This window comes from Rhodococcus sp. NPDC019647 (assembly GCF_044389235.1).
GTDB classification, from domain to species: domain Bacteria; phylum Actinomycetota; class Actinomycetes; order Mycobacteriales; family Mycobacteriaceae; genus Rhodococcus_F; species Rhodococcus_F oxybenzonivorans.
This window is the reverse complement of sequence record NZ_JBIRXS010000008.1, coordinates 54,327-111,997: the sequence shown is the minus strand read 5'-3', so window position 1 is coordinate 111,997 and position 57,671 is coordinate 54,327. Positions and strand designations below refer to the sequence as shown.

General features: G+C 65.4%; 54 protein-coding genes and 4 tRNA genes (2 of these 58 cut by a window edge). 15 read left to right on the top strand and 43 right to left on the bottom strand.

Annotation, left to right across the window (positions count from 1 at the left end):
• From eno to ACH49N_RS17555, 7 genes are all read left to right on the top strand, one after another.
• Positions 1–57, top strand: partial view of a phosphopyruvate hydratase gene (gene eno / locus ACH49N_RS17585; RefSeq protein WP_358273436.1) — the 3' portion only. The gene continues 1,257 nt to the left of window position 1, outside the view; 57 of the gene's 1,314 nt are visible here — the last part of the coding sequence; its start codon lies off the left edge, out of view; its stop codon occupies positions 55–57.
• On the top strand, positions 54–1,037 hold the full coding sequence (locus tag ACH49N_RS17580) for a fumarylacetoacetate hydrolase family protein (protein ID WP_358273438.1): 984 nt from the start codon (positions 54–56) through the stop codon (positions 1,035–1,037). Before eno ends, ACH49N_RS17580 begins: the two co-directional genes overlap by 4 nt.
• A complete protein-coding gene (locus tag ACH49N_RS17575; protein WP_358273440.1) occupies positions 1,034–2,047 on the top strand; it encodes a cyclase family protein in 1,014 nt (337 codons plus the stop codon). Before ACH49N_RS17580 ends, ACH49N_RS17575 begins: the two co-directional genes overlap by 4 nt.
• 30 nt (positions 2,048–2,077) lie before the next feature.
• Positions 2,078–3,205 (top strand): FAD-dependent monooxygenase, encoded by a 1,128-nt coding sequence (locus tag ACH49N_RS17570; protein ID WP_358273441.1) that lies wholly within the window; start codon positions 2,078–2,080, stop codon positions 3,203–3,205.
• A complete protein-coding gene (locus tag ACH49N_RS17565) occupies positions 3,202–4,257 on the top strand; it encodes an amidohydrolase family protein (protein WP_358273443.1) in 1,056 nt (351 codons plus the stop codon). Before ACH49N_RS17570 ends, ACH49N_RS17565 begins: the two co-directional genes overlap by 4 nt.
• Positions 4,258–4,306: 49 nt before the next feature.
• Positions 4,307–5,251, top strand: coding sequence for a LysR family transcriptional regulator (locus ACH49N_RS17560; RefSeq protein WP_358273444.1), 945 nt, complete (start codon positions 4,307–4,309; stop codon positions 5,249–5,251).
• A gap of 101 nt (positions 5,252–5,352) precedes the next feature.
• On the top strand, positions 5,353–6,297 hold the full coding sequence (locus ACH49N_RS17555; RefSeq protein ID WP_358273446.1) for a serine/threonine dehydratase: 945 nt from the start codon (positions 5,353–5,355) through the stop codon (positions 6,295–6,297).
• A gap of 11 nt (positions 6,298–6,308) precedes the next feature.
• Here the strand turns inward: ACH49N_RS17555 and ACH49N_RS17550 are convergent, their stop codons facing one another.
• From ACH49N_RS17550 to ACH49N_RS17525, 6 genes are all read right to left on the bottom strand, one after another.
• A complete protein-coding gene (locus tag ACH49N_RS17550; RefSeq protein ID WP_358273448.1) occupies positions 6,309–7,286 on the bottom strand; it encodes a pirin family protein in 978 nt (325 codons plus the stop codon).
• Between the two features lie 87 nt (positions 7,287–7,373).
• Positions 7,374–8,471 carry an LLM class flavin-dependent oxidoreductase gene (locus tag ACH49N_RS17545; RefSeq protein ID WP_358273450.1) on the bottom strand — a complete coding sequence of 366 codons (1,098 nt, stop codon included), beginning with the start codon at positions 8,469–8,471 and terminating at the stop codon, positions 7,374–7,376.
• 158 nt (positions 8,472–8,629) lie between these two features.
• The gene (locus ACH49N_RS17540) at positions 8,630–10,159 is read right to left on the bottom strand and encodes a DHA2 family efflux MFS transporter permease subunit (RefSeq protein WP_358273451.1); all 1,530 of its coding nucleotides are present in this window, start codon (positions 10,157–10,159) and stop codon (positions 8,630–8,632) included.
• Positions 10,156–10,626, bottom strand: coding sequence for a MarR family transcriptional regulator (locus ACH49N_RS17535; protein ID WP_358273452.1), 471 nt, complete (start codon positions 10,624–10,626; stop codon positions 10,156–10,158). Before ACH49N_RS17535 ends, ACH49N_RS17540 begins: the two co-directional genes overlap by 4 nt.
• A gap of 81 nt (positions 10,627–10,707) precedes the next feature.
• On the bottom strand, positions 10,708–11,682 hold the full coding sequence (locus ACH49N_RS17530) for an NADPH:quinone oxidoreductase family protein (RefSeq protein ID WP_358273453.1): 975 nt from the start codon (positions 11,680–11,682) through the stop codon (positions 10,708–10,710).
• Positions 11,683–11,718: 36 nt separating this feature from the next.
• The gene (locus ACH49N_RS17525) at positions 11,719–13,380 is read right to left on the bottom strand and encodes an FAD-dependent oxidoreductase (protein WP_358273455.1); all 1,662 of its coding nucleotides are present in this window, start codon (positions 13,378–13,380) and stop codon (positions 11,719–11,721) included.
• Between the two features lie 152 nt (positions 13,381–13,532).
• On the opposite strand from ACH49N_RS17525, the gene ACH49N_RS17520 reads away from it, so the two are divergent.
• Positions 13,533–14,312 carry an acyl-ACP thioesterase domain-containing protein gene (locus ACH49N_RS17520; protein WP_358273456.1) on the top strand — a complete coding sequence of 260 codons (780 nt, stop codon included), beginning with the start codon at positions 13,533–13,535 and terminating at the stop codon, positions 14,310–14,312.
• On the opposite strand, the gene ACH49N_RS17515 is transcribed toward ACH49N_RS17520, so the two are convergent.
• Both ACH49N_RS17515 and ACH49N_RS17510 read right to left on the bottom strand, forming a co-directional pair.
• Positions 14,313–14,660 carry a hypothetical protein gene (locus tag ACH49N_RS17515; protein ID WP_397504736.1) on the bottom strand — a complete coding sequence of 116 codons (348 nt, stop codon included), beginning with the start codon at positions 14,658–14,660 and terminating at the stop codon, positions 14,313–14,315.
• Positions 14,644–15,159 carry a helix-turn-helix domain-containing protein gene (locus ACH49N_RS17510; RefSeq protein ID WP_397504735.1) on the bottom strand — a complete coding sequence of 172 codons (516 nt, stop codon included), beginning with the start codon at positions 15,157–15,159 and terminating at the stop codon, positions 14,644–14,646. Before ACH49N_RS17510 ends, ACH49N_RS17515 begins: the two co-directional genes overlap by 17 nt.
• A 134-nt stretch (positions 15,160–15,293) precedes the next feature.
• On the opposite strand from ACH49N_RS17510, the gene ACH49N_RS17505 reads away from it, so the two are divergent.
• Positions 15,294–16,310, top strand: coding sequence for an aldo/keto reductase (locus ACH49N_RS17505; protein WP_358273457.1), 1,017 nt, complete (start codon positions 15,294–15,296; stop codon positions 16,308–16,310).
• Here ACH49N_RS17505 and ACH49N_RS17500 read toward each other — a convergent pair.
• Positions 16,307–17,176 (bottom strand): alpha/beta hydrolase, encoded by an 870-nt coding sequence (locus tag ACH49N_RS17500; RefSeq protein WP_358273458.1) that lies wholly within the window; start codon positions 17,174–17,176, stop codon positions 16,307–16,309. The two genes, ACH49N_RS17505 and ACH49N_RS17500, sit on opposite strands and share 4 nt — an antisense overlap.
• A gap of 68 nt (positions 17,177–17,244) precedes the next feature.
• Between ACH49N_RS17500 and ACH49N_RS17495 the strand changes: the two genes are divergently transcribed.
• Entirely contained in the window at positions 17,245–17,757 is a 513-nt protein-coding gene (locus tag ACH49N_RS17495; protein WP_358273459.1) for a histidine phosphatase family protein, read from the top strand.
• A 112-nt stretch (positions 17,758–17,869) separates the two neighbouring features.
• On the opposite strand, the gene ACH49N_RS17490 is transcribed toward ACH49N_RS17495, so the two are convergent.
• Together ACH49N_RS17490 and ACH49N_RS17485 are read right to left on the bottom strand one after the other, a co-directional pair.
• Entirely contained in the window at positions 17,870–21,826 is a 3,957-nt protein-coding gene (locus tag ACH49N_RS17490; protein WP_358273461.1) for a DNA-directed RNA polymerase subunit beta', read from the bottom strand.
• Positions 21,827–21,945: 119 nt separating this feature from the next.
• On the bottom strand, positions 21,946–25,452 hold the full coding sequence (locus tag ACH49N_RS17485; RefSeq protein WP_109327991.1) for a DNA-directed RNA polymerase subunit beta: 3,507 nt from the start codon (positions 25,450–25,452) through the stop codon (positions 21,946–21,948).
• A gap of 420 nt (positions 25,453–25,872) precedes the next feature.
• On the opposite strand from ACH49N_RS17485, the gene ACH49N_RS17480 reads away from it, so the two are divergent.
• Complete coding sequence (locus tag ACH49N_RS17480) at positions 25,873–28,044, top strand: MMPL family transporter (protein WP_358273462.1); 2,172 nt, start codon at positions 25,873–25,875, stop codon at positions 28,042–28,044.
• Positions 28,045–28,157: 113 nt separating this feature from the next.
• Here the strand turns inward: ACH49N_RS17480 and ACH49N_RS17475 are convergent, their stop codons facing one another.
• The 24 genes from ACH49N_RS17475 to ACH49N_RS17360 form a co-directional block, all read right to left on the bottom strand.
• Complete coding sequence (locus tag ACH49N_RS17475; RefSeq protein ID WP_358273463.1) at positions 28,158–29,099, bottom strand: hypothetical protein; 942 nt, start codon at positions 29,097–29,099, stop codon at positions 28,158–28,160.
• 80 nt (positions 29,100–29,179) lie between these two features.
• The gene (locus ACH49N_RS17470) at positions 29,180–29,830 is read right to left on the bottom strand and encodes a hypothetical protein (protein WP_358273591.1); all 651 of its coding nucleotides are present in this window, start codon (positions 29,828–29,830) and stop codon (positions 29,180–29,182) included.
• A 134-nt stretch (positions 29,831–29,964) separates the two neighbouring features.
• Positions 29,965–31,212, bottom strand: coding sequence for an MCE family protein (locus tag ACH49N_RS17465; RefSeq protein ID WP_159920385.1), 1,248 nt, complete (start codon positions 31,210–31,212; stop codon positions 29,965–29,967).
• Entirely contained in the window at positions 31,209–32,492 is a 1,284-nt protein-coding gene (locus ACH49N_RS17460; protein ID WP_159920383.1) for an MCE family protein, read from the bottom strand. Before ACH49N_RS17460 ends, ACH49N_RS17465 begins: the two co-directional genes overlap by 4 nt.
• On the bottom strand, positions 32,489–33,748 hold the full coding sequence (locus tag ACH49N_RS17455; RefSeq protein WP_250772648.1) for an MCE family protein: 1,260 nt from the start codon (positions 33,746–33,748) through the stop codon (positions 32,489–32,491). The genes ACH49N_RS17460 and ACH49N_RS17455 overlap by 4 nt, the downstream gene beginning before the upstream one ends.
• Complete coding sequence (locus ACH49N_RS17450; RefSeq protein ID WP_358273464.1) at positions 33,748–34,743, bottom strand: MCE family protein; 996 nt, start codon at positions 34,741–34,743, stop codon at positions 33,748–33,750. Before ACH49N_RS17450 ends, ACH49N_RS17455 begins: the two co-directional genes overlap by 1 nt.
• A complete protein-coding gene (locus tag ACH49N_RS17445) occupies positions 34,740–35,819 on the bottom strand; it encodes an MCE family protein (protein ID WP_109327975.1) in 1,080 nt (359 codons plus the stop codon). The genes ACH49N_RS17450 and ACH49N_RS17445 overlap by 4 nt, the downstream gene beginning before the upstream one ends.
• Positions 35,816–37,174: an MCE family protein gene (locus ACH49N_RS17440; RefSeq protein WP_159920379.1), complete on the bottom strand. Its 1,359-nt coding sequence runs from the start codon at positions 37,172–37,174 to the stop codon at positions 35,816–35,818. The genes ACH49N_RS17445 and ACH49N_RS17440 overlap by 4 nt, the downstream gene beginning before the upstream one ends.
• Positions 37,171–38,031, bottom strand: coding sequence for an ABC transporter permease (locus ACH49N_RS17435; protein WP_159920377.1), 861 nt, complete (start codon positions 38,029–38,031; stop codon positions 37,171–37,173). Before ACH49N_RS17435 ends, ACH49N_RS17440 begins: the two co-directional genes overlap by 4 nt.
• Positions 38,032–38,035: 4 nt before the next feature.
• Positions 38,036–38,830: an ABC transporter permease gene (locus ACH49N_RS17430; RefSeq protein WP_109327969.1), complete on the bottom strand. Its 795-nt coding sequence runs from the start codon at positions 38,828–38,830 to the stop codon at positions 38,036–38,038.
• Between the two features lie 9 nt (positions 38,831–38,839).
• Positions 38,840–39,928, bottom strand: coding sequence for an ABC transporter ATP-binding protein (locus ACH49N_RS17425; RefSeq protein WP_109327967.1), 1,089 nt, complete (start codon positions 39,926–39,928; stop codon positions 38,840–38,842).
• A gap of 301 nt (positions 39,929–40,229) precedes the next feature.
• Complete coding sequence (gene rplL / locus ACH49N_RS17420; RefSeq protein WP_012688867.1) at positions 40,230–40,619, bottom strand: 50S ribosomal protein L7/L12; 390 nt, start codon at positions 40,617–40,619, stop codon at positions 40,230–40,232.
• A gap of 78 nt (positions 40,620–40,697) precedes the next feature.
• Complete coding sequence (rplJ, locus tag ACH49N_RS17415) at positions 40,698–41,255, bottom strand: 50S ribosomal protein L10 (protein WP_109327965.1); 558 nt, start codon at positions 41,253–41,255, stop codon at positions 40,698–40,700.
• Between the two features lie 429 nt (positions 41,256–41,684).
• The gene (rplA, locus tag ACH49N_RS17410; RefSeq protein WP_005252097.1) at positions 41,685–42,401 is read right to left on the bottom strand and encodes a 50S ribosomal protein L1; all 717 of its coding nucleotides are present in this window, start codon (positions 42,399–42,401) and stop codon (positions 41,685–41,687) included.
• A gap of 128 nt (positions 42,402–42,529) precedes the next feature.
• Positions 42,530–42,964 (bottom strand): 50S ribosomal protein L11, encoded by a 435-nt coding sequence (gene rplK / locus ACH49N_RS17405; protein ID WP_109327963.1) that lies wholly within the window; start codon positions 42,962–42,964, stop codon positions 42,530–42,532.
• Positions 42,965–43,025: 61 nt separating this feature from the next.
• Positions 43,026–43,856: a transcription termination/antitermination protein NusG gene (nusG, locus tag ACH49N_RS17400; RefSeq protein ID WP_159920375.1), complete on the bottom strand. Its 831-nt coding sequence runs from the start codon at positions 43,854–43,856 to the stop codon at positions 43,026–43,028.
• Positions 43,857–43,915: 59 nt separating this feature from the next.
• On the bottom strand, positions 43,916–44,365 hold the full coding sequence (gene secE, locus ACH49N_RS17395; RefSeq protein ID WP_159920374.1) for a preprotein translocase subunit SecE: 450 nt from the start codon (positions 44,363–44,365) through the stop codon (positions 43,916–43,918).
• Between the two features lie 32 nt (positions 44,366–44,397).
• A tRNA-Trp gene (locus ACH49N_RS17390) sits at positions 44,398–44,470 on the bottom strand.
• 185 nt (positions 44,471–44,655) lie between these two features.
• Positions 44,656–45,081, bottom strand: a complete 426-nt coding sequence (gene hadB, locus ACH49N_RS17385; protein WP_109327957.1) for a (3R)-hydroxyacyl-ACP dehydratase subunit HadB — start codon at positions 45,079–45,081, stop codon at positions 44,656–44,658.
• A complete protein-coding gene (hadA, locus tag ACH49N_RS17380) occupies positions 45,068–45,631 on the bottom strand; it encodes a (3R)-hydroxyacyl-ACP dehydratase subunit HadA (protein WP_109327955.1) in 564 nt (187 codons plus the stop codon). The genes hadB and hadA overlap by 14 nt, the downstream gene beginning before the upstream one ends.
• Before the next feature lie 88 nt (positions 45,632–45,719).
• Positions 45,720–45,887: a 50S ribosomal protein L33 gene (rpmG, locus tag ACH49N_RS17375; protein WP_005252089.1), complete on the bottom strand. Its 168-nt coding sequence runs from the start codon at positions 45,885–45,887 to the stop codon at positions 45,720–45,722.
• A 61-nt stretch (positions 45,888–45,948) separates the two neighbouring features.
• A tRNA-Met gene (locus ACH49N_RS17370) sits at positions 45,949–46,021 on the bottom strand.
• Between the two features lie 45 nt (positions 46,022–46,066).
• A tRNA-Thr gene (locus ACH49N_RS17365) sits at positions 46,067–46,139 on the bottom strand.
• Between the two features lie 205 nt (positions 46,140–46,344).
• Positions 46,345–46,427 (bottom strand) — tRNA-Tyr (locus ACH49N_RS17360).
• A 199-nt stretch (positions 46,428–46,626) separates the two neighbouring features.
• On the opposite strand from ACH49N_RS17360, the gene ACH49N_RS17355 reads away from it, so the two are divergent.
• A complete protein-coding gene (locus tag ACH49N_RS17355; protein ID WP_109327953.1) occupies positions 46,627–47,118 on the top strand; it encodes a YajQ family cyclic di-GMP-binding protein in 492 nt (163 codons plus the stop codon).
• 68 nt (positions 47,119–47,186) lie between these two features.
• Here the strand turns inward: ACH49N_RS17355 and htpX are convergent, their stop codons facing one another.
• Both htpX and ACH49N_RS17345 read right to left on the bottom strand, forming a co-directional pair.
• Positions 47,187–48,050, bottom strand: coding sequence for a zinc metalloprotease HtpX (htpX, locus tag ACH49N_RS17350; RefSeq protein WP_159920373.1), 864 nt, complete (start codon positions 48,048–48,050; stop codon positions 47,187–47,189).
• Between the two features lie 141 nt (positions 48,051–48,191).
• Positions 48,192–49,247, bottom strand: a complete 1,056-nt coding sequence (locus tag ACH49N_RS17345; protein WP_358273468.1) for a polyprenyl synthetase family protein — start codon at positions 49,245–49,247, stop codon at positions 48,192–48,194.
• 129 nt (positions 49,248–49,376) lie between these two features.
• Here ACH49N_RS17345 and ACH49N_RS17340 point away from each other — a divergent pair, with 129 nt between their 5' ends.
• On the top strand, positions 49,377–50,639 hold the full coding sequence (locus ACH49N_RS17340) for a geranylgeranyl reductase family protein (RefSeq protein ID WP_358273469.1): 1,263 nt from the start codon (positions 49,377–49,379) through the stop codon (positions 50,637–50,639).
• 6 nt (positions 50,640–50,645) lie between these two features.
• On the opposite strand, the gene ACH49N_RS17335 is transcribed toward ACH49N_RS17340, so the two are convergent.
• From ACH49N_RS17335 to menD, 4 genes are all read right to left on the bottom strand, one after another.
• Positions 50,646–51,344, bottom strand: coding sequence for a demethylmenaquinone methyltransferase (locus ACH49N_RS17335; RefSeq protein WP_159920367.1), 699 nt, complete (start codon positions 51,342–51,344; stop codon positions 50,646–50,648).
• A gap of 111 nt (positions 51,345–51,455) precedes the next feature.
• Positions 51,456–52,601 (bottom strand): glycosyltransferase family 1 protein, encoded by a 1,146-nt coding sequence (locus ACH49N_RS17330; protein WP_358273593.1) that lies wholly within the window; start codon positions 52,599–52,601, stop codon positions 51,456–51,458.
• Between the two features lie 73 nt (positions 52,602–52,674).
• Entirely contained in the window at positions 52,675–53,112 is a 438-nt protein-coding gene (locus ACH49N_RS17325) for a DUF3592 domain-containing protein (RefSeq protein ID WP_358273470.1), read from the bottom strand.
• Complete coding sequence (gene menD, locus ACH49N_RS17320) at positions 53,109–54,734, bottom strand: 2-succinyl-5-enolpyruvyl-6-hydroxy-3-cyclohexene-1-carboxylic-acid synthase (RefSeq protein WP_358273471.1); 1,626 nt, start codon at positions 54,732–54,734, stop codon at positions 53,109–53,111. The genes ACH49N_RS17325 and menD overlap by 4 nt, the downstream gene beginning before the upstream one ends.
• Positions 54,735–54,827: 93 nt before the next feature.
• Here menD and ACH49N_RS17315 point away from each other — a divergent pair, with 93 nt between their 5' ends.
• Both ACH49N_RS17315 and ACH49N_RS17310 read left to right on the top strand, forming a co-directional pair.
• A complete protein-coding gene (locus ACH49N_RS17315; RefSeq protein WP_358273473.1) occupies positions 54,828–55,424 on the top strand; it encodes a flavin reductase family protein in 597 nt (198 codons plus the stop codon).
• Between the two features lie 59 nt (positions 55,425–55,483).
• The gene (locus ACH49N_RS17310) at positions 55,484–56,311 is read left to right on the top strand and encodes a siderophore-interacting protein (RefSeq protein WP_358273474.1); all 828 of its coding nucleotides are present in this window, start codon (positions 55,484–55,486) and stop codon (positions 56,309–56,311) included.
• A gap of 56 nt (positions 56,312–56,367) precedes the next feature.
• Here the strand turns inward: ACH49N_RS17310 and ACH49N_RS17305 are convergent, their stop codons facing one another.
• On the bottom strand, positions 56,368–56,814 hold the full coding sequence (locus ACH49N_RS17305; RefSeq protein ID WP_109327928.1) for a DUF6918 family protein: 447 nt from the start codon (positions 56,812–56,814) through the stop codon (positions 56,368–56,370).
• A 45-nt stretch (positions 56,815–56,859) separates the two neighbouring features.
• Positions 56,860–57,671, bottom strand: partial view of an o-succinylbenzoate synthase gene (locus tag ACH49N_RS17300; RefSeq protein ID WP_358273476.1) — the 3' portion only. The gene runs 190 nt beyond the window's last position; the window shows 812 of its 1,002 coding nt (coding positions 191–1,002); its start codon lies beyond the right edge, outside the window; it ends in the stop codon at positions 56,860–56,862.

Below are 57,671 nucleotides of genomic sequence, written 5' to 3'. Positions count from 1 at the left end.
GAGTACGCCGGCGCAGCTGCCATCTCGGCGGCATCAAGCGATCGGGCCCTCGCATGAACAGGGTGGTCGACGGATACGGGCTGGGTACCTTCGCCGACGACACGAAGATCTTCACCGGTGTCGTCGCCGGCGACCGGGTGGTCGAGATCAGACCGGAGCAACTCGGTCCGGGCATCGCCACCACCCTCGACATCTTCGACAACTGGGACACCGTCCGCGTGGCGCTACCTGACATCGCCGCCACCGCGTCAACCGCCGGTGTGCCGCTCTCGGACGTGCGCATTCTGCCGCCGGTGCAGCCGCGGCGCATCTTCCAGGCGGGAGCGAACTATCGCAGTCATGTCGCCGAGATCATCGTCTCGGGGAAAGCCGCCGACGACACCCGCACCGACGAGGAACTCGAGGCCGCGGCCACCGCGATGATGGACGAGCGGGCAAGAACGGGTAGCCCGTTCTTCTTCACCGGGCTCGCATCCGCGATGTGCGGGGCCGATGACGATGTCCTACTCATTCCCGAATCGAGCCAAACGGACTGGGAAACCGAGCTCGTCGTCGTCGTCGGCTCCGTCGCCGACCACGTATCGCGCGAGGACGCCCTCGACGTTGTGGCCGGCTACACCATCGCCAACGATGTCAGTGCCCGCGATCTACAGTTTCCGGCCGAGCACCGACCGCTCGGTGGTGACTGGCTGCGCTCGAAGAACCGCCCGACCTTCCTGCCGGTGGGCCCGTTCGTGGTCCCCGCCGACGTACTCGGTGACTACCGGAATCTCGAGATCGAATTCCATCTCAACGGCGATCGGATGCAACATGACCGGGCCGCCAACATGCTCTTCGATGTCCCCACCCTCATCGCCCAGGCGTCCGCCATCACACCCCTGCTGCCGGGCGATCTGATCCTCACCGGCAGCCCGGCAGGAAACGGGGGCAAGTGGCAGCGCTGGCTCGCCCCGGGCGACGTGATGGAGGCATCGATCAGCGGCATCGGAACGCTTCGCAACACCTGCCGCGCACCTCACGAAAAGGCTACGTCATGACTCACCCTGCTACTGACAACTCTGCATTTGTCGTCGACCCGGACAACCCGGTCGCCAGCATCGAATCGATGGCCCACCGATGCAGCAACTGGGGACGGTGGGGGGACGACGATGTCCACGGCACGTTGAACTTCATCGACGACGATGCCCGGGTCCGCGCAGCCCGGCTGGTCACCACCGGTCAAACCTTCTCCCTGGCACAGTCGTTCGACTCCGAGGGCCCGCAGAAAGGGTGGCGACGACGGACCAACCCGGTCCACACCATGACCGACACCGGCCTCGACGCCGAGCACGGTAACCAGGGTTTCCCCTTCGGCTTCGGTGGGGCCGACGACGTGATCGCCATGCCGCTGCAGTGCTCGACGCAGTGGGACGGGCTGGGCCACATCTTCGATCACGGTCGGGCCTGGAACGGGCGGCCCGCCGGCAGTGTCGTCACCTCGGAAGGTGACCAGCTCACCGGCATCGAAACCGCTGCCGACCGGATCGCGGGGCGGGCCGTGCTCCTCGACGCCGGCCGGGCCCTCGCCGACGAGCTCGCGCTCGAACACCCGGAACTTCCCGACGGGTTCGCGCTCACCCCCGACCTGCTCGACCGCATCATCGACCGGCAGGGCGTATCGGCTCAGGTCGGCCGCGGTGACATCCTCCTGGTGCGCACCGGTCAATACAGCCGGGTGTGTCGAGAAGGATGGGGAGACTACGCCGGTGGCGCCGCGCCCGGGCTGTCGTTCCACTCGGCGCCCTGGTTGCACGATCGGCAAATCGCGGCGATCGCCACCGATACGTGGGGGTTCGAGGTGCGACCCACCGAGCTGAACGGCGCCTTCCAACCGCTTCACCAGATCGTCATTCCCCACATGGGCCTCTACATCGGTGAGATGTGGAATCTTGACGGCCTCGCCGAACACTGCTCCCGGACCGGCCGATACGAGGCGTTCCTCGTCGCCGCACCGCTGCCGGTCACCGGCGCCGTCGGCTCACCCGTCAACCCCCTCGCCGTCGTGTGAGAACGACTACACGCTAGAAAGGCAATCCCCATGCCCACACTGAAGAAGGTCGGGATCATCGGCGCCGGCATCGCCGGCCTGGCCGCCGGCGTCCTGCTCGCCGACGCCGGCATCGACGTCGAGATCCTCGAACGCGCCGATCGCCCCCGAAAGGACGGCTCCGGAATCACCCTGCAAGGCAACGCACTACGAATCCTTCGGCAACTCGGAATCTGGGACCAGATCGAATCCACGGGATACGCGTTCGACACGGTCGGAATCCGTGCCCCCGACCCCGACGCCACCGTTCTCGTCGTCATGACCGACGTCCGAACGGGCGGAGACGATCTTCCGGCGACCGTAGGAATGCACCGACCGGAACTTGCCGCGATGCTGCGCGACCGCCTCCACATGGCCGGCGGACGGATCCGCTACGCCGCCGACGTGGTCGGTATCGACTTGACCGAAAAAGACACTGCCACCGCGGTCCTGGCGTCCGGTGACAGACGCTCCTACGACCTGCTGATCGCCGCCGACGGGATCAACTCCGCCACCCGGTGCCTGCTCGGGATCGACGTCACCCCTCGCCCCACCGGGGTCGGAGCCTGGCGGGTGGTCGTTCCCCGTCCCGCCGACGTCGTACGCACCGACCTCATTTACGGGGGCCCGCAGTACCTCGCCGGATACTGCCCCACCAGCGACGACTCGATCTACGCCTATATCGTCGAGGACGCCCAGGCCCGTGACAAGGCGGACGGGCCGCTGATCTTCAAGAAACTCGCGGCCGGCTACGGCGGGCCATGGGCACAGATCGCCGACTCCGTCGACGAGAACACCCCCACCAACTACACGTGGTTCACCACCCATCTCGTCGAGGGACCCTGGCATCGCGACCGGGTAGTACTGATTGGTGACGCGATCCACAACTGCCCACCGACGATCGCCCAAGGAGCGGCAATGGCACTCGAGGACGCCGCAGTCCTCGTAGAGGAACTCCTCGCAGACGACGACACACCGCTCGACGAGGTGTTCACCCGCTTCCGCCACCGCCGATTCGACCGGGCGAAGACAGTGGTCGACTCCTCCACCCAGTTGGTGCAATGGATGATCGACGGCCACCGCGGTGACGTCGCCGAAGTCATCCAACGCGTCGCCCACATGGTGAAGGTTCCGGCATGAACGGTCCGGTCGTCGACGTCCACGCCCACGTTTTGCTGCCCGGCATCGAGGCATACGTGGCCGAGATCGACCCCGACGGGCTCGCGGCAGCGAAAGACCTCGATGCCCGGCGAAACGGTCGCGAGTCCTCCATCGAATCGGGCCGCATGATCCAGGACCGCTGGTCGCTGCTCACCGACCTGCCTACCCGTGTGGCCGTGATGGACGCCACCCAGGTAGACCTGCAGATGGTTTCTCCGTCACCCTCGCACTACTACCCGTTTCTCGGCCCGGACGCAGCCCTGGACGTCGCCCGGCAAGTGAACGCCGCGATCGAGAACCTGGTGGGCCGGGCCCCCGACCGACTCGTCGGGCTTGGTGTGGCGCCGCTCCAGCACCCGGACCAGATGGTCCCCGCCCTCGACGACGCCCTCCGACGCGGACTGCGCGGCGTCGAGATCGGCTCCTTCGGCGCCTCCCCGTCCGGCGGCCAGGCCGGCACGGTCGAGCTGTCCGACCCGGCACTCGACCCGTTCTGGGCTGCCGCCGAGAAGTCTAGGGCCGTACTCTTTCTACATCCTTTCGGTTGTTCGCTCGACGAGCGCCTCGACCGGTTCTATTTGGCCAACACGGTCTCCCAGCCCGCCGAGAACGCGGTTGCACTGTCCCACCTGATCTTCAGCGGAGTCCTCGATCGCTACCCCGACCTCGTCGTCGTCGCCGCACACGGCGGCGGTTACCTCCCCACGACGATCGGCCGTTCCGACCACGCCTGGCGAGTGCGTCCCGAGTCCCGCGGGTGCACACATCCACCGTCGACATATCTTCGGCGACTCTGGTTCGACTCCCTCACCCACGACGGGGCGCAGCTCGCTGAGTTGATCCGGGTGGCCGGTGCGGACCGTGTCCTTCTCGGTTCGGACTATCCATTCGACATGGGGACGGACGACCCCGTCGCGGCAGTCCGTCACGCAGGCCTTGCCGAGGATGTCGTCCAGGCCATACTCGTCGACAACGCCGCCGCGGTGTTGTCGTCACCCTTGATCCACGGCAAGGAGGACATGCTCACGTAGGGTTTCGGATGAACGGGGGCGCAGCGTTGTTCAGGGTGAAGGAGTGTCGGTGAAGGAAGTCGACCTGAACCTGCTTCCGCATCTGCACGCGCTACTCGAGCTGCGGAATGTCTCCCGGGCCGCCGAACGGGCACATCTGAGCCAGTCAGCGATGAGCGCCGCGTTGGCGCGACTCCGCCGCCATTTCGACGACGAACTGTTGGTGCGCGCCGGCAGGGAATACGCCTTGACAGCGTTCGCGCAGAACCTCGCCCCGGCGGTGCAGGACGCGATGGCGAAAGTGCACGACGCCATGCAGATGCGGTCGGAGTTCGATCCCACGGACACCGACCGCACCTTCGTCCTCGCCGCATCCGACTATGCGACCACCGTGGTGGTCCGGCCCCTGCGCGGTCTGATCACCCGTCAGGCGCCCCGGGTGTCGGTCGACATCGTCCCGATCATCGGACTCGACGCGGGGTTGGAGGCGTTCGGCCACGTGGACGTGATCGTCGGTCCGATGGGCTTCGACTTCGGTGGGAGCTACCGCCAACTGTTCCGGGACGAATTCGTCGCCGTCATGGACAGCGCGAATCCACTGCTCGACCGAGACCAGCTGACCCTCGGGGACATTGCCGCCGCGCCGCACGCTGTCGGTGAGTTCGGACCCGGCGTGACGACACCACCGATGCAATTCCTGGCCGACGCCGGGGTCACGCCTGTCATCGCCGCCCGAGTATCCGGATGGCAAATACTGCCCTTCCTCGTCGAAGGCACCGACCTAGTCGCGTTGGTACCGCGCCTCCTCGCGCAGCGACTGGCAACCGGACTGTCGGTGACGGTCGTCGAATTCGTTCCAGAACTCGAAATGCCCGTAGTAGAGGCCATGTACTGGCATCCCCTGCAAACCACCGACCCCGCCAGCATCTGGCTACGCGAATCCATCCAACACGTCTGCCGCGAGATCCGGGCCGAAAACGCTTCCCTCACGCATCCGGTCCGGATCGATCGTTGAACCCACAGGCCGCTGCCGGCCAGCCCTCTCCGGCAAGTCACCAGATCAGGAGTCACGCAGACGCGGTAGTACCGCCCTCTCGAAATGACACGATGGGTGTCATGGCAGACACAGTGGACCAGGCTTCCGTCATCCGCGCGCGCGATCGCATCGACGGGCTGATCCGGCGCACTCCCACCTTCCGGGCCACCGTTCCGACGGCCCACGGTGATATTCCGGTGATCTTCAAGCTCGAATTCCTCCAGTACGGCGGATCATTCAAGGTCCGCGGCAGTCTCAACGCCTTGCTTCACGCAGAGGAGGAGGGACGGCTCGCCGACGCGGGAGTCGTCATCGCCTCCGGTGGAAACGCCGCGATCGGCGCAGCCTGGGCATCACGCCTGCGCGGTGTGCGGTGCACCGTGGTGGTGCCGAACACCGCGCCCGACATCAAGATCGAGAAGCTGCGGGCGCTGGGGGCGGATGTCCGCACGGTGGGCGACCGCTATGCGGAGGCCGCCGCGTACGCCGCAGAGCTCGCCGAGTCGTCGAACGCACTGGCGCTGCACGCCTACGACCTTCCGGACATCGTCGCGGGAGCGGGCACCATCGCCCTCGAGATCCAGGACGACGTCCCCGAACCTGTCACCTACGTGGTCGCCGTAGGCGGCGGCGGACTGCTGTCGGGCATCGTCGCGGGTAGCCGCGACAACGACGCCATCATCGGTGTGGAACCGCGCGGCGCGGCCACCCTGCACACGGCCGTCGCGGCACGCCGTCCCGTGGACATCGACATCGACAGCATTGCCGGCGACTCTCTCGGGGCCACCCAGATCGGCTCGATCGCGTGGGCCACCGTGTCTGGGCGGCCCGTCGACAGCCTCGTCGTGGACGACAGCGCACTGCTCGACGCGCGAACGCTCCTGTGGGAGGAGTTCCGGATCGTCGTCGAACACGGCACGGCGGCGGCGCTCGCCGCGATCCTCACCGGCGAACTCGTACCGCCGTCGGATCGACCGCTGTGTGTCGTCCTTTGCGGGGCCAACACCGCACTGACCAGCTACTGAAGGGCGAGGGATCAGCCGCGGGGTTTCAGCCGGCTGTTCGGCAGCTCAGGCGCAGGCAAAGCCGAACCGTCGTATCCCTCGACGGTTCCGAACCGGTAGTCGGTGGACCCTGCGCCACGGATTTCCGACTGCCAGTCCCGGCGGTAGCCGACGATGTCGTCGTGGCTGCGACCGAGGAAGTTCCACCACATGATCACCTGCTCGCCGAGTGGCTCGCCGCCGAGCAGCAGCAGCCGGGCGCGGGTCTCACCGGTATTTCGCAACGCCACTACCGAGGACCCCGGCGGCTGATAGCCGAGTTCCGCCCACTTCAACGGGGTTCCGCGTAGACGGACGTCACCTTCGTCGACCAGAACCCCGACTTCGAAACCGGGTTCGATGTCGAAGGTGACGTCTGCACCCGGATCGAGCAGGACCTCCGCTCCCAGCAGCGGCGAGAATGTGTGGACCGGCGAGGTCGACCCCGCCGTGGTACCGAGAAAAACCCGGACCGTTGCGCCGTCCAACTCCACCGGTTCCGGCGCATAGGTGTCGAAGGCGGGCGGCGCGTCCTGAGCCGAGGCGGGCAACGCCACCCACAGCTGGGCGCCGTGCAGAATGCGCGTCTCCGGCGTCGACACCTCCGAATGTGCGATGCCCCGCCCGGCCGTCATCAGGTTCAGTTCGCCGGGCCGGACCATGGCGTGTGAGCCGATACTGTCGCGGTGCTCGATTTCGCCGGTGAACAACCAGCTCACTGTCTGCAGCCCGGTGTGTGGATGCGGCGGGACGTTCATCCCCCCGGTGAGTCCGACATCGTCCGGGCCGTAGTGATCGGCGAAACACCACGCCCCGATCAGTGAAAGCTCGCGCTGCGGCAGAGTGCGCCGGACCGGCATGGCGCGAGGGCCGCCCAGCGGAACCTCGCGCGGGCTCAGCACCTCGATACCCTCGCCACCGGGACGGGACTCACACCGCTTCTCCACCGAATTCGCTTCCACATTGCTCACGATTCCATCGTGCCTTTCGTCGGCTCTGCGCGGTACCACGTGTACGACGTTCGGGGTCTCGTCTCGTCGACAGACGCCACATCAGTTCTACAGAGGGGTGGCCTCGGTCAACGTCCGATCGGCCTTCATCGACGCGTGCGTCGGTGGATTCTCCGGCACGTGCGCCGGACGACGCGCGGCAAACTCTTTGCGTAGCACAGGAACCACCTCGCCACCGAGCAGGTCCAGCTGTTCGAGCACCGTCTTCAGGGGAAGGCCTGCATGATCGACGAGGAACAGCTGACGCTGATAGTCGCCGAAGAAGTCGGCGAACGTGAGGGTCTTCTCGATCACCTGCTCAGGCGTCCCGACCGTCAACGGCGTCTGCTCGGTGAAGTCTTCGAGGCTGGGGCCGTGCCCGTACACCGGGGCGTTGTCGAAGTAGGGTCGGAACTCGTCGACGGCGTCCCGAGCGTTCTGTCGCATGAACACCTGCCCACCCAATCCGACGATCGCCTGATCAGCACGCCCGTGACCGTAATGCTCGTAACGCTCCCGGTAGAGATTGATCAGCGCGATGTAGTGCTCCTTGGGCCAGAAGATGTTGTTCGCGAAGAACCCGTCGCCATGGAAGGCGGCGATCTCCGCGATTTCCGGGCTGCGGATGGAGCCGTGCCACACGAACGGCGCAATACCGTCGAGCGGCCGCGGGGTGGAGGTGAACCCCTGCAAGGGGGTACGGAACTGACCCTGCCAGTCCACCACCTCTTCGTCCCAGAGCCGACGCAACAACCGGTAATGCTCGAGCGCCAGCGGAATGCCCTGGCGAATGTCCTGACCGAACCACGGATAAACCGGAGCCGTATTGCCGCGGCCCATCATCAGATCGACGCGTCCGTCGGCGAGATGCGACAGCATGGCGTAGTCCTCGGCGATCTTCACCGGGTCGTTGGTCGTGATCAGCGTTGTCGACGTCGACAGAATGATCTTCTTCGTCTTGGCGGCGAGATACCCCAGCATGGTCGTCGGGGAAGACGGGACGAAAGGCGGATTGTGATGCTCACCGGTCGCAAAGACGTCGAGCCCCACCTCTTCGGCGTGTGTGGCAATGGTGGTCATCGCCTTGATGCGCTCGTGCTCGGACGGAGTGCGGCCGGTGGTCGGGTCGGTCGTCACGTCGCCGACGGTGAATATTCCGAACTGCATGAGATGTTCCTCCCGAACCGCACAGTCACGCGTGCATCAATCTGATACAACATTCAACCACATGGGAGTATTCCGGATAGCCGGGAACGCGAGGGGCGGCAAGCACAGAAGTGCTTGCCGCCCCTCGACGCGATACGCCGGATCCTCCGCGCAGCCGGTCAGTGCATCATGATCTGCGGAACATCCTCTGCTTCGAGCGCCGGATTCACCGTCTTCTTCCGCGGCAACAGGAACGCCGGAATCAGAGTCAGTGCGATGAGCACGGTCGCCACCATGAAGGTGTTACCGAAGGCGTCGGCCGCGGCGTTCAGAATGCTGTCGACGGCGCCGGGAGGCTGCTGCGCGGCCACCTCGGGAACGTGCTGCATCGCCACGGTCTGGTTGTCGAGACCCCGATCGAGTAGCTGGTTCGTCAGAACGACCGACATGACGGCGGTACCGATCGAACCCGCGGTCTGCTGGACGATGTTCATCAGCGAAGAACCGCGCGCGACCTGCTCGTTGGACAGGGTGACGATGGCTGCGGTCATCAGCGGCATCATGGTGCAACCCATTCCCAGGCCCATCACGAACAGCGCACCCATCAGCAGCCACGCCGGTGAATCCCCTGCGACCTGGGTGAACACTCCCAGGCCGACTAGAATCAGCGGCAGACCCGTGAGCACGATCTTGCCCGGACCGATCTTGTCGACGAGCCGACCGGCGACCGGCATGGTCAGCATCGCGCCGATTCCCTGCGGAGCCATCAGCAGACCGGCAGCCAGAGTGGTGTGTCCCCCGACCTGGATGAAGTAACTCGGGAAGAGCAGACCTGCACCCATGAACGCGACAATGAACAGCGAGGTCGTGATGACCGCGACCGACAACTGCCGGTTCTTGAACAGGCGGAGGTCGATCAGCGGGTGATCCTTGCGAAGCGCATGGAAGACGAACGCGATGATGAGCACCAATCCGATGGCTCCGGACACCAGCACTCGGGCCGAGGCCACGGTGCCGACTTCGGGAATGGACGACACACCGAACAGGAACAACGCCAGGCCGGGCGAGAGCAGCAGCATTCCGAGGAAATCGAAGGACTCCGACGGCGAAGGCTTGTCCGACGGCAGGATGATGAACGCCGCCGCGAGCGCGCCGATACCGATGGGCAGGTTGATCAGGAAGATCCAGTGCCAGCTGGCCGCCTCGATCAGCCAGCCACCGAGGATCGGACCGCCGATGGGTCCGAGCAGCATCGGGATACCGAGCACCGCCATGACCCGGCCGACTCGATCCGGGCCGGCCGCCCTTGTCATGATGGTCATGCCGAGCGGCATCAACATGCCGCCGCCGAGACCCTGAAGCACTCGGAATCCGATCAGCGTCGTGATGTCCCAGGCGAAACTACACAGCACCGAGCCGAGCACGAACAGGATCAGTGCGGTCATGTACAGGCGCTTGGTGCCGAACCTGTCGGCCGCCCACCCGGTGAGAGGGATGACGGTAGCGAGCGCGAGCGTGTACCCGGTCATCGTCCACGCAACGGTGGCGTAGGTGCTGTCGAACTCGGTGGCGAATGTCGGCAGCGCGACGCTGACCACGGTCACATCGAGGATCGACATGATGGCGCCGAGCACCACCACCGACGCGATCTTGAGGACCGTGCCGTCGAGCTTGTCGGGCACCGCGGGCGCGGCGTTCGGCGATGTCATCCGAATGTCTCCTGGTTGTCTTCCCGCAGGAAGTTACCTGCGAGGATCGGTTGTAGGGCCTCGATCAGTCGAGCCCGCTCGGCCTCCGGAATCCGCCATGCGAACTGTCGCAACTGATCACGTTTGCAGTCGATGTGGTGGTTGGCCAGTTCGTGCCCCGCCTTCGACAAGGACACTCGCTTGACCCGCCGGTCACGGTCGTCCTCCCGGCGAACGACGAGACCGAGCTTTACGAGCTGGTCGACGTTCCGACCGGCTGCCGCCACCGAGAGCCGCAACCGTTCCGCAACCTCGTGGATCGGCAGTGGCTCACCGTGCTGCGCAAGCGCGAAAAGCATGCGTACCTGAGAGAACGTGAGGTCCAGCTCGATCAGGGCGTCCATCGACTCCGACTCCCCCACACACAACACTTGCGAGAAGAAATCGTTGAGTGCATCGAAGAGAAGAGCAGGAGAGTTGTCGGCCACCCCGAAATGCTAGCGCACATGCAACTATTGCCGAAGAGCAACTATGGCGCAACCGAATTATCGGTGTCGGGTATCACAGCGTCACTGCTCGCGATCCTGCACGAGTACGGCTTTGCCCATTACGCGCCCCGCCTCGAGGTCGCGCAGCGCCTCGGCGGCGTCGGCCAGCGGGTATCGGCTCTTCACCAACGGCGTCAGACCTCGCTCGATGTGCCCGAGGAGTGCAGCGTGCACCTCGGCCAGCGCGTCCGGTTCGGTACGGAGGAATTCACCCCACGCCGCCCCGACGATGCTGATGTTGCGAAAGAGCACACGATTCAATTTGACCTCGGGAATCGCTCCGCCGGCGAACCCGATGACCAGCAGCCGCCCTTCAGGGGCCAGCACGCGCACCGCTTCGTCGAACGCGTCACCACCGACCGGATCGACGACCACCTGTGCGCCGACACCACCGGTCAGGGCGCGAACTTGCTCGCCCCAGCCTTCCCTGAGCTGCACGACCTCGTCGGCGCCCAATTCCCGCAGGAAGTCCCCGGCACCGTCCCGCCGCACGACGGCGATCACCCGCGCGCCGTGCGCCTTCGCCAGCTGGATCGTGGACGTGCCGACACCACCCGCCGCGCCCAGCACGACGACCGTCTCTCCAGAACGTAATTGCGCCCGCCGTTGCAGCGCGAACTCCATCGTCTGATAGTTGACGATCAGGGACGCAGCGGCCTCGAAGCTCAGCGAATCGGGGATCGGCAGCACCTGTGCGGGCGGCACGGCGACCCGCTCGGCGTATCCGCCGACGTGCGAGACGGCCAGCACCCGCCGCCCGGGTTCGAGCCCGCAGTCCGGCGGCGCCGACACGACAACCCCGGCCACTTCCGCCCCGGGAACGAACGGCGGCTCGGGCCGAATCTGATACTTGCCGTAGCTGATCAGCAGGTCGGGGAAACACACCCCACTCGCCCGGACATCGATCAGCACCGCACCATCAGCCTGCGGTTCGGGCACCTCCTGCACCGTCATGCCATCCGGCCCGGACAGTTCCGTCACCACCACTGCGCGCATTCCCGAATGCTAGACGCGTACCGGGACCGGAAGTGATCAACGAGCGAAGAGACGTCTCCGCTTGCGGGCGACAGCCACCATTTCGACCTTGTCCGTCATCTTCACCCGGGGTCGGCCGGACCCTTCCGCGCGCGCAGTCTCGGCCTTGTCGATCGCCCGCCAGCCGGTGAAACCGATCTGCTCCGGCTGCCGGCGCTCGACGAGCTTCTTGACGTCCTTGCGGGTTCCGACGTCGCCGCGAAGTTTGCCCGCCTCGAAGTCCTCGAGCAGGGCGGCGACCGTCTCCTTGGCGCACGCCTTGTTGGTTCCGATGACACCGCTGGGACCGCGCTTGATCCACCCGGTGACGTACACGCGGTCGGATACGCGGCCGCGTTCGTTGGGGATGACGCCACGTTTCTCGTCGAACGCGACGCCACCCACGGGATTGCCGCGGTAGCCGATGGAGCGGAGCACGAGAGAGGTGTCGAGCGAGCCGTTGTCGTCGACGGGCCGGGCGACGACGGCGCCGGACTCGTCGACGACGAGTTCGTTGCGTCCGTAGCGCAGCGCCTCGGCCCTACCGGATCCCGTGATGTCGAGCGGGGACGTCAGGTACCGGAACACGATCCGCTTGTGTCCGGGCCGCGGCGTGCGTGCGGCGAACTCCTGCGCCAGCCGGACCTTCATCGCAGTGGCCGGGTCATCGAGCAGTGCGCGGCTGCCGTCATCGAGGTCGAGATCGGCCTCGTCGATGACGACGTCCACGTTCTCGAGATCGCCGAGCGCAAGGAACTCGGGGTTGCTGTATGCCGCTTGAGCGGGACCTCGGCGACCCAGGAGAACAACCTCCTCGATGTTGCTGTTGCGCAGTGCAGCTAGTGCGTGGTCGGCGATGTCCGTCCGTTCCAGCTCCGCCACGTTCATCGTGAGGATGCGGGCGACGTCCAGCGCGACGTTGCCGTTTCCGACGATCACGGCCCGCTTCCCGGAGAGGTCGAACGTGCGATCGGCATAGTCCGGGTGGCCGTTGTACCAGGCAACGAACTCCGTGGCAGCGTGCACTCCGGGCAGGTCTTCACCGGGGATGTTCAACCGTCGGTCGCTCGACGCGCCCACGGCGTAGACGACCGCGTGATGGTTCCGGAGGAGCTCGTCGTGGGTGATGTGCTTGCCGACCTCGACGTTGAGGTGGAATTCGAAGTTCGGGCGGTCGAGGCTCCACTCGAACATCCACGTCACCTCCTTGGTACCGGGATGGTCCGGCGCGACCCCGGCGCGGACGAGGCCCCACGGCGTCGGCAGCTTCTCGAACATGTCGACCTCGACGTCGGAGCGCTCGAGCAGCTCACCGGCGGCGTAGCAGGCAGCAGGCCCGGCACCGACGACGGCGACCCGCAGCTTCCCCAGATCCCGTCGCGGCGGGGTGGCGGGAGTGAGCGGAAGCCACCCCGTCGGCATGGGGTTGGTCGTGTAGTAGTCGGCGTTGATGTCCTTGTAGCGGGTGAGCGATCCCAGGAGCTTGTCTTCCGGGAAGATCGCGTCCACGGGACAGGCGTCGACGCACGCCCCGCAGTCGATGCAGGTCTCGGGGTCGATGTGGAGCATCTCGGTCTGAGCGAACTCCCGCTCCTCCGGCGTCGGATGGATGCAGTTCACGGGGCAAGCGGAGACACAGCTCGCGTCGTTGCAGCACGCCTGCGTGATGACATATGCCATTTGCGGATTCCTCACACCTGTTCGGACCATGTGTTCGTGTGTGTTACACGAAGTAACAGTTATGGAAACTGTACTGAGAAACGCGTCTCCGAACAACCCTCGCCGCCGAATGCGAGAATCAGGAGACTGTCCACGAGCGAAGGAAACGCACCTTGTCACTCGATCAGCCACTGGCCGTGCTCCCCGATCGCGGCCGAGTTTTCGAGACTTCCTGGCCCGTACGCACCGGGGACATCGACGCGGCCAAGCGACTGCGCCTCGACGGGATCGCCCGCTACCTGCAGGACGCCGGGCTGGACAACCTCGAGGCCGTCGACGCCGCCGAGAGCCACCCCCTGTGGATAGTCCGCCGGACGGTCATCGACATCATCCGTCCGGCGGTGTGGCCTGAACGCGTGCACCTTCGCCGCTGGTGTTCGGGGTTGTCCACCCGATGGACGAACATGCGGGTGCAGATCGAAGGCGAAAAGGGCGCGCTGATCGAGACCGAAGGATTCTGGATTCACATCAGCGCCGAAACCGGGATGCCAACGCGTATCGAGGACGGGTTCATCGATGCACTCGGTGAGTCCGCCAACGAAACGCGCTTGAAGTGGAAGCGCTGGTTGGTCGAGGACGCTCCGTCGACCGACGAGGAAGGCGTCGAGGAGACACCATTCGGGCTGCGCCGCACCGACATCGACCCGTTCGACCACGTCAACAACGCCGTCTACTGGCAAGCGGTGGAAGAGTTGTTGGCCGATCACGAGCACCCGGGTGGCGGCCGCCTCGTCGACAACCCGCATCGCGCCGTGCTCGAGTACCTGTCGCCGATCGTGTCGACGGACAAGATCGCTCTTCGCTCGCGCCGCGACGACACGTCGTTGACGGTGTGGTTCCTGGTCGACGACACCGTGCGGGCAGTCGCCAAGGTTGGTCCCCTCTCCGTGTGATCAGACCATCTGCTGGATACCGATCACCCGCAGCACATCGAGCTTCGCCCGGGCGTCCGAACCCGGTTGCGGCAGGTACACCAGCAGGTGCTGGTAGGCGCTCGGCGTCAGAAGGCTCTCGCACACGAGGTCGATCCGTCCGACCTCCGCGTGAAGCACGCTCTTGGTGTCGGAGCGGCGGACCGCCACGTCATGACGGTCCCACAGTGCGGCGAACTCGGGGCTGCGCTCGCGGAGTCGAGTCACCAATTCCGTCACGTCGGCGTCGCCCGCCCGACGCGCCGCGGTAGCCCGCAGATCCGAGATCTGGTTTGCGGCGAGCCGCTCGTGTTCATCGTCGGGGAACATGGAGCGTTCCTCCGGGTGCACGAAATACCGCCACGGAAGGCCACGGAAGGTAGCGGTCGAGACCGGAGAACGCGGACGCGTCCCCGAACAGGGCGACGTGCATGCGGTTCTGCATCAGCACCTCACCGAGGTCGGAGATGACGCAGGCCGGGGTGTCGTCGAGCTTGTCCAGCAGGTGCAGAAGTCCCGGTCCGACGTGCTTGTCCCCTGCCGCTCGCAGCGGTGGCACCTGTCCCGACAACAAGTAGAGATGGTCACGCTGGTCATCGTTCAGCCTCAGTGCCCGCGCAAGGGAGGCCAGTACCGAGGTCGACGGGTGCGGCCCGCGAGCCTGCTCGAGCCGGGTGTAGTAGTCGGTGGACATACCTGCGAGCAGCGCGACCTCATCGCGTCGCAGTCCGGGTGTCCGGCGCCGGACACCCGGCGGTAAGCCCACATCCGCCGGGACCAACTGCTCTCTGCGACGGCGGAGGAAGTCGGCCAGCTCGGTGCGGTCCATGGACCAACTGTGCCCCACACCCGAATGCTCTGCCAGGGATCGCCGATCCCCCGATGAAGGGTCTCTGGTTGTCGTGTCCCGAGCGGATCACGCTGGTGTCGGTCCCACACCACGACGACCGTCAGGAGCACATCATGGTCCCCACAACCTCACTCGGAACCACAGGTCCCACCGTCAGCCGGATCGGACTCGGTGCCATGGGCATGTCCGGGATGTACGGCCGGTCGGAAGACGCGGAGTCGACCGCAACGATCCACGCCGCCCTCGATGAGGGAATCGACCTCATCGACACCGGGGACTTCTACGGGTCCGGTCACAACGAGACCCTGATCGGGGCAGCGCTGTCCGGACGCAGGCGCGAGGACGTCACGTTGAGCGTGAAGTTCGGCGCAATGCGCGGACCGGGAGGCACGTGGGGCGGAGTCGACAACCGGCCCGACTCGATCCGCAACTTCCTCGCCTACTCGCTGCAGCGACTCGGCGTCGACTACATCGACATCTACCGTCCCGCCCGCCTCGACCCCAGCGTGCCGATCGAGGACACTGTCGGCGCGATCGGCGAACTGGTCGAGGCCGGCTACGTGCGGCACATCGGCCTGTCCGAGGTGGGCCCCGAGACGATCCGCCGAGCAGCCGCCGTGCATCCCATCGCCGACCTCCAGATCGAGTACTCGCTGATCTCGCGCGGCATCGAGAACGAGATCCTCCCCCTGTGCCGCGAACTCGGCATCGGCGTCACCGCGTACGGGGTGCTGTCCCGCGGTCTGCTCAGCGACTCACTGCGATCGAATTCCGCGCTGGCGCCCGACGATTTCCGCGCCTACAGCCCGCGCTTCCAGGGTGAGAACCTCCGACAGAATCTGCGGCTCGTCGACACGATGGCCGAACTCGCCGCGCAACACGGGGTGACCGTCGCACAACTCGCGATCGCCTGGGCGCTCGCGCAGGGCGGCGACATCGTCCCGGTCGTCGGCGCCCGCAAGGTCACCCGCCTCACCGAAACGCTCGGCGCGCTCGACGTGCACCTGAGCGCCGCGGACCTGGCCGGCATCGCCGCAGCGGTTCCCGATTCCGCGGTCGCCGGCGACCGCTACGCACCCGCGCAGATGGCCCAGCTCGACAGTGAACGGACCACGGTCGGGCAAAGCTAGTTCACAGCGTCGCGGCGGCCGGCGACCAACGGCTGCAGGAACTCGGCCCAGCGGGCGAACACCTGGTAGTGGCCGCCGCCCACCCAGACATGGGTGTCGGCGGCGCCGAGTCGCTGGGCGAGGCGCCGATACATCTCCGGGGCGAGGATGTCGTCGGCGTCGCCGTAGAACACGTCGACCGGCTGGGTGATGTCCTCGGGCACGAACCCCCACTCCAGGAACGCCCACATGTCGTCGAGAACTCCGACGCCACCCTGCACCAGCGCCTCTCCCATCTCCTCCTCGAACATCGGCTCCAGCACCGGGTCGAGCAGCACGTCCCGGTCCGCGGGGGCCTCCTCGGCAAGATGGGTGACGAACTTCTGCAGATCACGGCGGGACGCCTTCGACTCGTGTCGCGCTGCAGCGGTGGCGACGAAACGAGCATGGTTGAGTCGCCAGATCATGCGCAGGTCGCGATTGAGCACGAGGTCCCGGGAGCCTCCCTCGTCGAACGGGCCGAGCGGGGAGGCCAGCACTAACCGGGTGACCCTGTCACCGAGCAGGTGCGCTGCGGCCAACGCGTGCGGTCCACCGCCGGACCAGCCGGCGATGGCGAATCGCTCGATCTCCAGCTCGTCCGCGAGAGCGGCGAGATCCTGCGGCCAGTCCAGCAGACTCCGGCCCCGCAGCTGGGTGGAGCCCCCGACGCCGGGGCGGTCAGCGGTGATCAGCCGCAAGCCGAGGGACCGGGTGAGGGTGTCGTCGGGGTACCGGGCGAGACGGGAGTCCCCGGTGCCGTGGGCGAAGAACACGGGCATGCCGTCGACGTCGCCCCACTCTTCGTACGCGAGTGTCCGACCGTCGGCTAGCTGGAGGGAGGCCACGGCTGCGACGCTACCGGCCCCTGCGGGGCCCGTCTCGACAATCCGAAACCATGCCTTAGCGTCTAGCCATGGCCACGCACAACACCCCGCACAGCCGCACGCTGATCCTCATGCGGCACGGGAAGTCGGCATACCCGGCAGGGGTCGCCGACCACGACCGCCCGCTCGCCCCTCGGGGCCGACGCCAGGCCGCGATGGCCGGAGACTGGCTCAGGGCGATGCAGCCACCCGTCGATGCGGTGTTGTGCTCGACCTCGGTGCGCACCCGCGACACCCTCGCCGCCGCAGGGGTCACTGCACCAACTACCTTCAGCGAGGTGCTCTATGGTGCGTACCCCGCGCAGGTGCTCGCCGAGATCGCAGAGACCGACGCATCGGTGCGCACTCTGCTGGTGGTCGGACACGACCCCGGAATGCCCACAACCGCACTCGATCTGGCGGGCAACCCCGACACCGGGGATGCGGTGGCGATACGCGAGAAGTTCCCGACGTCCGCACTCGCCGTGCTCACCGTCCCGTGCAGCTGGGCCGAACTCACCTCGAGCTCGGCGTCGCTGACCACGTTCCACGTTCCGCGGTAGAACAGGCCGGACACAGAAAGGCCCCACCCCCGAAGAGAAAGGGGTGGGGCCTGGTCTGGGTGAACGGCCGACGAGTCCTGAGACTCGTCAACCACTCACAGGGGCTGCGCCCCTACCGGTAATCGTTGCTGAACCCGTAATCGTCCAGCGGCACTGCAGCACCGGTGTTCTGGCCGAAGCCGTCCGGGCTGTAGTACTGGTCGTCGTAGGACGGAACCGCGTACGCCGCCGCACGTGCCTCTTCGGTGGGCTGAACCTGGATGTTGCGGTAACGGTTGATACCGGTACCGGCGGGGATCAGCTTTCCGATGATCACGTTTTCCTTCAGACCGATCAGCTTGTCCGAGCGGCAGTTGATTGCCGCATCGGTCAGCACGCGAGTGGTCTCCTGGAACGACGCCGCAGACAGCCACGAGTCGGTGGCCAGCGATGCCTTGGTGATACCCATGAGCACCGGACGACCGGCCGCAGGCTCGCCACCTTCGGACACGACCCGACGGTTGGCCGCCTCGAAGTCGGCCCGCTCGGTCAACGAACCGGGCAGGAACTCCGTGGCACCCGAGTCGATGATCGTCACGCGACGCAGCATCTGGCGCACGATGACCTCGATGTGCTTGTCGTGGATCGACACACCCTGGCTCCGGTACACCTCCTGGACCTCGTTGACGAGGTGGATCTGCACTTGGCGGGGGCCCATGACACGCAGCACCTCGTGGGGATCGGCAGCACCTTCCATGAGCTGCTGACCGACCTCGACGTGGTCACCGTCGGCCAGAAGGCGTTCGGTGCCGTCCTCGTGCTTGAAGACACGCAGACGCTGACGCTTCGAGAGCTTGTCGTAGACAACCTCTTCGCCACCGTCGTCCGGGACGATGGTGATCTTGTAGAAGCGGTCGCCGTCCTCGAGCTGGACACGGCCGGTGACGTCGGCGATCGGGGCCTTGCCCTTGGGGACGCGGGCCTCGAACAGTTCCTGAACACGCGGCAGACCACCGGTGATGTCGTCTCCGGCGACACCACCCTGGTGGAACGTACGCATGGTCAGCTGGGTGCCGGGCTCACCGATGGACTGTGCGGCGACGATACCGACGGCCTCACCGATGTCGACCAGCTTGCCGGTGGCCATGCTGCGGCCGTAGCAGGTGGCGCAGACGCCGGTGCCGGTGGTGCAGGTGAGCACCGAACGGACCTTGACCTGCGTGATGCCCGCTTCGAGCAGCGCATCGATAGCCGGGTCGCCCAGGTCGTGACCACGCTCGACGATGACGTTGCCGTTCGCGTCGACCGCGTGGGCGGCCAGCGTACGGGCGTACGTGCTGGTCTCGACGTGAGCATCGCGGATCATCGTGCCATCGGGCTGCTTCTCCGCGATGGTGGTGACGATGCCACGCTCGGTTCCACAGTCGACCTCACGAACGATGACGTCCTGCGACACGTCCACCAGACGACGGGTCAGGTAACCCGAGTCGGCGGTACGCAGCGCGGTGTCGGCCAGACCCTTACGGGCACCGTGCGTGTTGATGAAGTACTCGAGAACGGTCAGGCCTTCCTTGAAGGAAGACTTGATCGGACGCGGGATGAACTCACCCTTCGGGTTGGTCACCAGACCCTTCATACCGGCGAGCGAACGAACCTGAGTCATGTTGCCGGCGGCGCCGGACTTCACGATCATCGGGATCGGGTTGTCGTCGGGGAAGTGGGCCTCCATGGCCTTACCGACCTCGTCGGTGGCCTCGGACCAGATCTTGACCAGGGCGCTGTTGCGCTCGGTCTTGTTCAGGGCACCACGCTGGTACTTCTTCTCGATCTGATCGGCCTGAGCCTCGAAGGACTCCATGATCTGAGCCTTCTCCGGCGGCACGAGGACGTCGGAGATGGAGACCGTGACACCGGAACGCGTGGCCCAGTAGAAGCCGGCGTCCTTCAGCTTGTCGACGGTCTGCGCGACCACGATCATGGGGTAACGCTCGGCGAGGTCGTTGATGATCGTCGCCTGACGCTTCTTCGGCATCTGCTCGTTGACGAACGGGTAGTCCGCCGGGAGCAGCTCGTTGAAGAGCACCCGACCCAGGGTCGTCTCCGCGGTCCAGCCGTCACCGTAGTTCCAGCCCTCGGGGAACTGCTCCGACTCGAGGTCACGAGGCGGGCGCTGCTGCGTGAGCCGCACCTTGATCTTCGCCTGTACAACCAGCGCACCACGATCGACTGCCATCTGAGCCTCGGCAGGCGAGGAGTACACGCCCTGTTCGGCGCCCTCTCCGTCGGAAGCCTTCAGCTCGCCGGTGGCGCCCTCGTCCAACCGGGTCAGGTGGTACAGACCGGTGACCATGTCCAGACGCGGCATGGCGAGCGGTCGACCCGACGCGGGCGAGAGGATGTTGTTCGACGACAGCATCAGGATGCGCGCCTCGGCCTGCGCCTCCGCGGACAGCGGAAGGTGCACGGCCATCTGGTCACCGTCGAAGTCGGCGTTGAACGCCTCACACACCAGCGGGTGGAGCTGGATGGCCTTGCCCTCGACCAGCTGCGGCTCGAAGGCCTGGATGCCCAGGCGGTGCAGCGTCGGTGCACGGTTCAGCAGCACGGGGTGCTCGGCGATGACCTCTTCGAGGACGTCCCACACCTGTGCGCGCTGACGTTCCACCATGCGCTTGGCGGACTTGATGTTCTGCGCGTGGTTCAGGTCGACCAGACGCTTCATCACGAACGGCTTGAACAGCTCGAGAGCCATCAGCTTGGGCAGACCACACTGGTGCAGCTTCAGCTGGGGACCGACGACGATGACGGAACGACCCGAGTAGTCGACGCGCTTACCGAGCAGGTTCTGACGGAATCGACCCTGCTTGCCCTTGAGCAGGTCGCTCAGGGACTTCAGCGGGCGGTTACCGGGACCGGTGACCGGACGGCCGCGACGGCCGTTGTCGAAGAGTGCGTCCACCGACTCCTGCAGCATCCGCTTCTCGTTGTTGACGATGATCTCGGGGGCACCGAGGTCGATCAGTCGCTTGAGGCGGTTGTTGCGGTTGATGACGCGGCGGTACAGGTCGTTCAGGTCGGACGTGGCGAAACGTCCACCGTCGAGCTGCACCATCGGCCGCAGCTCCGGCGGGATCACCGGAACGGCGTTGAGAACCATGCCCATCGGCGAGTTCTGGTTCGTCTGGAAAGCTGCGACGACCTTGAGACGCTTCAGTGCGCGGAGCTTCTTCTGCCCCTTGCCGCTGCGGATGGTCTCACGCAGGTTCTCCGCTTCGGCGTCGATGTCGAAGTTCTCCATCAACTTCTGGATCGACTCGGCGCCCATGGCACCGGTGAAGTACTCGCCGTAGCGGTCGACCAGCTCGCGGTAGAGCAGCTCGTCGACGATGAGCTGCTTGACGCTCAGCTTCGTGAACGTGGTCCAGATCTCGTCGAGACGATCCAGCTCCCGCTGGGCGCGATCGCGGAGCTGACGCATCTCGCGCTCGCCGCCGTCCTTGACCTTGCGGCGGACGTCGGACTTTGCGCCCTCGGCCTCGAGTTCGGCGATGTCGGCCTCGAGCTTCTGCGCGCGAGCCTCGAGGTCGGCGTCACGCTGATCCGCGACAGCCTTCTTCTCGACCTGCATCTCGGCTTCGAGCGTGGAGAGCTCGTTGTGACGCAGCTCCTCGTCGACACCGACGATGACGTATGCGGCGAAGTAGATGATCTTTTCGAGATCCTTCGGCGCAAGGTCGAGCAGGTAGCCGAGCCGGCTGGGCACGCCTTTGAAGTACCAGATGTGGGTGACCGGGGCAGCCAGTTCGATGTGGCCCATGCGCTCACGGCGAACCTTGGCGCGAGTGACCTCGACGCCGCAACGCTCACAGATGATGCCCTTGAAACGGACACGCTTGTACTTACCGCAGTAGCACTCCCAGTCCCGGGTGGGGCCGAAGATCTTCTCGCAGAAGAGGCCGTCCTTCTCGGGCTTGAGCGTGCGGTAGTTGATGGTCTCCGGCTTCTTGACCTCGCCGTAGGACCAATTGCGGATGTCCTCTGCACTGGCGAGGCCAATGCGGAGTTCATCGAAGAAGTTGACGTCGAGCACGTAACTTCCTTTCCCCAGAGGGATTGTGGATCAGCGGTGGCCGCCGATACCTGACTGCCAATTCAAATGTGAACTACGCCCCCGGGCCCCTGATTTCTCACGGGCCCGGAGACCGAAACCTAGTTCGCGAGGTCGTCGACCGTGGCCGCTTCGTTCCGGGACAAGTTGATGCCCAGGTTCGCCGCGGCGCGCTCGAGGTCCTCGTCGTCGCCGTCCGCCATCGCGATGGCCGCACCGTCCGAGGACAGCACCTCCACGTTCAGGCAGAGCGACTGAAGCTCCTTGAGGAGCACCTTGAACGACTCCGGGATACCCGGCTCGGGGATGTTCTCGCCCTTGACGATGGCCTCGTACACCTTGACTCGACCCACCACGTCGTCCGACTTGATGGTGAGCAGTTCCTGCAGCGTGTAAGCCGCGCCGTAGGCCTGCATCGCCCAGCACTCCATCTCACCGAAGCGCTGGCCACCGAACTGGGCCTTACCGCCGAGCGGCTGCTGGGTGATCATCGAGTACGGACCGGTCGAACGAGCGTGGATCTTGTCGTCGACCAGGTGGTGCAGCTTGATGATGTACATGTAGCCGACCGACACCGGGTACGGGAACGGCTCGCCGGAACGGCCGTCGAACAAGGTGGCCTTTCCGTCGGACGCAACCATCACTTCGCCGTCACGGTTCGGCAGTGTCGAACCGAGAAGACCGGTGAGCTCGTCTTCCTTGGCACCGTCGAACACGGGGGTGGCGATGTTGGAGTCGGCGGGAGCGGACAGCATCTCCTCCGGCAGCTGCTCGGCCCAATCGGGACGCGAGCCGTCGCCGGCAACCTGCACGTTCCAGCCCGTCTTGCCGATCCACCCGAGGTGGGTCTCCAAGATCTGACCGATGTTCATACGACGCGGAACACCGTGGGTGTTCAGAATGATGTCCACCGGGGTGCCGTCGGGCAGGAACGGCATGTCCTCCTGGGGGAGGATCTTGCCGATGACGCCCTTGTTGCCGTGGCGGCCGGCGAGCTTGTCGCCGTCCTGGATCTTGCGCTTCTGTGCCACGTAGACGCGGACCAGCTCGTTGACACCGGGGGGCAGATCGTCGTCGTCGTCGCGCGAGAACACGCGAATGCCGATGACCTTGCCGGTCTCACCGTGCGGAACCTTGAGCGACGTGTCGCGGACCTCACGAGCCTTCTCACCGAAGATGGCGCGCAGCAGGCGCTCCTCGGGGGTCAACTCGGTCTCGCCCTTGGGCGTGACCTTTCCGACCAGCACGTCACCGTCACGAACCTCGGCACCGATACGGATGATGCCGCGCTCGTCGAGGTCGGCGAGGACCTCGTCGGAGACGTTCGGGATGTCCCGAGTGATCTCCTCGGCACCGAGCTTGGTGTCGCGGGCATCGATCTCGTGCTCCTCGATGTGGATCGAGGTGAGAACGTCCTCCTCCACGAGGCGCTGCGACAGGATGATCGCGTCCTCGTAGTTGTGGCCTTCCCACGGCATGATCGCGACGAGCAGGTTCTTCCCGAGGGCCATCTCACCGTTTTCGGTGCAGGGGCCGTCGGCGAGGACCTGTCCGGTCTCGACACGCTGTCCCTCGTCCACGATCGGACGCTGGTTGGCGCAGGTGCCCTGGTTCGAACGCGCGAACTTGCGCATCCGGTAGGTCTTGCGGGTTCCGTCGTCGGCCATGACCGTGACGTAGTCCGCGGAGACCTCTTCCACGACACCGGTCTTCTCGGTGATGATGACGTCGCCGGCGTCGACTGCAGCCCGCAGCTCCATGCCGGTGCCGACCAGCGGAGCCTCACTGCGAACGAGCGGCACCGCCTGACGCTGCATGTTCGCGCCCATGAGGGCACGGTTGGCGTCGTCGTGCTCGAGGAACGGGATCATCGCGGTTGCGACGGACACCATCTGTCGCGGCGAGACGTCCATGTAGTCGATGTCGGCGGACGACACGAACTCGACCTCGCCGCCCTTACGACGAACCAGAATGCGGTCGTCGGTGAAGTGACCGTTGGCGTCGATGGCCGAGTTGGCCTGGGCGACGACGTGGCGGTCCTCTTCGTCCGCGGTCAGGTAGTCGACCTGGTCCGTGACCTGGCCGTCGACGACCTTGCGGTACGGCGTCTCGATGAAGCCGAACGGGTTGACCCGTGCGTACACCGACAACGAACCGATCAGACCGATGTTCGGACCCTCAGGGGTCTCGATCGGGCACATGCGGCCGTAGTGCGACGGGTGAACGTCTCGCACCTCCAGACCAGCCCTTTCGCGCGACAGACCACCCGGGCCGAGGGCGGACAGACGACGCTTGTGCGTCAGCCCCGACAGCGGGTTGTTCTGGTCCATGAACTGCGACAGCTGGGAGGTTCCGAAGAACTCCTTGATCGCAGCGACGACGGGCCGGATGTTGATCAGTGTCTGCGGCGTGATCGCCTCGACGTCCTGGGTGGTCATGCGCTCACGAACCACACGCTCCATGCGGGACAGGCCCACGCGGATCTGGTTCTGGATGAGCTCACCGACCGTGCGCAGGCGACGGTTACCGAAGTGGTCGATGTCGTCGACCTCGACGGGGACCGTGACGCCGCCGGGGGCGGTCATCTCGGTGTCACCGGCGTGCAGGCGCACCAGGTACTCGATGGTGGCGACGATGTCTTCCTCGGTGAGGGTCGACGCCACGATCGGCTGCCCGGTGTTCAGGCCCAGCTTCTTGTTGATCTTGTAGCGACCCACGCGTGCCAGGTCGTACCGCTTGTCCTTGAAGAACAGGTTCTCCAGGAGCGTCTGCGCGCTCTCCTTGGTGGGCGGCTCGCCCGGGCGCAGCTTGCGGTAGATGTCGAGCAGCGCCTCGTCGGTGCCCGCGGTGTTGTCCTTCTCCAGCGTGGCCATGAGGATCTCCGAGAAGCCGAAACGCTCGGTGATCTGCTCGGTGGTCCAGCCGAGGGCCTTCAGCAGCACGGTGACGGGCTGACGACGCTTGCGGTCGATGCGGACACCAACGGTGTCGCGCTTGTCGACGTCGAACTCGAGCCATGCACCGCGGCCGGGGATGACCTTGACGCTGTGCAGGTCCTTCTCGGTGCCCTTGTCGACCGAATGGTCGAAGTACACGCCAGGGGAACGCACCAGCTGCGAGACGACGACGCGCTCGGTGCCGTTGATGATGAACGTGCCCTTGTCGGTCATCATCGGGAAGTCACCCATGAAGACCGTCTGGCTCTTGATCTCACCGGTGTTGTTGTTGATGAACTCCGCGGTGACGAACAACGGCGCCGCGTAGGTCATGTCTTTGTCTTTGCACTCGTCCGTCGAGGCCTTGACCTCGTCGAAGCGTGGGTCCGAGAAGGACAGAGACATCGAGCCCGAGAAGTCCTCGATCGGAGAAAGCTCCGCGAGAATGTCCTCGAGACCGCCGGAGATTGCGCTGTCGCCACGAGCGGCGGCGCGCTCGCGCCAGCTCTGCGCACCGATCAACCACTCGAACGAATCGGTTTGTACATCAAGAAGCCCGGGAACTTCGAGGGGTTCGCGAATTTTCGCGAACGAAACCCTCTTCGGGGCTCCGGGGATTCCGGAAACTGCCTTGGTCTGGCTAGAGACTGCCAAGATGCGTCCTTCCAGCACCTCACGCGGGCCGCTCTGTGCTGTTGCGACCGCCGCTGTATCTGCTTTGAATTTCGCTGGTTACAACCCGAACGAAACCCGTCACAGAGGCGAGAAGTGGAAACACTTCACAGCAGTTGAGACGAGAGGTGGACAGGAGGCAGCCAGCGCAACGTCCAAAAGTACACCCAAACTCAGCAGATGTCGAGTCGGGCAGCCGAAGGAGCACCCAGCCGGGCGCTCGGCCACGCGCCGGAAGCGCATGTTCACGCATCAGAGTGACGCGTGATCACCCCGGCGTCAAGAGTCAGCGTGCGTGTCGCGTCGTCTCCGCGTCGTCGAGAACCGCCCGCCGAGCCTGTTCACCACCCCTTCCCCGCAGCCCGGGGGCGGTGAACAATATGCCCACGCGATCGCCGAGACCTCGGGGGAAGGAGGGCCGTGACGCGCTGGAGTGCTCTCGTCGTTGCCCGCCCGAAGCTGGTCCTGACGGCGGTGATCTTTCTCGTGCTGGCGAGCGGCGCCTGGGGTTCGGGGGTGTTCGACCGGCTGAGCCTGGGTGGGTACACCGACCCAGGCAGCGAATCGGCGGGCGTCGAGAGCCTGATCGAGGAGGAGTTCGGCCGCCAGACGCCCGACCTCGCGGTGACCTACACGGCACGTCCCGGAGAGTCGATCGACGCCCTGGGTCCCGAGATGTCCGCGCGGCTGGCGCAGATCGATCCGGCTGCGCTCGCCAACACTCCCCTCTCGTACTGGACGGCGCCGGCGCAGGCCCGGGAGTTTCTGCGCTCCACCGACGGCACCGAGGGACTCGTCGTCCTGTCTCTACGCGGCAGCGAGAACACCAGGATCGCCGCGTACCACGATCTCGCACCCCTTCTCCTCATCGACGGTGTGAATACCGAGTTCAGCGGATTCAGCGTGATCGCCAATGCGTACAACGAGGAGTCGGAGAGCGACCTGATCACGGCCGAAGCCATTTCCTTCCCGATCCTCCTGGTCTTGCTCCTTGTCATTTTCGGCGGACTCGTGGGCGCCGCCGTCCCGCTGTGCATCGGCGGCCTCGCAATCCTGGGCGCACTCGGTGCACTGCGAGGAATCTCGTACTTCACCGAGGTCAGCGCGTTCTCGATCAATATCGCCAGCCTCGTCGGGCTGGGGATGTCCGTCGACTACGGGTTGTTCGTCGTAACCCGCTTCCGCGAGGAACTGCGGTCCGGGGCCGAGACCTCGAACGCAGTTCAGCGCACGATGGCCACCGCTGGACGGACCGTCGGGTTCTGCGCACTTCTCCTCGTCTGCGGGTTCGTGGGCATGCTCGTCTTCCCGCAGGCGCTGGTCCGGTCGTTCGCCTACGGGGGCATGGCAGCCATCGGTATCGCCGCAATTCTGTCCTTGTCGGCGCTACCCGCCGCACTCACCATCCTCGGCCCCCGAATCAACTCGCTCACCTGGCGCCCGGGAGTGGTCGAACGTAGCGAGGACCGGGCACACCGATTCTGGGGCGGTGTCGCCGCCCGGGTGATGCGGCGGCCCGTCGCTGTTGCCGTCGGTATCGTCGCCGGACTGCTGGTCCTCTCCGCCCCGCTCGTCGGCGCCTCACTCGGCGACCTGGATCACACCGGGCTGCCGGCGGGTCATCCGGCCCGTCTCGCCGTCGACGATCTGGCCACCGACTTCCCGCTCGCCAACAACGGTGCGACTCTCGTCCTGTTCGGCACCGACGGCAAGGCTCCGCCGGCTTCGGCGACCGCGGAGTTCTTTCAGGCGACGGCGGAGGTGGCGGGCGTTCGCCGCGTGGTTCCGGTCGGCACCACGGAAAGCTTCACCGCAATCCGGGCCATCTTCGACGACGCCGACAGAACGGAAGGGGCGATGACGACGGCAGCCACTCTCCGCGAGCTCCCGGCGCCGGCAGGCACCGAGAAACACATCGGCGGACTCAACGCCCTCACCGCCGACGGGCTGGACTCGATGGGCGCCACACTGCCGTGGATGATCGGGATCATGGTGGCCGTCACCTTCGCCCTGATGGTCCCGGCTTTCGGCTCCGTCGTCCTGCCGCTGAAGGCGATCGCGATGGCCACCCTCAGCCTCGCCGCCTCGTTCGGCATTCTCACGTGGATTTTCGAGGACGGTCACGGAGCCGAACTACTCGGTGTGACGCCGGGCCCACTACCCGCGACGATGGTCGTCCTCATCATCGCCGTCGTGTTCGGACTCTCCACCGACTACGAGATCTTCCTGATGTCGCGGATGGTCGAGGCCCACGAACAGGGCGCGTCAACGGAAGATGCCGTGCGGATCGGCACCGCGCACACCGGCCGCATCGTCACGGCCGCGGCCGCACTTCTCATCGTTGTCACGGGAGCCTTCACCCTCTCGGACCTGACAATGATGCGGTTCATCGGCCTGGGCATGATCGTGGCCTTGATCATCGACGCCACCGTGATCCGGATGATGCTCGTCCCCGCCCTCGTCGCACTGATGGGTGAGGCGAACTGGTGGGCGCCCGGATTCCTCACGCCGCGACGGGTACCGCCCGACGCGAACGGGAACCCGAAAACCGTTGCGGCACAGACTTTTCCGGTCAACACGTCACCCCGATAGGCACACCGAACCGCACTACCCCAGTCGCACTGCCGAATTCGTTGTTCAGCTGACTACACGGTTCAGCTGACTACACAGTTCCCGAGGCCGCTCGTCCGGGAGCGTTAATCAGCTCAGCCTTCGCTGTCCGAGATATCGGACAGCACCCACTTGCCGTCGACCTTCTCCAGCTTGACCGACAACGGAGTTGCCGCACTGCCCTGCGCCACAGCGTCTCCCGTGGCACTTACGTTCATGTGCGCCAAGAGTTCCGCCCTGTCTGCTTCGAGGAAGGTGACACCGATGTCGGTGACCGACGCCTCGGTGGCAGTCTTGGTCTGGATGGCCGCGTCTTTCGTCGTCGCCGCAGTCTGATCGAACTCGGCACGCTTGGCCTCGTTCAAGTAGCCACGGGCCTTGTCGAAGTCCTGGTCGATCGTCTCGTAGTTGTAGGTGTACAGCGACTCGATCGCCTCGGTTCCGGCCTTGGTCACCTCCGCGGTGCCACTCTCGTCCACCCACGCGGTGTTGGTGATGTGCCCGCCCGGCTGAAATGCCGCCACGACCGCGAAGATGCCCAGCACCGCTGCGACGGCACCCAGTATCCCCACGAGCTTCCACGTGATACGGCTACTGCCGCTCTCGGGGGTCACCTTCGGAGCCGATTGGGTACTGATACGCGGCTGCAGGTTGGGAACCTTCGCCTTCCCTGCCGCACTTGCCTTGGTCGTGGACACGGTCTTGGCGCCCGGCGCTGCCTTCTTCACCGGCGCTGACTTCGCCATCGATACCGGCTCGCCCGTTTCCGCGGGCTTCGTGTCAGCGGGCTTCGTGTCCCGCGTCGCGGCGGTGTCGACGGCAGCCGCTGCCGCCACATCCTCCTGCCCGACGGGGCTTTTCGCGGTCGGGTCCTGCTCGGGATCAGTCGACGACTTCTTCGGAAGTTTCGTCGTGGGCGAAGGCGGCGGAGTTACTCGCGATGCCGGGTCGTTGACACGGTTGCGGGTTCCCGCTACCCGGGGACGCCTGCCCTTTGCAGCGCTGTCCTGCACGTTGTTACGGCGCTTGGGGGGCATAGTTCACCACTTTCTCATTGCACGACGAACTCTCGTCGACGTGGGCACCGCGGCGACGAATCCGGCGCGGCTCATCACAACTACTGACCGCCGGTGTCACCGGGCGCCGGAACCAACTCCGGCGCGGGGGCGGCCGGACCATCGGTCGGTGCCGGGGCCTGCTCCCCCGGTGTCGGTACCGGTGCCTGCTGTGCCGGTGCCTGCTCTGCCGGTGCCGGTGCGGCGCCGTCGGCGGGCAGCGGGCCGTTTTCGAGGGGGATACGCGCACCCACCGGCTCGACGGAAGACGCCTTCCAGACACCGTCGACGTCCTGCACGTCCAACCTCATGGTGACCTTGGACTTGTCGAAACGGTCAGGCCACGTCGTGGTGACTGCTACGACGACCAGTGCCTTCGCGAGGCCGTCATCCGTGTTCAGCTCCGTCAGAGTGCCCTGCATCAGTTCGGCCTTGCTCGTCGCACCCGACTGGCGCATCTGGTCGGTGAACCCGTCCATGGTCGCCTGAAGATCCTGGTTCATTTTGTCGCCCGTGATGGACGACTTCATGTTCTCGAAGGATCCTTCGAGATTCGCGGAGTCGACCGAATTGAGGTTGATCGCCGCCTGCTGCGCACCGTTCAACGCGGAATCTCGTGCGTCGGCGATCGGCTTGTCCACGAAGAGCGCTCGCGCCCACCCGAAGCCAAACCATCCGGCTGCAATCACCGCGACCACCACCAGTGCGGTCACCGCAGCAAACGCGGCCTTCAGAGTTCTGTCCTTCCCCGGAGCCGATGAGTTCGACTCCGGGGGCGTGGTAGTTCGCGTCACACCAATACCCTACTGATTGTTTTCTTCGGCTCGCTCGAATGGAACCCGAGATGCTACTTGGGAGTAACCCCGAGAAGCGGAGCGAGCTGCGTTGCGATGGGATTCAAGTTGAGGGTGTCCGGCATGACCTTCGGCTTGAAATCCCAGGGCTGAATCGTGTCCGGATCGGCGAACACGATTCGGTCTGCACTTCGCACACCGGTCACGCTCCCCTGAGGCACGTCGCAATTGGCCTCCGTGTTGTACGGGAAGTCCTGCTGGGTGTCGTCGAAGTTCGGATCCCGCCGCTGCATTTCGGCGAGGATTTCATGCGTCCCCTCGTAACCGATCGTGCACGACGGCGGGTTGTTCGTCTCGAGCACGATGCCCTGGTGCACCGTTCCGTCGTTCGGCGCGACGGTCGACGCGGAAGCGGCGATGGCCGGAAGGAACATCAGGATCGGTCGCAATGCGATCGCCTGAGGCGCCAGCTTCTGACCCAGCGCCGACAGGTTGGTCAGATCGGTCGTGAGACTGGGCCCCGTCCGATCGACCAGCAGGCCGAGTTCGTCGCTGGCAGGAATGCCGTTGTCGATGACCGCCCGCACGTCGGGGTCACTGGTGCGCAGCTGCGCGGCGACGGCGTCGAGATCCGAGCTGAACTGCATGATCGCCGACGACTGATCCGACTGCGTTGCCAATACCGTCTGGCTGTCGCGGATCAAGGTCAGGGTTTCCGGTAGAACGTCGAGCCCGTCATCGGTCAGGGTGGACAGAGCATCCGCCAGCGTCTGGAGATCCTCGCCCTTGCCGTTCAATGCCGTTCCCAGTTCAGTGGTGACCGTACGCAGCGCGTCCGTCGGAACCGACCGGACGAGCCCGTTGACACTCATCAACACCTGCTCCACCGGCACGGGGGTCGAGGTGTTGGCCTCGGTGATCATCGAGCCCTCGGCGAGGTACGGGCCCTCGTCGCTGTCCGGCTGGAGGTCGACGTACTGCTCACCGATCGCGGAACGGTTGGCGACGACCGCCTTCGCCGAAGCGGGGATCTCGGGGCCGCCCTTCTTGAGCTTGAGTTCGACGTTCAGTCCGTCCGACGTGAGTGACAGCTCGCCGACCCGGCCGACCGGCACTCCCCGGTACGTCACCTCGGCATTGGTGAAGATGCCGCCAGAATCCCTGAACTGTGCGTTCACGTCGTACTCGCCGAACCCGAGCAGATTGTCGAGCCGGACGTACTTGGCGCCCACGTAGACGAGGCCCAACAGCGCGACCACGGCAAAAGCGACGAGCTGAATCTTGACCAGTCGCGATCTCACTGTCCACCCCCAATTCCGAACTGCTCGAGCAGTCCCCCCATCGGGTTCTGCGGGGACGGTGTCTCCGCGCCCGGGGTTGCGCCGGCGGGCGCGGTGCCGGGCAGCGCCGGGAGCCGCAGGCCCGAAGTCGGGACTGGAACGATCGGAGGCACCGGCAGCAGTGAGATCGTCGGCCAGCCCGGTCGCGGACCGTTGCCGTTGTAGTACGGGTTGGTCGGGTCGACGATCGGCTTCGGCTCGCCGAATTTCGGTGACACATACACCGGATTGCCCTGCCCGACACCGAGCGCGCTCAGCGCGTCGCCGATCTGGAGATCGACCGACAGGAAAAGGTTGACCGAGCCACCGAGAGCGATCTGCTCGACTCCGTCCGGGAACGGAACCGTCGGGATGAACGCCAGGGAGTTGGGTAGGTCGTCGCCGGCATCGGCCAGCGCCTTGAGTGTCGGACGAAGCGCCAGGAGGTCGGCGATCAGATCGTTCTTCGATCGGGTGATGACATCCGTGCCGACCGCACCGAGCCGATCGAGCTGCACCAGCATCTGCGTCAGCTGCGGGCGTTGCTCGTTGAGCACCTGGGCAGCGATCGGCAGGTCATCGAGGATGAGCCCGATCTTCTCGTTCTGCTCGTTCACGCGCGTCGTCAAGGCGTCGAGGCCGTCGAGCGCCCGCGTGATGTCGTCCCGTTGCTGATTGAGACCGTCGATGAGCGTGTTGGCCTGCTCCAGCAAACTGCGCACCCGGCCTTCACGACCGTCGAGTGCAGTGCTCAGTTCGTGCACGATCGGCTGGAGCTGCCCGACACCACCGCCGTTGAGCAACAGCGACAGCGCGCCGAGGACCTGCTCGATTTCGGTGGCGTGCCGGGTGCGATCGAGGCTGATCGTGTCGCCGCTCTGCAACCGGTCCGGATCCTTGTCCTCCGGCGGTTCGGACAACTGCACGAACTTTTCACCGAGGAGGTTGGTTTGTTCGATTGCCGCGACTGCATTCGCAGCCAGGTCCACCGACGAATCGAGGATGACCTCGACATCGGCCGACCAGCCGTCCGGAGCCACCTTGATCGACTCCACCCGACCCACCGGCACACCGTCCACCTTGACGGCCGACTGGGGTACCAGGTCGAGCACGTCGTCGAACTGGATCGTCAGGTGCATGGGGTCGCTCCCGACGTCCGGCCCACCGGGCAGCGGAACACCGTAGATACCTTCCGACGAACAGGAACTCACTGCGAGGGCGACAGCGCACACCCCGGCACCGACAATGACCGAACGCCTCATTCGCCCTCACCGCCTACTGCGTCGTCGAACCGTGGCGACACGACACCCGGCACCGTGCCGGGAGTGACCGTTCGCTGGATGTTCTCGCCGCTCAGGATTCCGAACGGGAGCACGAGCGTCGGCGAGGTCACCGATGCCGTGATCTGCGAGGTGATGTTCTTGCAGTTGTCGATCAACGGCTGCATCTGACGCCCCAGCGCTTCGAAACGCGGATCACCGGGCACGAGCCTGCCAAGGTCGATCAACTTGCAGATCACACCGGCAGGATCCTGGAGCTCGGGGAACGCCAGGCGCGACGCCAGGTTCCCGGACTCCGCGTCGTACGAGTTGGCCAGGTTACTGACGGCCAACGGGAGCAATGTCAGCGAGTTCACCAACGAGTCGCGGTTGTCGGCCAGCGTCTGGGTGACCGGGACGAGATCGTCGAGATTCTCGGCGAGCAGCTCCCTGTTGTCGGCGACGAACTTCGAGACGTCACCGAGAGCGATGGCCAGCTGGTTCAGCGCCGCACCGAGGTTTTCGCGCTCGCCGGCGAGGAATCCGGACAGGTCGGCCAACTGCGTGTTGAACTCCCGGACCTGCTGATCGTTGGCAGCCAGAGCACTGACGAACACCTGGAGGTTCTTGACGGTGTCGAACAGGTCGCCACGGCTCTCGTTGAGCGTACGTGCGGCGTCCGAGAGCTGATTGATGCTCTGCCCCAACGCCTCACCGTTGCCATCAAGGTTCGCGGCGCCGGTCTCGACGAATTCGGTCAGTGCACCTTCCTTGTTCGCGCCTTCCGGACCCAGGGCGGCCGACAGCTTCTCGATACTCGCGTACAGCTCGTCCACCTCGACGGGCGTAGCCGTGCGATCCCGCGGGATCACGGCACCGCTCTCCATCGTCTCTCCGCCGGTATAGACGGGCGTGAGCTGAACGTAGCGGTCGGCGACCACGGACGGTGTGACCTGTGCGGCCTTCGCGTCGGCGGGAATGTCGATGCCGCGGTCGACCCGCATCTCGACCTTCACTTGATCACCCTGTGGCTCCACCGAGTTGATCGATCCGACCTTCACTCCGAGGACACGGACGTCGGAACCCTCGTAGATGCCTACGGACTTGTCGAAATAGGCGGTGATCTTGGTGGTGCCTGCGCGGGTGAACACCCACCACAGCGCCCCCGCAACCACCAGCGCGACAATGACGATCGCCGCGACTACTGCGATCTGACCGCGGTTGGTTCCCCGGGTTTCTCCGTTGTCGGTGTCAGCCATCAGTTACCCCCCAACGTACGGACGGGATCACGGGGTCTGGGAATGTCCGGGAGACCCGGCGGAAGAAGGTTGACCACGACCTGGTCGAACCAGCGCCCGTTGCCGACCACGTTCGTGTACAGGCGGACGAACGGTTCGTACAGTTTCATCGCCCTGTCCAGGTTCTCGTTGTTGGCCTTCAGAATTTCGACGACCCCGTTGAGTTGTTCGAGTGCGGGACCGATCGTGGCTTCGTTCTCGCGTACGAGACCTGTCAACTGCTGCGACAGCCTCTGGGTTCCGGTCAGCAGCTGTGAGATCGACTGCTGGCGACTGTTGAGTTCGGCGAGCAGAAGGCCCGCATCAGTGATCAGCCGGTTGAATTCGGCGTTGCGGTCGGCGAGCACTTTCGTCGTCGTACCGGTCGCGTCGAACAACTTCCGCAGTTCTTGGTCGCGGCTCGCGATGGTCTCCGACAGCCTGCTGACGCCGTCGAGCGACGCGCGGATCTCCGACGGCGTGCCCTCGAAGGCCTGCGACAACGTCACCATGCTTTCCGCCAGCTGATCGGAGTCGATGTCGCCCACCGTTTCCGCTGCCGCCGAGAACGCTTCGACCACGTCATAGGGAGAGGTGGTGCGCTCCAGCGGAATCGGGTCATTGGGATTCAACGAGTCGGAACCCCGGGGCTCGAGAGCCAAATACTTCTGGCCCAGAATCGTTTTGATCTGAATCGATGCCGAGGTTTCGTTGCCAACCCACGCATCGGTGACCTTGAAGTCGACGTTGACGTGGTCTCCGTCAAGTTCGACAGCGGTGACCTTGCCGACCTTCACACCGGCGATGCGCACCTCGTTGGACGGCTTCAGGCCCGCAGCCTCCGAGAATTGCGCGGTGTAGGTCGATCCGGCGCCGATCAAGGGCAGCGAGTCGAGGAAGAATGCCGACAGGGTCGCCAAGAGCACCACGAGGATGCCGAGGGCACCAGCCACTGCCGGGCTGCGACGTTTTCTCATCGTGTTTGCAACTCCCGTAGGCCGTCCAGCGAGCACCGTTTCGCCGAGTTGGTGTACAGCGGTTGGTTCACGGTCGGCAGGCCGGTGGGCAAGTTCAGTTGAGGTGCCGTTCCCGGGCCTGCAACGATGTCGATTCCACACAGGTAGAACTGGAACCACGAGCCGTAACTGGCCGCCCGCCCGAGCTTCTCGAGCTTGACGGGAAGAGTTTCCAGAACGCCGTTGACCGTATCGGAGTTGCGGTTCAACGTCGTCGCCAGCGTATTGAGCGAAGTGATGGACTCCTGAATGGACGGCCTCGTGGGTTCGAGGAGATCTGCGGTCGCGTCGGTGAGGCCGGCGAGGGACGTGACCGCCGACCCGACGGTACCGCGCTCCTCGGACAACCCGGTGACGAGCTGCTGTGTGTTCACGATCAGGGCATCGAGCTGGTCGTCGCGCTGGTTGACCGTGGCGAGCACATCGTTGAGGTTGTTGATCACCGCACCGATCACCCGGTCCTTGTCTGCCACCGTGTTGGTGAGACTCGCTGTGTTCCGCACGAGTTCGGTGATGGTTCCCGACTCGCCCTGGAACACCTGGATGATCTGATAGGACAACTTGTTGACGTCCTCGGCGCTGAGCGTCTGGAAGAGCGGACGGAATCCGTTGAACAGCGTCGTGAGGTTGACTGCGGGTTTGGTTCGCTCGAGGGGAATGGTGTCACCGGCGGTGATCTTCTTCCCCTGCTGGCCCTCGCCCTGCTGGAGCGAGATGTACCGCTGCCCCACAAGGTTTCGGAACCGAATCGTCGCAGTGGTGCTCGCGGGCAACCAATCTCGATCAGCCACGGTGAACTGCACCTCGGCTTCGCGGTCGTCGACGATCGCGATCTTCTCGACCTGGCCGACTCGCACTCCTGCGATACGCACTTCGTCACCCTCGTTGAGCGAGGTGACATCCGAGAAGATCGCGTTGAACTTGGTGCCGCCGCCACCACCGAGGTTGGCGATGGTGGCCGCGAGCAGACCTGTGGCCAGGATCGTGACCACAGCAAAGATGATCAGCTTGATCAGCGGCGCAAGGAGGCCCCTCACTTGAAACTCACCTCAGTCCCCCTCATGGTCGGTGCACCGACGAGTGTCGTCCAGCTCGGCACGTCCTCGGGCGCCATGCCTCCTGCCTCGCCGTACACGACGTCGAGCGTGTCCTGTTCCATCTTCGAACCCGCATAACTGGCGGGTGTGACCTCGGCTCCCCATCCCGGAACCTGGTCCGGTACGCCGGCCGGCGCGGGGAAGAAGTCGATGGTGGAGGGTCCCGGGTTACGCGAAGGCACCTGGTAGGCACCGTCGTTGTACGACGACCCACCTGGATACTGCGGGAACTTGCCGCCGGGTGCGGTGACGTTGTCGTAGCAGGCGGGTCCGCGGTTGTCGAGCAGGCGCGGCTCGTCCTGGTTAGGCAAGTATCGGCCCTTCGGATTGACGAACTGCACGCTGGCACGCACACCCGGGTTCGGGTCGTCCGGCGCAAGCAGTGCACGTGCGATGGGAGCCGTCTTCGCGAATCCGGCGAACGTGCAGCCGAAGCTCGGCGAATACCGGCCGAGAATCTGCAGCGCCTCACGGGAATCGGCCGCGATGTTCACGATCGACTCCGCGTTGGTCTGCAGGAGGTCTGCCGTGCTCGCACCCGTCGCGGTCAGGGACACCAGCAGTGTGGAGAGCTCGTTCTGCTTCTCCACCACGGTGTTCCCTGTGGTCCTCAGGTTGTCGAGCGCGTTGACCAGGTCCGGCGCCGCCTCCGAATACGTCTGCGAGAAGTCCGCGATACCCCGCAGGTCTTCCTGAATCGCAGGAAGTTCCGTGTTGAGTCCGGCGAAGATCTCCTCGAGCCGGTCGAGCGTCAGACCGAGTTCGGCGCCGCGTCCACTGAGTCCCTGCGACAGTGCGCCGAGCGTGTTCGCCAGGTCCTGCGGCGGGATCGCCTGCAGCAGCGGCAGCAAGCCGTCGAGGACCTCGCCGATCTCGACGGCGTTCCCGCTCTTGTCCTGCTCGAGAACGTCACCGGCCTGGATCGGCGGAGCCGTGTCCCCCTCCGGCACGATCAGCGATACGTACCGTTCGCCGAACAGGGTCTTGGGCAGCAATCGCGCCGTCGCGTTGGACGGAATGAGCTCGGCCTTGTCCGGCTGAATGGCCAGATCCAAGGTGACCTCACCCTCCTTGGTGGAGGCCGACCGCACCTCTCCGACGATCAGGCCACGCACCTTGACGTCCGCATTGGGCGGGAGCGCATTTCCGACGGTGTCGGTGACCAGCCCGATCTTGACCACCTTGGTGAACGTCTTGTTGAACATGCCGATCGTGACGGCCAGGAACAGAGCCAGGACAAGGAAGAACACCAGCCCCAGCACCCGTCGACCCACAACAGATGATGTGTTGCTCATCCGGCCACCCTCACTGTGGTCGTCGTGCCCCAGATGGCGAGGCTCAGGAAGAAGTCGAGTACGGCGATCGTCACGATCGCGGTGCGGACTGCCCTGCCCACGGCCACGCCCACGCCGGCGGGGCCGCCCGAGGCGTGATAGCCGTAGTAGCAGTGGATCAGGATCAAGACGAACGCGAAGATGAGGACCTTCGCGAAGGAGTAGAGGACGTCTTGCGGTGGCAGGAACAAGTTGAAGTAATGATCGTACGAACCGGTCGATTGACCATTGAACAAAGTGCTGATGAGCCGGGACGCAAGGTATGCCGCAAGAAGACCCACGATATAGAGCGGAATGACTGCAACGAACCCGGCGACCATGCGCGTGGTGACGAGGAACGGAACACTCGGCACCGCCATGACTTCCAGTGCGTCGATCTCCTCGGAGATACGCATCGCCCCCAGCTGCGCCGTGAAACCACAACCGACTGTTGCCGACAGCGCGAGAGCCGCGACGATGGGTGCGATCTCACGGGTGTTGACGTAGGCGGACAGGAAGCCGGTGAGCACGGAGCTGCCCAGTTGCTCCAAGGCTGCGAAACCTTGCAATCCGACGACTACGCCGGTGAACCCGGACATCATCGCGATGACGCCGATGGTTCCGCCGATGACTGCGAGCGCCCCACTGCCGAAGGTCACTTCGGCGAGCAACCGCAGAACTTCCTTGCGGTAGTGCACGAGCGTGTGCGGCGACCACGCGATCGCCCTGGCGTAGAACGACATCTGCTCGCCGGCCCGGTCGAGCACGTTGAGTGGCGCACGCCCGACACGGCGCGCAGCCATGAGCGTCCGGTCACCGCGTCCCTTTGCGATTGTCATCGGGTCACGATCCCTTCGCCGGAACGATCTGGAGGTACACCATGGTCAAGATCAGGTTGGCAAAGAACAGCAGCAGGAACGTGATGACCACCGACTGGTTCACGGCGTCACCGACACCCTTGGGACCGCCCTTCGGATGCAAACCCTTGTACGCCGCAATGACACCGGCGATGACGCCGAAGACGGCCGCCTTGAGTTCACCCACCCAGATGTCGGGGAGCTGCGCGAAGGCCGAGAACGATGCCAGGTACGCACCGGGATTGCCCCCTTGGAGAATCACATTGAAGAAGTAGCCGCCGGCGATACCGACCACGGACACCAATCCGTTGAGGAGAATTGCGACGAGAACCATCGCGAGGACCCTGGGCACCACGAGGCGCTGCACGGGGTTGATACCCAGAACCTCCATGGCATCGATCTCTTCGCGAATCGTTCGCGCACCGAGATCCGCCGTGACAGCCGAGCCCGCAGCCCCGGCCACCAGGAGTGCTGTCACCAGCGGGGAACCCTGCTGAATGACAGCGAGCACGCTGGCCGCTCCCGTGAACGACTCGGCGCCGAGCTGCTTGATCAGCGACCCCGTCTGCAGTGACACCACTGCGCCGAACGGAATCGCCACCATAGCGGTGGGCAGGATCGTCACGCTCGCGATGAACCAGGCCTGTTCGATAAACTCGCGGAACTGGAACGGTCGTTTGAACGTGTTTCGTGCGACGTCGACGAAAAGCTCGACGATGTTTCCGGCCTGCGTCAGCGCACCGTTGACCGGCCGCAAGACGGAGCTGCGGGTAACCCCCATCCGTTATGCCTACCCTTGCCCGTGAGTGGTGTTCTCGTATCCTTCGCCCCGGTATGCCGGGAGGACCTGCGTATCTTCCTGGCTGTAGGCGTAGTCGTAGTCGCCGCCGTTGCCGGATGTTTCGTCGAGGCTTTCCTGAATTGCTGCCTGCGCGCTCGGCGGCAGGGTGTGCATGATGTGGCGGACGCGTTCCTGCCGGCGGGCCACGGCCTGCCGGAACGGCATCCCCGGCGTCGCCTTCATCTGCGGGACGATCCCCTCGACGTCGTCGACACCACCGGCATGGTGGCCGGCGTCGACCATCGCCTGCTCCTGCGCCATCTGCGCCTCGTCCTTCTCCTCCGACATCCCGATCGGACCGATCATGGTGCCGTTCAGGAACTGCTTGACCACCGGCTCCTCACTGGTGAGCAGCACCTCCCGCGGACCGAACATCACCAAATGCCGACGGAACAGCATGCCGATGTTGTCCGGCACCGTCCGCGCGAGGTTGATGTTGTGCGAGACGATCAGAATCGTCGCGTCGATCTCGGCGTTGATGTCGATCAACGTCTGCGAAATATAGGTGGTACGCACCGGATCCAGACCCGAGTCCGGCTCGTCCACCAGAATGATCTGCGGATCGAGCACCAGGGCGCGGGCCAGGCCGGCACGCTTGCGCATACCACCGGAGATCTCACCGGGCAGCTTCTCCTCGGCCCCGAGCAGACCGACGAGTTCCATCTTCTCCATCACGATCTTGCGGATGTCGGACTCGGACTTCTTCGTGTGCTCGCGCAGCGGGAACGCCACATTGTCGAACAGGTTCATCGACCCGAACAGCGCGCCGTCCTGGAACAGCACACCGAACAACTTCCGGATCTCGTAGAGCTCCTTGGACGAGCACTCGAGAATGTTGGTGCCGTCGATCACGATCGAGCCCTGCTCCGGGCGGAGCAGACCGATCAAGGACTTGAGAAACACCGACTTACCCGTACCCGACGGGCCCAGCAGCGCACTGACCTCACCTGCCGGAAGGGTCAACGTGACGTCCTGCCAGATCCTCTGCGAGCCGAACGACTTGGTCAGTCCCTCGACGGCTACCTCGACACCCACCATTACCTCCGCGACCGTTCGATGCATACACCCCGTGTGGGTTGGGTCACTCTATCGCATCGAAGTGTTACCTGTGACAGAGTATGCTACTCACCGGTAAGAAAGCATGCCAACATGGGGTACCACAATGCAAAACATACCCGCTGAGCTGCGATGACGAGGGCGTTTTGAGCTGGTCGCACGTTCAGTTTCTCGCTCTGAATTTCGACACTCCGGACTCCGTCCGGACATGAAAAAGGGCCACTCCCCACAAGTGGGAAGTGGCCCTCGTTCGTCCGCTCGGGTAGAGCAGCGCGAAACCGTCTTACTTGACGGTGATCTTCGCGCCTGCAGCCTCGAGCTTCTCCTTGGCGGCGTCGGCCGCGTCCTTGGCAACCTTCTCCAGGATGGCCTTCGGAGCACCCTCGACGAGGTCCTTGGCTTCCTTCAGGCCGAGGCCGGAGACGACCTCACGAACGACCTTGATGACCTGGATCTTCTTGTCGCCGGCCGACTCGAGGACGACGTCGAACTCGTCCTGCTCCTCGGCAGCGTCGGCGCCGGCAGCAGCCGGGGCGCCCGCAGCGGCAACGGCAACCGGAGCAGCCGCGGTGACCTCGAAGGTCTCCTCGAATGCCTTCACGAACTCCGACAGCTCGAGAAGGGTGAGCTCCTTGAACTGGTCCAACAACTCTTCGGTGCTGAGCTTCGCCATGATGGCGGTCCTTCCTGTAAGTCCCATGTCGCTGATCCGCGACCGGGCGGGGTTATAGCTGTGATGCGCGGGTGCGGATCAGCTTTCGGCGGGAGCCTCGGCCGGAGCCTCTGCTCCACCCTCGGCGGCCCTCTTCTCCTGCAGTGCGGCAGCCAGACGGGCCACCTGCGAGGCAGGAGCATTGAACAGGCCTGCGGCCTTTGCCAAGTTGCCCTTCATCGCGCCGGCAAGCTTGGCCAACAGGACCTCGCGGGACTCGAGGTCCGCAATCCGGTTGACCTGATCCACGGACAGCGCAGCGCCGTCCATGTAGCCGCCCTTGATGACGAGAGCCTTGTTGTCCTTCGCGAAGTTCTTAATAGCCTTCGCTGCATCGACCGGCTCGCCCTTGATGAATGCAATGGCGGTCGGACCGACGAAAAGGTCGTCAAGGCCTTCGACGCCCGCTTCAGCAGCGGCACGCTTGACCAGGGTGTTCTTGGCGACGGAGTAGGTGGCACCCTCTCCGAGAGCGCGTCGCAGTGTCGTGATGTTGCCCACCGTCAGACCACGGTATTCCGTGATCACAGCAGCGGTCGAACCCTTGAACTGCTCGGTGATCTCCGCAACTGCGGAAACCTTCTCAGGCTTTGCCATACTTCGCCTCCTCTCATGACAGTCGTTATCCCACTTCGGAGCCGCTGCGCACGTCCGAAAATCCGGACGGTGCACAGTCCACGACATGCAAAACGCCCCGGTGCAGGGCACACGGGGCGGAAAAGGAGGCATTCAGCCGGGTACGAAACCGCGACCGAGACGCATCCCCCTACCTCGTCCTCCTGCGTGGGCCGCCGGACATTCCCGGACTTTCAATCGCACCCTCGCGGGGACGATCACCAACGGTCTTGGGTAGAACATGATTTGGGGTGGAGTTCGAATCCTGCATGAACTCCGCAGCACAGACTACGGCATCCCCGGCCGCGCCACCAAATCGGCGTCTTCACGACCAGGGTCGACGCCGCGCAAAAACAGCTCGGCCGGTACGGAGATCTCCGTACCGGCCGAGCTGTGCACAGGTGACGAACTTTACGCGTCGGCATCCTCGAGAAGGTTGCGGGTGCGGTTCGGGTCCACCGGGATGCCCGGGCCGGTGGTGGTCGAAACGGTGACCTTCTTGACGTAACGGCCCTTCGCGGAGGACGGCTTCGCACGCAGGATCTCGTCCAGCGCGGCGCCGTAGTTCTCCACCAGCTTGGCGTCGTCGAACGACGCCTTGCCGATCACGAAGTGCAGGTTGGCCTGCTTGTCGACGCGGAAGTTGATCTTTCCGCCCTTGATGTCCGCGACAGCCTTCGTGACATCGGCGGTCACGGTGCCCGTCTTGGGGTTCGGCATCAAACCACGCGGTCCGAGGACGCGGGCGATGCGGCCGACCTTGGCCATCTGGTCGGGGGTTGCGATCGCGGCGTCGAAGTCGAGCCAGCCACCCTGAATCCGCTCGATGAGGTCCTCGGCACCGACGGCGTCGGCTCCAGCTGCCTCCGCCTCAGCGGCCTTTTCTCCGACTGCGAACACGATGACGCGGGCGGTCTTACCGGTGCCGTGCGGCAGGTTGACCGTTCCGCGGACCATCTGGTCCGCCTTGCGGGGGTCGACGCCCAGACGAACGGCAACCTCGACGGTCGCGTCCATCTTGCTCGACGACGTTTCCTTCGCCAGCTTCGCAGCCTGCAGCGGGCTGTACAGCTTGTCGAAGTCGATCTTCTCAGCGGCGGCGAGGTACGCCTTGCTGCGCTTTGCCATGTTTTCTGTCCTAACTTCTCACCACAGTGTGTGACCAACTGCAGTGGTGAATGGTTCAGTAGTGGTCGGGGCCTGGCCGGCCCTCCCACGCGTTCTCACGACGGCCGTGGCCGTCATACGGAAACGGCTCAGCCGTCGACCGTGATGCCCATCGACCGGGCGGTGCCGGCGATGATCTTCGCGGCCTGCTCGATGTCGTTGGCGTTGAGGTCTTCCTGCTTGGTCTTCGCGATCTCGCGCACCTGGTCCATGGTCACCGAGGCAACCTTGGTCTTGTGCGGCTCGCCGGAGCCCTTCTGGACGCCTGCAGCCTTGAGCAGCAGCTTGGCAGCCGGAGGGGTCTTCAGCTTGAAATCGAAGCTGCGGTCTTCGTAGACCGAGATTTCGACCGGCACAACATTGCCGCGCTGAGACTCAGTCGCCGCGTTGTAGGCCTTGCAGAATTCCATGATGTTCACGCCGTGCTGACCAAGCGCGGGACCCACGGGCGGTGCAGGGTTAGCCTGACCGGCCTGGATCTGAAGCTTGATGAGCCCTGCGAGCTTCTTCTTCTTGGGGGGCATCTCGATTTCCTATTTGTTGCTGGGTGTGTTTCTTGCTACTGCAGTGCAAGTGTGTGTGGCGCTAGATCTTCGCGACCTGCGTGAAGGACAGCTCGACGGGCGTCTCGCGACCGAAGATCGAGACGAGAACCTTGAGCTTCTGCTGCTCCGCGTTGACCTCGCTGATACTGGCGGGAAGCGTCGCAAACGGGCCGTCCATGACGGTGACCGACTCGCCGACCTCGAAATCGACCTCGATGAGCGGCTTCGCGAAGCTCTCTCCCCCGGTGTCACCGGCGGACACTGCCGCGGCGGCAGCCTGCTTCTTCTGCTCCTGCTGCGGCAGCAGGAACTTGACGACCTCGTTCAGCGTCAGCGGCGACGGCCTGGAGGTGGCACCGACGAATCCGGTGACACCGGGCGTATTGCGCACGGCTCCCCAGGACTCGTCGTTGAGCTCCATCCGGACGAGGATGTAACCGGGCAGAACCTTCCGGTTGACCTGCTTGCGCTGGCCGTTCTTGATCTCGGTGACCTCTTCGGTAGGAACTTCCACCTGGAAGATGTAGTCACCGACATCGAGGTTCTGGACACGAGTTTCGAGGTTGGCCTTCACCTTGTTCTCGTAGCCCGCGTAGGAGTGGATGACGTACCAGTCACCAGGCGCACGGCGCAGGGCGGCCTTCAGCTCGGCGACCGGATCCTCGGGCTCCTCGGCGACGACTGCGTCGTCAGCGGGCGCCTCTTCGGCGACGGCAGTGTCGTCGTTCGACGGCTCGGCTACCTCGTCACCGGCAGTGTCCGGAGCATCGATGCCCTCGTCGGCAGCCTCGACATCCACTTCGGCTGCCGCCTCGGCAGAAACACGCTCTTCGGCCAAGGCCTCATTCGTGTCGTTCTCGGGGGTGCTCACTGGGGCACTCGCTTCCTCTCGTCACTCACATACTTCGGATCCAGCCGGGGCGGACTCCGTCAACCGAACAACCAGGTGACGCCTTTGATGACCGCAAGATCGAGTACACCGATGAACGCCACCATGAACACCACGAATACGAGCACAACGCTGGTGTAGGTGATCATCTGCTTGCGGTTGGGCCAGATGACCTTGCGCAGCTCCGCGATGACCTCGCGTAGGAACCGGCGCAGCCGCTTGAAGATGTTCTCCTTCTGCGGCTTGTCGGCACGGTCCTTCGTCGCGGGACGGGCCTTGGTGATCGTCTCGGCTCTCGCGCGTTCCGGCGTCTTCACGGAACTGGCTGCGACGCCGGTGCCGGCCTGCGACCGACGGCTCTGACGTTTGCCGCTCGGCCTTGCCGAGGGACTCTCGGAACGCGTGGTGGCGTCGGCCGCGGTGTCGTCGACACCGTCCGGGCGCGTCGACCCTGAAGTGTCGCCGTCGCGCTTGGCGCGCTCCTCGCTCACGTCGTTCCTCTCAGTCGCTGGCAATCCGGGGGCAGGGGCGACAGGACTTGAACCTGCAACCTGCGGTTTTGGAGACCGCTGCTCTGCCAGTTGAGCTACGCCCCTTTGGTCGGGTGACCTGGTCCCGAGTTACCTCTGGACCAATTCTTGCCCGACCTCTCTGTGATTACATGACACGCGCGCCACCCTGTGTCGGCCGAACAGCACCGTAGGGCAGCGCGCAGCGCTGAGTAATCCCAGAAATCTCAGTGTACTTCAAAGCCCCGGAACAAACCCAATCCACCCGGCGGTCAGGCCAGACGGACCGTTGCCGTGGCACGACCGAAGATCTTCTTTCCTTCGGAGCGCGCCACGATAGCGACTACTGCAGTCTTGCTTTCTTCGTCCACCGACTTGACCTTGCCGGTGTATTCGACCTCGGCGGCCTCGTCCTCGCGGACGTACACCGAGCTCGTGAAGCGTACATTGTATTCGGTGACCGCGCCGGGGTCACCGAGCCATGAGGTCACGAATCCACCACCGAGACCCATGGTGAGCATCCCGTGAGCAATCACATTGTCCAGGCCGGCGAGCTTGACGACTTCGTCGCTCCAGTGGATGGGATTGGGGTCACCCGAGACGCCCGCGTAGTTGACCAGGTCGCCACGCGTGAGGCGCACAATGCGCTCGGGAAGTTCGTCACCCACCGAGACGTCCTCGAACTTACGAAGCGCCATGCATGATCACGTCCTTGACTGCGTGAGCGATGTTCTCGTCGACCTCGCCGCCGGTCCGCGCGACAAGCGTGGTCCAGGTGGTCTGCACGAGTTCGTCGTTCTGGTCGGTGACGATGTTCTTGGTGGTGATGATGTCGCTGCCACCCATCTGACGGAAGCCGTCCAGATAGACGTCGCAGAACAAGCGGTCCCCGACCTTGATCGGCTTGTGGAACACGAGACGCTGATCCGTCTGGAGGATCTGGCTCGGGTCGTAACCGGTGACGATCTCCTTGAAGAGGCGGCTCTGAGCGATGATGCCGACAAGCGAGATGAACGTGAGCGGAGCGAGCAGGCCGTCGTAGCCGAGGCCGCGGGCGGCATCCTCATCGTGGTGAGCGGGGTGCCAGTCCTGCACGGCCCGCGCGTACTCGCGCACCTTCTCGCGACCGACCTCGTAGAAGTCGTCGACGCGGTAGTGGTGCCCCACCATTGCCAGCGCGTGCGCAGCCGGATCCTCGGGAACGTCCGGAGACACGCTCGTCTCGATCTCTGTCACAGTGTCAGTCACGCGAAAGAACCTCTTCTACCCTGGGCGTGGGAACGCGAGGGCAGCCTCGAAGCTTCCCTCGCGAACTCAACTCCCGGCCGGAACCGTGTTACTTCGACTCGCGATGCGACTGGTGGGTTCCGCAGTTGGGGCAGAACTTCTTGATCTCCAGGCGATCGGGGTCGTTACGCCGGTTCTTCTTGGTGATGTAGTTACGGTGCTTGCATACCTCGCAGGCCAAAGTGATCTTGGGCCGAACGTCAGTCGAGGAGGCCACGGGATGCCTTCTTTCGGGTGTATCTGATTACGAGCAATCAGGGTGGATCATGCATATTGTGTAGCGGTGACCGGACTTGAACCGGCGACGCAACGATTATGAGTCGTTTGCTCTACCAACTGAGCTACACCGCCTCGGTGTCGAGTGTCGCGCACGAAGCGCTTCACCACAATCCAGCGAGCCCCCTAACGGAATCGAACCGTTGACCTTTTCCTTACCATGGAAACGCTCTGCCGACTGAGCTAAGGGGGCGTGCTTCACTCGCACATCGCTGTGCGCTGAAGCCTTGACGAGATTACACAGAGTTCGCGCCGAGAACCAAATTGCCTGGTCACGGTTCTCCGAAACTCCACCCACCGGACATTACGCGCTCCCGGGAACGATCGCGGAAAGCCCGAACCACAGCTACCCCAACGACAGAACCCCGGTGAGCTGGTGCTCACCGGGGTTCTGTGTGTGGCAGATGTAGGATTCGAACCTACGTAGGCATAAGCCGACGGATTTACAGTCCGCTCCCATTGGCCGCTCGGGCAATCTGCCGGGTTGCACGAGGAGCGCGAAATCTTTGCGAGATCGCTCTCCACTGCGGAAAGAAGAATACAACGAACGGCCCCCCGTTTTGCAAACCGGGTGGATACGGGCGGTTGCGAACCGATAGCGTCGAATCTGCTCACTAGCATTCAGGTGAGCGCCCGTCCGGATCGCGGCGGGGGAAACAGACGGAAACCGGGAGTGTGCAGTGGCTGATTCGTCCTTCGATGTGGTGAGCAAGGTGGAGCGTCAAGAGGTGGACAACGCCCTGCATCAAGCCGGCAAGGAGCTGTCGACCCGTTTCGACTTCCGCAACACGGGCGCGTCCATCGAGTGGTCCGGTGAGGAATCCATCACGCTGACGGCCGACACCGAGGAGCGACTGCTCGCCGCCCTCGAAGTTTTCAAGGAGAAGTTGATCCGCCGGGACATCTCGCTGAAGGCCTTCGACGCCGGCGAGCCTGCGCAGTCGGGGAAGATCTACAAACTCACCGGCACGCTCGTCCAGGGCATCACCACGGAGAACGCAAAGAAGATCACGAAGAAGATCCGCGACGAGGGACCCAAGGGCGTCAAGGCGCAGATTCAGGGCGACGAGCTGCGCGTGAGCAGTAAGAAGCGCGACGACCTACAGGCGGTCATCTCCCTGCTCAAGGGGGAGGACTTCGGCATCGCGCTGCAGTTCGTGAACTACCGGTAGGCGCTCCGCGCTCGTGCGCCTTTCTGGTAGCTGGAGCAACCAGAAAGGCGCACGGGCGGCGAAGCCGCCTACCGGCCGGCCATCCGCTCGAGACGCTCGATGCGCTCGGCCATCGGCGGGTGGGTGGAGAACATACGGCTCATCTTCTCGCCGGTGCGGAACGGGTTGGCGATCATCAGGTGCGACTGCGCCGCGAGCTGAGGTTCCGGGGGGAGCGGGGCCGCCTGGGTGCCCCGCTCGAGCTTGCGTAGCGCGGACGCCAGGGCGAGAGGGTCACCGGTCAGTTCGGCGCCCGACTGGTCCGCTTGGTATTCCCGGGACCTCGACACCGCCAGCTTGACGATGGTGGCCGCGATGGGGCCGAGCAACGACACCAGCAGCAGCGCGAGCGGGTTGGCGCCCTGTCCCCCACCCCGTCCGCCGAACATGTTCGCGAACATCGCGAAGTTCGCCAGCCCGGACACGACGGCGGCCATCGTCCCGGCCACCGACGAGATCAGGATGTCGCGGTTGTAGACGTGCGACAGCTCGTGTCCCAGGACCGCCCGCAGCTCTCGTTCGTTGAGAATCTGCAGGATTCCGCTGGTGCAGCAGACCGCGGCATGCCGAGGGCTGCGGCCCGTGGCGAACGCGTTGGGGGCACTGGTGGGGCTGATGTAGAGCCGGGGCATCGGCTGATGAGCCGTGGTGGCCAGCTCCCGCACGATGCGGTAGATGGCGGGCGCTTCCACCTCGGTGATCGGCTGCGCATGCATGGCTTTGAGGGCCAGCTTGTCGCTGTTGAAGTAGGCGTACGCATTCATGCCGACCGCGAACACGATGGCCAGCAGAAGGATGGTCGTGTTGCGGAACAACGCGCCGATGAACACGATCAGCGCCGACATGCCGACCAGCAGAACCAGGGTCTTGGCCCCGTTTGCGTACCCGCGCACGGCTCGCCTTCCTTGTCGTCGTCACCCGATCACGATCGCCCGAATACCGGATCTTGATCATTCAACGAAGCAGGGTGGTGAGACGGTTCCCGGTGTGTACAGCGTGGAAATCGCGCGAGCAATCAGGTTCGACGATACGGCTCAGCCGACGCGTTCGACCGTGTAATCGACCAGCTTGACGAGTGCGTCGTTGGCGGGACCTTGGGGTAGCTGGGCGAGCTGCGCACGCGCCTCCACGGCGAACTCCTCCAGCTTCGCCTTGGCCTGCGCCATCCCAGGCGACCGCGCGAGGAGCTCGAGCGCCTCGGCGACGTCGTCGTCGTCGGTGACGGGGCCATCGAGAAGCACACGCAGCCGGTCGGCCTCGGGTCCCTCGTCGCGCAGCGCATACAACACAGGAAGGGTGTGCACGCCCTCACGCAGGTCCGTCCCCGGTGTCTTGCCGGACTGAGCCGACACCGAGGAGATGTCGATGATGTCGTCGGAGATCTGGAAGGCCGTGCCGACAGCGTCGCCGAGTCGTTCGAGCCGCTCCACGTCAGCGGCCTCCGCGCCGGAGAAGGTGCCCCCGAAACGTCCGCACGCAGCGATCAGTGAACCCGTCTTCTCCCACACCACCTTGAGGTAGTGCTGGATCGGGTCCTGCTCGCCGCGCAGGCCGATCGTCTCGCGCATCTGCCCGGTCACCAGTTCGGCAAACGTCTCGGCGATGATCTGGACAGCAGAGGGACCCAACGTGGACACGAGGCGGGAGGCGTGGGCGAACAGGTAGTCGCCCGCCAGGATCGCGACACTGTTGCCCCACCGCGCGTTGGCACTGGGCGCACCTCGGCGCATCGACGCCTCGTCCATCACGTCGTCGTGGTAGAGCGTGGCCAGATGGACCAGTTCGACGACGGTGGCGGCGGTGACCACCGACGGATCGGACGCTTTCGGACCCAGCTGAGCGGTGAGCACCGTGAACAGCGGGCGGAAGCGCTTGCCGCCGGCCTTCGCGAGGTGCAGCGCGGCCTCGGTGAGAAAGTCCTCGCCGTCGGAGAGCTCGCTGACCAGCAGTTCCTCGACCTGTTTCAGCCTGTCGCGGACCGTGGCAGCGAGCTGAGTGTCGCCGAGATCGATCCCGGCGACCGTAGTGCCCTCTACAGCGTCGGCAGCGGTGTGTGCTGCGCCCTCGGTGCTCACGTTCTCAGTACCCATTCCTGTCGTCAGTGACGGCTCGGTTCCCGCGCCGTCGGTGACGGCTGGTACCCACGGTAGAGAACCTAGCGGTTGCGGCGGCCATCGGCCTCGCCGCGGTCCCCGGGCGTGGCCTGACAGGATGTAGGTGTGGTCGTAGCAGAACAGTCGCCCGCGGGGTCCCCGCTTCCCGTCGCCGCCGATGTCCTGGTCCTCGGCGCTGGTCCCGCCGGTTCCTCCGCCGCCACCTGGGCCGCGCGTGCCGGCCGCGACGTGCTACTCGTCGACGCCGCCGTGTTTCCCCGGGACAAGACATGTGGTGACGGCCTCACCCCGCGTGCCGTCGCCGAACTCGATCACCTCGGCCTCGGTGACTGGGTGCGATCGAAGGGCACCAACCGCGGGCTCCGGCTCAGTGGGTTCGGGCAGGAGCTCGAACTCGAATGGCCCGGACGGTCGTTCCCCGCCGTGGGGAGCGCGGTGGCCAGGACCGAATTCGACGACAAGCTTCGGACGACTGCAGTCCAGGCGGGCGCCGTGATGGTGCAGGGGGCCAAGGCGGTCGGCGTCGAGCGGAACGGCGACCGGGTGAGCGCGGTGACGGTGCAGACCGGCGACGGGACGCACACCATCAAGTGCCGCACCCTGATAGTGGCCGACGGGGTCCGGTCGACGTTGGGCAAGAAGCTGGGCCGGGAATGGCACCGCGACACCGCATACGGCGTCGCCGCGCGCGCCTACATCGCCACGGCGCGCAGCGACGATCCGTGGATCACCTCCCACTTGGAGTTGCGTGATAGCGCCGGCACTCTGCAGTCGGGGTACGGGTGGGTGTTTCCCCTCGGCACCGGCGAGGTGAACATCGGGGTCGGCACCCTCGCCACCGCCAAACGGCCGGCGCCGGGCGCGCTCCGGCCACTGCTCGACCTGTACACGGCACAGCGGCGCGCGGAGTGGGCCTGGGACGGCGAACTGCGGGCGGTGGCGTCCGCGTTGCTGCCGATGGGCGGCGCGGTGTCCCACGTCGCCGGGCGCAACTGGGCCGTCATCGGCGACGCCGCGGCGTGTGTGAACCCGCTCAACGGCGAGGGGATCGACTACGGGCTCGAGGGTGGACGTCTCGTGGTCGAAGTCCTCGATGCGGACGATCTGACGGAGCTGTGGCCCACCATCCTCCGCGAGCGCTACGGGCGGGCGTTCTCGGTGGCACGTCGGCTCGCCGGACTGCTGACCGTGCCCCGGGTTCTCCCGGCGTCGGGTCCGGTGGCGATGCGCTCACGCGCGCTCATGACCATCGCCGTGCGCGTGATGGGCAACCTCGTCACCGAGGAGGACAACGACCTCACCGCCCGGGCATGGCGTGCGTCCGGCCTGGCGTCGCAGAAGGCGGACACCCGGCCGCTGTTCGGTTGAGGCCGGTCAGCGGGTGGCGCGGTGCAGGGCGACTACCCCGCCGGTGAGGTTGCGCCACTGGACGTGTCGCCACCCTGCCGCCTCGATGCGTTGGGCGAGTTCGGACTGTGTCGGCCAGGCGCGAATGGACTCCGCGAGATACACGTACGCATCAGGGTTGCTGCTGACCGCGCGGGCGACCCGCGGCAGCGCCTTCATCAGGTACTCCATGTAGATCGTCCGGAACGGCCCGAACACCGGCGTGGAGAACTCGCTGACAACAAGGCGGCCGCCCGGCTTGGTGACGCGGGCGATCTCCCGCAGCCCGGCATCGAAGTCCGAGACGTTGCGGAGGCCGAACGAGATGGTGGCCGCGTCGAACACCGCGTCGGCGTACGGCAGGTGCATCGCGTCCCCCGCCACCATGGGAACCTGCCGGCCGATGCCCGCCTGCAGCATTCCCTTGGAGAAGTCGGTGGCCACGCACCACGCCCCCGACCGCCCGAGTTCGACGGTCGACACACCGGTGCCCGCGGCGAGGTCGAGAACCCGCTCCCCCGGCTTCAGATCGAGGGCCGACCGAGTCGCCTTGCGCCAACTGCGGTCCTGCCCGAAGGACAGGATGGTGTTGGTGAGGTCGTAACGCTTCGCGACGCCGTCGAACATCGACGCGACTTCGTGCGGATCTTTTTCGAGCGATGCCCGCGAACCGTGTGTAGTTGCCACACCCGGAACGCTACCAACCTCGTCGGGTGCCGGGATCGGCGCTAGTCGACGCCTGCCCGGCCGATGTCTGGGTTGGCCGCGCATGCTCGGGGAACGATCCCCGTGCCGTCGTCAGGCAGCCCGGGACGCGCGGAAGCCCGCAGACCCGGTGACCTCGGCGTAGTGGTCGAGCAGCTCGCTGCAGATGGCAGGCCACGTGCGGTGCAGCACCGATCGCCGGGCCGCCTCACCGAAGCGCGCCCGCATCCGCCGGTCACTCAGCGCCTCGACGGCACTGGGTAGCAGCTCGGCGAATCGCTCGACCGGCAGCAGGTACCCGTTGCGGCAGTGCGTGACGAGGTCGCGTGGCCCTCCGGCGTCCGGACCGATCACCGGGATGCCACTGGCCAGCGCTTCCTGGACGGCCTGGCAGAACGTCTCGTGCTCACCCGGATGCACGAACACGTCCAGGCTCGCGTAGGCCTCCGCGAGTTCGGTGCCGCCGAGTTGGCCGGTGAAGACGGCATCCGGCATGAGCTTCTGCAAACGGCCCCGCTCCGGCCCGTCGCCGATCACCACGAGCTGGATTCCGGGGTGTCCGGCCACCGCGGCAAGTCGCTCCACATGCTTTTCCGGAGCGAGCCTGCCCACGAACCCCACGATCAGACGGTCCGGCTCCGCCGACCAGGAGTCGCGCAGGTCCGTACTCCGGCGAGACGGCGCGAATCGGCTGGTCTCGACTCCGCGGGCCCAGCGGTGCACGCGGGGAATGCGCTGCTCGGCAAGGGCCTCGACCGCAGACGTCGACGGCGCCAGGGTGCGCGTGCATCCCTTGTGGATGCGGCGGGTCCAGGCCCACGCCGCGCGGCTGGTAATTCCCAGGCCGTAGCTTTCGGCGAAACCCGCGACGTCGGTCTGATAGATCGCGACCGTCGGCACATCCAGCCGGTGCGCCGCGCCGAGCCCGCCCGCGCCGAGCAGGAACGGCGACGCCAGGTGAATCACGTCGGGCTCGAACGCACGCAGTTCCGCCGTGAGTCCCGGTTGCGGCAGTCCGACGGGGAGGGAGCTGACTTTCGGAACCATGACCGCGGGCACCCGATAGACGGGCACACCGTCGTGTTCCGTTGAGGCAGGAGGCTGTGAACCGACGGTGTCCGGGGCGACGACCATCGCCTGGTGTCCGTCCCGCTGCAAATGCTCGAGAACTCGGAGCACCGAATTGGTCACACCATTCATGTTGGGCAGGAACGACTCCGCGACGATCGCTACTCTCACGACGCACAGCGTGGCAGTGCCCGTGGTCACGGCGGCGAGGACGATATGACCGACGCGCGAAGTTCCGGCGAACTCACGATGACATTGCCGGAGAAACCACCGCGTCCTCTCGTCTGCGTAGATACCAGATCAGCGGTCCCGCGATGAGCCAGGTGACGACGATGAGTGACCCGGCAGGGATCACGGCGACACTCGCATCCCGGCCGGATACCCGGACGAGGTCCGGGTCGGCCCGTGCGTACTCGACGTCGATCCGTTGTCCGGCCGTCAACCGCGTCGGGTACAGCACGCCCAATTCCGGATTGTGCGTCACACCGTCGGGCGTCACGAAGCTGATCGCCGACCGCAGTGAGCCGGCCGACAGCACCTCGGCCGTCGCGACACCCATGTCCGATTGGATCGTGCGGTCGTTCCGCCACGCTGCCACCACCAACAGCACTGCGAGGATCGAGATGCCGGCGGCCGTGACGGCGATGCCGCGCCGCACCCGGCCCGTGACCCGTGGGTTCACAGCTGCGCCCGGACCGCTGCATGGAGTTCGCGCAGGCCGGAACGCTCGGTGGTCACCTCGAGCACCCGGATTCCGCGTTCACCGGGTGTCCCGGGGTTGTGCAGTTCGGCGGACAATTCTTCGAGCCCGACGAGGTGGTGCTCCACACGGTAGGCGGCGCACAAGGCGGCGAGGTCCATGCCGTGTGGTGTGCCGAAGACCCGTTCGAACACGCCCGCGTACTGGGGGTCGCCCTGTTCGAGCAGTTCGAAGATGCCGCCGCCGTCGTCGTTGGCCACCACGATGGTGAGATCACGGGGACGCGGTTCTCCCGGTCCGATGAGCAGCCCGGAGGCGTCGTGCAAGAACGTCAGATCGCCGAGCAGAGCCACCGTGCGGCCCTCAACGTAGGCGAGGGCCGCCCCTACCGCGGCCGACACCGTGCCGTCGATCCCGGCGACTCCCCGATTGGACAGAACCCGGATCCGCGGCGACGGGTAGCTGACGAGCGCGGCATCTCGCACCGGATTGGACGCCCCGAGGAGCAGTTGGTCGCCGTCGGACAATGCGTCCATCACGGTGGCGGCGACGTGCAGGCCGGTTGCCTTCGGATGGGACGCCAGCTGGGCCCGCACCGCTTTGTCCGTGTGCTCGGTGAGGGTCCGGCAGCGGGCGATCCAGGCCAGGTCCGGTTCACCCGAGACCACGGCGCGGGTGCCCGTGGCGAGAACGTTGCCGGAGACGTCGGGCCAGCGCGGGCCGGTGGTGAGCGCGTACACGGCCACGACTGGATCGGCGAGAAGTTTCGACACCGGCCGGTGCAGGGTGGGGCGGCCGGTGATGATTGCCTGCCGCGGTTTGAGCTGGGGCAGCGCCATCGGGTGCACCGGTAAGCCGTGGAGCGGCGCCGTCGGCTCGGCGACCGTCGGGAGTCCGGCGAGTTCGGGCCGTAGAGCCGACCCGTGACCGGAGATGACGATGGTGTCGGGGGTGAGGTCGAGCTCGACCGGCACGTCGAGCGTCGCGTGCTGAGTGGTGGTCCACGCCGCCCCGCCCGGCCGTCCCTGCGGGGTCGGCCCCTGCGCGTGGACGTCGGGAACGAGCGGTTCCCGGAGCGGAATGTCGAAGTGCACGGGACCGGCATTTCCCGACCTCGTGCCGCGCGCGGCGGCGAGGACCCGGCACACGGCCGAACGCCACTGGCTGTTCTGACCGGCGTCGTCCTCGGCCAGCCCTAGGCTGATGGTGGCGCGGACCTGGCTCCCGAACAGGCCGAGTTGCTCGATGGTCTGGTTGGCGCCGGTACCGAGCATTTCGTAGGGGCGGTTGGCACTGAGTACCACGAGCGGGACCCGGGCGTAGTTGGCCTCGAGAACGGCCGGACCGAGGTTGGCCACGGCGGTACCCGAGGTCATCACGATGGGCACCGGCCGACGACCGGCGACGGCCAATCCCAGCGCGAGGAATCCCGCGGTCCGCTCGTCGATGCGCATGTGCAGGCGCAGTCGACCCTCGAGGTCGGCCTTCTGCAGCGCGAAGGCCAACGGTGCGTTGCGCGAACCCGGGCAGAGCACAACCTCGCGTACTCCCCCGCGGACCAGTTCGTCGACGACCGCGGTGGCTTGTGCAGTGGACGGATTCACACCATCCAGAGTGTCAGATCCACCGGCCGGTTCTGTCGGCGACCTCGTCAGGTGAGTTCGCGGCCACACCCCCTCCGCTGACACGATGAACAGATGCGCACAGTCTTCGATCCCGCCGAACTTCCGCCCCGCCGCATGTACCAGGTACTGACCGCGTCCGTGGTGCCGCGACCGATCGCCTGGGTGTCCACCCTCTCGGAGGACGGGGTAGCCAATCTGGCCCCGTACAGCTTCTTCTCGGTGTCGAGCACCAACCCACCGGTGGTGCAGTTCACGTCCGTCACCCGCAAGGACAGCCTGCGCAACATCGAAGCCACCGGGGAGTTCGTGATCAACGTGGCGACTGAACCTCTCATGAAGGTGGTGAACGCCAGTTCGGCCACCTACGACCATGATGTCGACGAGTTCGCGGCGCTGGGGATCGAGACCGAGCCGAGCGAGCACGTGCGTCCCGTGCGGGTGGCCGCCTCGCCGGTGGCAATCGAATGCCGCCTCGCGCAGATCGTTCCGGTCGGTGATTCGTTCGTGGTGATGGGCGACGTGCTCGCGGTTGCGGTGCGGGACGAGGCGGTCGCGGAGGACGGTCTGCCCGACTTCACGTCCCTTGCCCCGCTCAGCCGCCTGGGCCGCAACGAGTGGGGGTTGCCGCCCGAAGTCGTGCTGCTGGACCGACCGCAACGACCCGAATAGCCGATCGATTGGTTAGGCTTACCTGACAAATCGATTCCCTAGCCGGAAAGTAACCATCCATGGCCCAACGCAGCAAGTTCGTCAAACCCGAGACTCGCCGAATTGCGTCCGCCCGGGTGGTCGCCGGCAAGCAGATCAGCCCCAACTTCATCCGCGTCACCGTGGCGGGACCCGAACTGGACTTCGTGACGCCGATGGGCTACGACCAGTGGTTCCGGATGTTCATCCCCCAACCCGGACAGACCACTCTGCGGCTGCCGACCAGCGCGAGCAACCTCTGGTACGCGCAGTACAAGCTGATGTCGAAGGACACCCGGCCCGTCGTGCGCAACTACACGATCCGCGACTACCGCGCCGTCGGCACCGGACTGTTCGGCGACGAGACGGAGATCGACATCGACTTCGCCTCGCACGGCGATCTGGGTCCGGCTTCGGCCTGGGCCGCTTCCGCGTCGGCGGGCGACGAGGTTGCCATCCTCGACGAGGGCCGGATCTACAACCCGGCGCCCGACGCCGAGTGGCAACTCCTGGTCGGTGACGAGAGCGCGTTGCCGGCGATCGTCGGGATTCTACGATCGGCGCCGCGGGACCTTCGAGCCGAGGTGTTCATAGAGATCGCGGAAGCCGCCGACGCACAGGATGTTTCGGTGGGCGACGGAGTGAACGTGCACTGGCTGGTCCGCGAAAACGCAGATGCCCGTCCGGGGCTGCTTGCGTTGGAGACGGTGCGGCAGGCAGATCTTCCGACCGGGCCGTCGTACACCTTCGTCGCCGGAGAAAGTGACTTACCGACGGCTCTTCGACGCCACCTCGTGAACGACCGGCACGTTCCCAAGACACACATTTCGTTCACCGGCTACTGGCGCCACGGCCACGCCGCCTACTGACCACAGGGAAGTGGCGAAGTACGCGGACGCGCACTTCGCCACTTCCAGAGGTTCGTTCAGTTGGCGTGCTTCTGGACGAGTGCGCCCAAACGCGGAAGTGCTTCGATCACATTCTTCTTCGCGGACGGGCGCAGCGAGTTGTACACCTTCTTGACCGCGCCGCGGTCACTGTTCTCGATGCGCTCGTCGGTGACACCGAGGAGCGAGTCCGACACGTCGTCGCCGCGGGCGACGAGGTAATCGGCGAACGAATCCTGGCCGCTGGCGGTGAAATCCTGCCAGTACGGCTCGAGCTTGGTGACGAACTCGGGCAGCAAGCCCTCGATAGCATCCGGCACGATGGACGGTCCCACCTTCTTGACCGCGGCGTAACCACCCTTCAATGCCAGTCCCGAGGCCCCCGACTTGTCCGAAACCTCCGCGTCGATCAGAGCCTGCACATCGGCGATGACCGCCGGCACGCGTGCCTCGTCGAGCAGGGTTTCGTTCAGAGCTGCAACCACTTTCAATGCCTCCGTATTGACTGAGCGATCAGGTCCGGCCAGACACTATACGAAAAGCTGCGGGTCGCGTTGTTCGAGCAGGCCATGACACCGGCGCACCCGCTCGATCCACCAGCGGGCACGCTCGGGCGTTGCCGCGAGGTCGGCGACCCGGGCGGGGTCGGGAGTCACGGATGCGACTCCCAGTGCACCGTCCACGGGCTCGCTGGGCTCGGCCACATCCGACTCGAAGAGTCCACCGGTTCCCAGTCCACACGCGAAATGCAGGTCGGGCAGTGCGGCCGCGGCGGCGACACCGGCGGCGATTCCCACGGCGGTGTCCAACGCACTCGACACGACCACCGGGACCCCGTACTCGGACAACTCGTCCGCGAGCGCGAGGAGGCGGCGCATTCCACCGAGGGGGGCGACCTTCACGACGGCGACGTCGGCGCCGCCTGCGCGAACCACCTTCAGCGGGTCGTCCGCACGTCGAATGCTCTCGTCGGCGGCCACGCGCACAGCGGGCACACGTCGGCGCACCTCCACCAGCTCCGGCACACTCGCACACGGTTGTTCCGCGTACTCGAGCGGCCCGTCCGCCGTGAGTGCGTGCAGCGCCGTCACCGCCTCGTCGACCGACCATCCACCGTTCGCGTCGACGCGCACGCAGGGAATGTGTGCGCGGACCGCGTTCACCCGTGCGACGTCGTCGGCGAGAGTCTGACCGCGCTCGGCTACTTTCACTTTCGCGGTTCGGGCTCCCGGGTATCGCTCGAGGAGGGCGGGAACCTGTGCGGCGTCCACCGCGGGAACGGTCGCGTTGACAGCGACCCGGTCGCGGAGCGCGGGCGGCGGACCGAGCCAGGCGGCCTCGA

Bases quoted from the DNA above. Each gene is read 5' to 3' on its own strand.
- hadB (WP_109327957.1), bottom strand. From the start codon at position 45,081: ATGGCGCTTCGTAAGTTCGAGGACGTCTCGGTGGGTGACGAACTTCCC.
- rplL (WP_012688867.1), bottom strand. From the start codon at position 40,619: ATGGCGAAGCTCAGCACCGAAGAGTTGTTGGACCAGTTCAAGGAGCTC.
- ACH49N_RS17315 (WP_358273473.1), top strand. From the start codon at position 54,828: ATGCGCACAGTCTTCGATCCCGCCGAACTTCCGCCCCGCCGCATGTAC.
- ACH49N_RS17580 (WP_358273438.1), top strand. From the start codon at position 54: ATGAACAGGGTGGTCGACGGATACGGGCTGGGTACCTTCGCCGACGAC.
- ACH49N_RS17540 (WP_358273451.1), bottom strand. From the start codon at position 10,159: ATGACATCGCCGAACGCCGCGCCCGCGGTGCCCGACAAGCTCGACGGC.
- ACH49N_RS17440 (WP_159920379.1), bottom strand. From the start codon at position 37,174: ATGAGCAACACATCATCTGTTGTGGGTCGACGGGTGCTGGGGCTGGTG.
- rplJ (WP_109327965.1), bottom strand. From the start codon at position 41,255: ATGGCAAAGCCTGAGAAGGTTTCCGCAGTTGCGGAGATCACCGAGCAG.
- ACH49N_RS17545 (WP_358273450.1), bottom strand. From the start codon at position 8,471: ATGCAGTTCGGAATATTCACCGTCGGCGACGTGACGACCGACCCGACC.
- ACH49N_RS17555 (WP_358273446.1), top strand. From the start codon at position 5,353: ATGGCAGACACAGTGGACCAGGCTTCCGTCATCCGCGCGCGCGATCGC.
- ACH49N_RS17435 (WP_159920377.1), bottom strand. From the start codon at position 38,031: ATGACAATCGCAAAGGGACGCGGTGACCGGACGCTCATGGCTGCGCGC.
- ACH49N_RS17565 (WP_358273443.1), top strand. From the start codon at position 3,202: ATGAACGGTCCGGTCGTCGACGTCCACGCCCACGTTTTGCTGCCCGGC.
- ACH49N_RS17525 (WP_358273455.1), bottom strand. From the start codon at position 13,380: ATGGCATATGTCATCACGCAGGCGTGCTGCAACGACGCGAGCTGTGTC.
- ACH49N_RS17575 (WP_358273440.1), top strand. From the start codon at position 1,034: ATGACTCACCCTGCTACTGACAACTCTGCATTTGTCGTCGACCCGGAC.
- ACH49N_RS17515 (WP_397504736.1), bottom strand. From the start codon at position 14,660: ATGTTCCCCGACGATGAACACGAGCGGCTCGCCGCAAACCAGATCTCG.
- ACH49N_RS17460 (WP_159920383.1), bottom strand. From the start codon at position 32,492: ATGAGGCGTTCGGTCATTGTCGGTGCCGGGGTGTGCGCTGTCGCCCTC.
- ACH49N_RS17430 (WP_109327969.1), bottom strand. From the start codon at position 38,830: ATGGGGGTTACCCGCAGCTCCGTCTTGCGGCCGGTCAACGGTGCGCTG.
- ACH49N_RS17495 (WP_358273459.1), top strand. From the start codon at position 17,245: ATGGCCACGCACAACACCCCGCACAGCCGCACGCTGATCCTCATGCGG.
- rplK (WP_109327963.1), bottom strand. From the start codon at position 42,964: ATGCCCCCCAAGAAGAAGAAGCTCGCAGGGCTCATCAAGCTTCAGATC.
- ACH49N_RS17345 (WP_358273468.1), bottom strand. From the start codon at position 49,247: ATGGGTACTGAGAACGTGAGCACCGAGGGCGCAGCACACACCGCTGCC.
- ACH49N_RS17505 (WP_358273457.1), top strand. From the start codon at position 15,294: ATGGTCCCCACAACCTCACTCGGAACCACAGGTCCCACCGTCAGCCGG.
- rplA (WP_005252097.1), bottom strand. From the start codon at position 42,401: ATGGCAAAGCGCAGCAAGGCGTACCTCGCCGCCGCTGAGAAGATCGAC.
- ACH49N_RS17510 (WP_397504735.1), bottom strand. From the start codon at position 15,159: ATGGACCGCACCGAGCTGGCCGACTTCCTCCGCCGTCGCAGAGAGCAG.
- ACH49N_RS17570 (WP_358273441.1), top strand. From the start codon at position 2,078: ATGCCCACACTGAAGAAGGTCGGGATCATCGGCGCCGGCATCGCCGGC.
- ACH49N_RS17455 (WP_250772648.1), bottom strand. From the start codon at position 33,748: ATGGCTGACACCGACAACGGAGAAACCCGGGGAACCAACCGCGGTCAG.
- ACH49N_RS17530 (WP_358273453.1), bottom strand. From the start codon at position 11,682: ATGCGCGCAGTGGTGGTGACGGAACTGTCCGGGCCGGATGGCATGACG.
- ACH49N_RS17475 (WP_358273463.1), bottom strand. From the start codon at position 29,099: ATGCCCCCCAAGCGCCGTAACAACGTGCAGGACAGCGCTGCAAAGGGC.
- ACH49N_RS17310 (WP_358273474.1), top strand. From the start codon at position 55,484: ATGGCCCAACGCAGCAAGTTCGTCAAACCCGAGACTCGCCGAATTGCG.
- ACH49N_RS17425 (WP_109327967.1), bottom strand. From the start codon at position 39,928: ATGGTGGGTGTCGAGGTAGCCGTCGAGGGACTGACCAAGTCGTTCGGC.
- ACH49N_RS17450 (WP_358273464.1), bottom strand. From the start codon at position 34,743: ATGAGAAAACGTCGCAGCCCGGCAGTGGCTGGTGCCCTCGGCATCCTC.